Raw genomic sequence first — 57,280 nt, forward strand, 5'->3', positions numbered from 1 at the left:
CCCCTCCCCCCCTTTTTGTAATTCTTTGTTTTTTTTTTTGGGGGGGCCCCTCCCTCCCCGGGGGGGGCCCCCCCCCCCCCCGCGGGGCGCGGGGGGGGGGGGGCGGGCGGGCCCCCCCCCCCACCACGGTCCCGGCCTCGACGGCCGGGCGTCCGGAGGGAGGCCCCTCAGCCTCCGGGGAGCGCCCCCCGGGTTCGAGGGGAGACCCCTCAGACCGCCGGGAAGATCTCGGCGTCGGGCTTGAGCAGCTGGCCCGGCTGCGGCGCGGTGCCGTCCACCAGGTAGCGGGTGACCAGTGTGTTCAGCGCCTTGCTGCGACCGACGGCGCAGTGCTCGATCGAGTCGACGCTGACCAGCACCGCGTTGCCCAGCTCCTGCTGCATCCGCTGGGCGAACTTGTACTGGGTGGCCGGGTCGTAGAGGTTGCCGATGACCATCACGGTGTTGGAGGTCTTCTTGTTCCAGGGGCCGCTGAAGCGCTCGGCGTCCCGGGCCGGGGCCGGCCAGCTGGCGCACGCCGGGGCGTCGAAGGCCTGGTAGCGGCCGAAGGTCGGCGCCTCCTTCTCCCACGCCTTGGCGACGTTGGCGAAGACCCGGTCGTTCGACGGGTACGGCTTGTCCTGGCAGTTGACGCCCATGTAGGAGTCGTCGGCGGTGTACTCGGAGTCGACCGGGGCCTCACGCAGCGCCCGCGGGAGGTTCACCGTGAGCTGGTTGGCCTCGTCCTCCGGGACGGTGGCCGCCGGGGCCATCAGCGCGGCCGCGGCCGGCTTGTGCAGCACCTGGTAGGTGGCCTGCAGCGACTTCGCCAGCGGAGCCAGCTTGGCCTGCGAGTACAGGGCGCCGGCCACCTCGCTGGTGAAGCTGCTCAGCGTCACCTTGGAGCCGTTCGCCAGCGTGATCGGGCTGGTCCGCAGGTGGTCGCGGAGCTCGTCGAACTTGGCGCGGGTGTCGCCCTCGCCGAAGGCGCAGCGCGGGGCACCGGCGGTCTGGCAGCGCTTCAGGAACTCGTCCAGGGCCAGCTCGAAGCCGCCCGCCCGCTGGCGGTCGTACTCCAGGCCGTTGTGCAGGCGCAGGTTGGGGTCGACGTTGCCGTCGACGATGATCGCGCGCACCTTGTTCGGGTACATCGCGGCGTACGTCGAGCCGATCAGGGTGCCGTAGGAGAACCCGGCGAAGCTCAGCTGGGAGTCACCGACGGCGCGGCGCATCCGGTCCAGGTCCCGCACCACGTTGATGGTCGACATGTGCTCGATCAGCGGGCCGGCGTTCTTGCTGCAGGCGTCGGTGTAGTCCTGGTCGGCGTCCAGGGTCTCGTTGACCTCGGCCCTGGTGACGGGCACGCCCACCATGCGGTTGTTGACCGCGTCGGCCTCTTCCTGGGTCTTGAAGCACTTGAGCGGGTTGCTCCGGGCCACGCCCCGCGGGTCGAAGCCGACCAGGTCGAACTTGGACTGCACCTCGGCGCCGAAGCGGGTGGTGGTCGCCCACAGGTAGCCGCTGCCGCCGGGGCCGCCGGGGTTGAGGAACAGCGAACCGATCCGCTTCGACGGGTCGCTCGCCCGCCGCCGCATCATGGCGATGCCGACCTTCTCACCGGACGGGTTGTCGTAGTCCAGCGGAACGGGGTAGACGGCACAGTCGTAGCCACCGGGGTTCGGCTTGGTCGGGTCGGGGTTGCAGGGCTTCCAGTCGACGGGGTCGACCTTCGCCTCGGCGGCCGCCGCACCCGGGGCCTGGTCGAACGGCGCGGCCGACGCGGCCACAGCGGTTCCGGTGACAAGGGCGAGCGCGCAGGTGACCGCTCCGGCCAACGTGGATATGCGGGACAAGGAACCTCCTCCGTATTTGAAAGGGCGGCCCCAGCCTGTCAGCCGGAGATCTCCGTGTGAAGACCTTGTGGCGGCGTAAATTATTCGATCGTCATGTCGCGTATGGTCGAAACATTCTGTGAATGAACAGACTTGACGGTTGATTGACCTGATGCTGGTTCAACCACTTCGAACCGAGGCCGGAGACCGACGGCCGGCGACACCCGGCCGGGCCGTCGGCTTCCGGCGCCACCCACACCCCGGGGTCGACCGCTAATCGGCGGCCGACTGCGACAGGCCGTCCTCGGCCACGCCCGGCGGAGCACCTCGCCGAGCCGCAGCGCCATCAGGCCCACCCCTCGCGGCTGCGGACCGTCCCGGTTCCTGCCATGATGCGCGATGGCACCACAACGAATCTGGAAGCGGGGCAAGTTGACTGAGATTCAGATACGGCTCGCCGGTCGCGACGCGATCGGCGAGACCGCCGCCCTGTGGGAGTGGCTACGCGAGGAGGACGAGTTCCGGGGGCGGGTCAGGGCGGTGACTCGGCCACCCGGAGCGGGCGAACTCGGCGGCGCCGTGGAAGTCCTGCAAGTGGCGCTGGGGACGACCGGCGCCGCGGGGGTGCTGGCCCGGTCGCTCACGGTGTGGCTGAGGACCCGTCGCTCGGACGTGAAGATCACCGTGAGCCGATCACCCGGGGGCGACACGACCACGGTCGAAGTGACCCACCTCGACCCGGGGAAGGTGGAGGAGGTCCTCCGCGCGGCACTCGACGGGACACCCGACCACGGGACGGACCTGGACACGACCGAAGCAGCCGACGCCGACGCGGACGGAACCGACACAGGCCGAACCGACACAGGCCGAACCGACGCAGGCGGAACCGACGCGGCGGGCTCCGACGGGGACAGAAGCGACGACGATGCCTGACCTGCCAGGCCTACCAGCCGGTCTGACCTCCAGGGCCATCCTGATCGGCACCACCACCTACCGCGACCCCGAATTCACCGAGCTGCCCGCCGTGGCCAGGAGCCTCGACCGGATGAGGGCCATCCTCACCGACGAGAGGCTGTGCGGCTGGTCCGACGACGAAGTGACGGTGATCCAGGACCCGGAGAACATCCAGGAACTCGCCCCGCGCCTCCGCCGGCTGATCGAGAACACCGACGGCGCCCTGCTGCTGTACTACGCGGGACACGGTCTGGTCCGGCCGAACGCCCAGCTGTGCCTGACGCTCACCGACACCAACCCGGCCGAACCCGACGTCAGCAGCCTGACGTTCGAGAAGGTCCGTGACAACCTGCTCGGTTGCCCCGCCCGCGTCCGGATCCTCATCCTGGACTGCTGCCACGCCGGCCGCGCCACCCGTTCGCTCTCCGGTCCCGGCAGCGCGGGCATCGGCGCCCTCGGTGACACCCACCTCGACATCGAGGGCACCTACACCCTGGCCGCCGCCGAAGGCACGGCCGACGTCGTACCACTGCCCGAACAGAACACCACCCCGACCTCCTTCACCCGGCACCTCGCCGAACTCGTCGAGGAGGGCGTCCTCGGCGGCCCCGAACTGCTCAGTCTCGGCTTCCTGTTCCCCCACCTGAAGTCCCGGCTGGCCCGGCACAACCTGCCGCTGCCCACCCAGGGCAACACCAAGTCCTCCTACCTGCTCCCCTTCACCAGGAACGCCGCCTGGGAGGCCGCCGCCCGGGCCCTCGACGAGTACCGCTCGACCATGGCGGAGATCCTCGCCCGCAACGAACGCCGGCAACTCGACCTGGACCTGCTCGCCGACGCCCTCTCCCTCTCCTCCGACGCGGCCCACGCCTACCTCAGCGGCCACTGGGTCGCCTCGGAGGAGATCCTGCGGGACTACTTCGCCGTCCTCGACGCCCACGACTGCGCCCCGCACCAGCAGACCAAGGACCGACTCGCCGAACTCCGCGCCATCGCCGAGGACTCGACCGCGAACGACCCCCGCGAGGTGCCCGCGCTGCTGGAGCGCAACCGCGCCCAGGCCCGCGAGATCAGGCAACTGCGCGGTGCCCTGGCCCGTGAACGCTCCCACACCGCCGAAGTGGTGACCGCGCGAGAGGAGGCGGACCGGGCTCAGGAGGCCGCGGCCCTCGCCAGGGCCGCGGCCGACGAGGAGGCGGAACAGCGGTCGCGGCTCGCCGCCGAGGAACTGAAACGGCTGCGCAAAAAGGTCGACGCCCAGCGCCGACAGCTCGTCCACGCCTCCCGGTACACGCGGGACGCGGAAACCGAACTGACCGCGCTCCGGCGCGAAGCCGAGCGGGTCGAACGCGAACTCCGGGTGCTGCGCCGACAGGTGGCCGCGATGATGAACGATCCCGGGGTGCCGCCGCAGAGCGTCTCCGCGGATACCGCAGACACCACGGATTCCGCGACCACCGGGCGCGTACCGGCGCCCGTGCCGGAACCGGTGCCCGTCGGGGCCGGGGCGGCCACCGAGGAGGAGGCTGCCCCGGGGCCGACTCCACCGAGTCGGCCCCGGTCGGCCGGACCGCCTCCCCCGCACGCCACCACCACCGCGCGCCGGTCCTGGCGCCACCGCTTGGCGCGTTCCCGGTCCCGGCGGTCCCGCACGACGTGCGCCCCCGGCCGCCGGTCGGGCAGATCCTCGGAGTGGAGCAGACCCGCCCAGGTCGTGATCGTCCTCATCGGCCTGGTCGTCGTGGGGAGCGGGGTCTTCTGGGGCTACCTCCTGCGGGCCGAGGCCGTCGGCGACCTGAGCGCCAAACCGTGCGCCTCCGCAGCCACCGGCACCGGCACCGGCGACTGCATCGCGCCGGAGACCGGCCGGGTCACGCACAAGGAGCACACCACGTCCAACGACAGCGACACCTGGACGCTGACGGTCGCCCGCGAGACGGCGGGCAACGGCGACTACGACGTCGGCCACGCGCTCTACGACTCGGTCGAGACCGGCAGCACCGTGGACCTCAAGGTCTGGAAGGGGGAGGTGATCCGGGTCGAGCACGCCGGTCACTCCGACCGGGTCAGGGAAAGCATCAACTGGCGCCAGTTCCTGGCGTTCCTGCTGGTCGCGACGGGAATCGTGCTCACGGTCGCGGTCCTGAAGCGCGCAGAGTTCGGGGAAACGGCGTTCGTGGTCGTGTGGTTCTCGGTGTGGGAGGTCGGACCGGGCATGCTCTTCATGAACGGCACATCCTGGTGGACCCTCCTCGGGTTGCTGTGGGCCGCCTTCGGCATCGCCGGTCTGGTCATGATCGGCGAGTAGTGCCCGACAGCCCCGTCGCTACCGGGCGCCGGTCGCACCGCGCAGGGCTGCCGCCACCAGCCCCTGGAGCTCATCGGTCCCGGTCGCGCCCCCGCCCACCAGACGGTCGAAGACCAGTCCGTCGATGCAGGCCAGCAAGGTGGTGGTCCGCCCGTCCGGGTCGGCGACACCCCGATCGGCGAGGAAGGCCCGCACCACGGCGCGGGCCGCGTTCTCGCGCGGCACCAGGATCTCCCGCAGCTCGGGGTCACGCACGCTCTCCACCGCGCAGGCGTACCGCGCGAGCGAGCGCCGCCGCCCCTCACCGGTCAGCCGCTGCTCCATCAACTCCCTGATGCCCTCGACCAGTTCCTCCGCCGAACCGATCGCCACCCGCTCCCCCATGCCCTGCAGCTCGGCCTGGTCCAGCTCGACCAGGCGCCGCACCAGCGCGGTCAGCAGCGCCTGCCGGGTCCGCAGATAGGCCGAGGTGGTGCCGACGGACAGCCCGGCCGCCGCGTCCACCGCCCGGTGGGTCAGCCCTCGCACCCCCGCGTCCGCCAGCACGCCGATCGCCGCGTCCGCCAGCACGGTCCGCCGCTCCGACCTCCCCGCACCGCCCGTGCCACCCGTGCCGCTCTGCTCCTGATCTCGCCGCATCCCCCCTTTCTACCGGGCCACGGCCCCGCCCCGCGCACCCGACCACCCGAAGCCGCCCAGGGCCGCAGCGGGGCCACAACGGGGCCGAGCCCCCACCCCACCCCCTCCGGCGAGCCCGTAGTACATTCCTTCTACATCTGTAGAAAACAGCGCGGCAACACGGAAAGGACCGGGCATGGGCAGCAACAGCGCGGTGGTGGTCGGGGGCGGCATCGGCGGGTTGGCGACCGCGATCGGGCTCCGGCTGGCGGGGTGGGACGTGACCGTGATCGAGCGGGCGGCCGTCCTGGACGACGCCGGGGCCGGGATCTCGCTGCACGCCAACGGGATGCGCTCGCTCGGGATCCTGGGGGTGGGCGAGGCCGTCGAGGCGGCCTCCCGGCGGCAGTACACCGGCGGGACCTCCACCCCGGACGGCCGCCGGCTCGCCGTGATGGACGGCAGGGCGTTGGAGCGGGAGCTGGGCGCCCCGATCGTCGGCATCCCCCGGGCTGACCTGCACCGCATCCTGCGCGAGGCGCTGCCCGCCGAGTGCCTGGTGATCGGCGCCGAGGCGACCGGGGTCGACACCTCCGACCCGACCCGGGTCCGGGTGCGCCACGGCGACACCACCGTCGAGGCCGAGTTGCTGGTGGCGGCCGACGGCATCAACAGCCGGATCCGTCGCCAGCTCTTCCCCGCCCACCCCGGGCCGGTGTACAGCGGGTCGACGGTGCTGCGGGCGATCACCGAGCGCCCGGTCGACGGACTGGCCGCCGACTTCGAGCTGACCTGGGGCCACGGCGCCGAGTTCGGCCACATCGCCTTCCCGGACGGCCGGGCCGAGTGGCACGCCGTACTGAACGCCCCCGCCGGGGTGCGTTACCGGGACGCGTTGACCGAGGTCCGCCGCCGCTTCGCGCGCTGGCACGACCCGATCCCCGCGCTCCTGGCGGCGACCAGCCCGGAGGCGGTGCTGCACCACGACGTCAACGAGCTGGTCACCCCGCTGCCCTCGTACGTCTCGTGTCGGGTCGCCCTGCTCGGCGACGCGGCGCACGCCATGACGCCCCACCTCGGCCAGGGCGCCTGCCAGGCCCTGGAGGACGCGGTGACCCTGGCGGCGGCGGTCGCCGGCAGCGGGACGGTCGAGGGCGCGCTCGCCCGCTACGACGCGGCCCGCCGCCCGCGCAGCCAGACCGTGGCCCGCGACGCCCGCCGGGCCGGCCGGATGGGTCAGCAGCTCGCCAACCCGCTGGCGGTCGGTCTGCGCAACGCCGCGATCCGGCTCACCCCGCCGGGCGCGATGGTCCGGACCGTCCTGAAGCACGCCGACTGGACGCCACCCCGGATCGCCCCGCGCGCCGCCTAGGACCCCTGCCTCTCGCCCCCACCCCGCTCTCCTGCCCCTGCGGCACGTTCCTCCGCTTCGACTTGACGACCCATCTGATTAGGCGCCATATTACTTCCATGACGCAGCGCCCCGAGGTCGATCCGGCCGCCCCCACCCTCGATCAGGCCCGCCGCCAGATCGCCCGCTACGGCCTCACGGCCGATCCGCAGGCGATCCTGGTCGCGGCCCGACTGATGACGGCGGGCGCCCGACTCGGCCAGGCCGGGGAGGTGCACTTCGGCCGCTTCGGCCTCTCCACCGGCCGCTACCGCCTGCTGGCCGACCTGGAGGACCACGGCGGCGAGAAGTCGCCCTCCCAGCTCGCGGCCACCCTCGGGGTCTCCCGGGCGACGGTGACCGGCCTGGTGGACGGGCTGGAGCGGGAGGGCCTGGTGGCCCGGCGGCCGTCCACCGAGGACGGCCGGGGCAACGTGGTGGTCCTCACCGCACGCGGCGCCGACAGGTTGCGCGAGCTCGCCCCCGAGCACTTCGCCCGGATGCAGTCGCTGGTCGGCGGCCTCACCGTCGAGGAGCGCAGCACCTTCCTGGACCTGCTGGCCCGGGTCGTCGCGGGCATCGACGCCCTCACCGCAGACTGATCCCCACTCCGACGGCGGGCCGCCGAGCAGCGGCCCGCCCCCTTCACGGCCCAATAGTTAGCCACCTAAGCACAAATGCTTAGCCAGCTAAGCACACTCCATCGAGGAGCACCCATGAGCAAGAAGGCCCCCGGCGCACCCCCTCCCTTCGTCCTCTGGCGGGAGGTCCTGACCTCGTACGCGATGCCCGCCGTCAGCGCCGGCCTCGGCGGCGCGATCACCCGGCAGCCGCAGCTGGTCGCCGCCGCCTTCACCACCATCGGCGGCACCTCCGCCCTCGTGGCCGCCGCGCTCGGCGCCACGCTCCGCCGCCGGGCCGCCCGCGCCAGGTCACCCCGCAGGTCCCGCGAGCCCCGCACGCCCCGCACGCCGAAACCCCTCGCAGCCGCCGCCTGCGGCCTGCTCGCCGCGGCACTCGGCCTCGCCGTCGGCCTGGCCGCCGCGCGCTGGCTCCCGCACCTGCCGCCACTCGCCGACAGCCCCTGGCCGCACCGACTGCCGGTCGACCTGCCGGTCTCCTCGGCGATCGCCGCCACCATCACCACCTGGCGCTGGCGCTCCACCCGCCCCACCCGCTCCGCTCACACACCGCACCACCGACTCCCCGCCGCTCCCGCACCTCACCCCGCCACACCCCACCCCGAAAGCGTCCGCACACCCCACCCCAAAAGGCAGACCTCATGATCGTCATCATGGGCGCCGGTGGCGCCACCGGCGGCGCCACCCTGCGCAGCCTCGCCGCCCTCGGCGCGCCGACCCGCGCCCTCAGCCGCGACCCCGACCGGCTGGCCGCCGCGCTCGACGACCGCACCCGCGCCCGGACCACCACCGTCGCCGCCGACGCCGCCGACCCGGAGTCCCTGCACCGGGCCTTCCGGGGCGCCCACCAGCTGTTCCTCACCATGGCCAACGGCCCGCGCCAGGTGCAGCACGAGCTGAACGCGATCGAGGCGGCCGTCGCCTGCGGGGTGGAGCACATCGTCAAGGTGTCCGCGCCCGCCGCCGAGCCGGACTCCCCCGTCGCCGTCTCGCGCGGCCACCACCTGATCGAGGAGCGCCTGCGCTCGCTGCGGATCACCACCACGGTGCTGCGCCCGTACGCCTTCATGCAGAAGCTGCTGCTCCTGGCCCCCGGCATCGCCGCCGCCGGCGTGGTGCAGGGCGCGATGGGGCAGGCCCGGTGCAACTACGTGGACGTCCGGGACATCGGCGAGGCCGCGGCGGAGGTCCTCACCCGCCCGGAGCTGGCCGGCGGCGACCACCCACTGACCGGCGGGCGGGCGTACAGCTACTCCGAGCTCACCGCACTGCTGGGCGAGCTGCTCGGCCGGCCGGTCCGCTACCTCGACCTGACCCCGTCCGAGCTGCACTCCCACCTGGTCACCCGGGCCGGGATGCCGGACTGGCTGGCCACCCACGTGGTGGAGATCCAGCAGCTCGCGGTGGTCCGCAAGGAGGCGCCGGACGACTCCTTCGTTCGCCTGATCGGACGCTCCCCCCGTACGCTGGAAGACTTCCTCGGCGAACACCTGCACCACTTCCGCTGAGGACTCCGTCGGCGTGGCGGGCCGACGGATGGCCGAAACGCCGGGCCCGCCACCCGAAGGGAGCAGCATTCGCTGTGGCATGGATCACTATCGGAAAATCGACCTGACGATCCGTCAATTCGACTGACGATGCGTCACATCGAGGCCACAGTGCCTCAGTTATTGCCTGACACATCGTCAGATTCGGCCAGTTCCGGCCCAGTTGGGCCGAGTTCCGGCTCCTGCCGGACTCCGGCCCCGGGTCTACCATCGGTCGGGTTGTCCGCTCCGGCCCCGGAGTGGGGGCGCCCGGTCCGGCGGTGCCCCCACCGCCCCTGGGGGCCGGGCATCAGGAGGAACGGGGCGAGGACGAGGAGCGCACGGCCGTCATGACCACTGAACCGATCCACTCGGAGCAGGACACCGAGCCGCCCCACACCGCACCGCGCACGGAACCGCGCGCCCTGTTCCCGGGCCGCCCGGCCGCCGCCCCGCGCACCCTGGTCGACGTGCTGGACGCCACCGTGCGCACCCACCCCGACGAGCCGGCCCTGGACGACGGCACCACCGTGCTCAGCTACCGCGCCCTGGCCGCCGAGGTCGAGCAGCTGCGCCGCCGGCTGGCCGCCGCCGGGATCGGCCCGGGCGACCGGGTCGGCGTCCGGGTCCCCTCCGGCACCAACGACCTCTACGTCTCGATCCTGGCCGTGCTCGCCGCCGGCGCCGCCTACGTCCCGGTGGACGCCGAGGATCCGGACGAGCGCGCCCAGCTGGTCTTCAGCGAAGCCGCCGTGGCCGCCGTGCTCGGCGCCGAGCGCATCCTGAGCGCCACCCCCGAACGCACCGCCGAGCCCGCCCTGGGCGCCACCGCCCCGGAGCGCCGCCCCACCCCCGCCGACGACGCCTGGATCATCTTCACCTCCGGCTCGACCGGCAAGCCCAAGGGCGTCGCCGTCAGCCACCGCAACGCCGCCGCCTTCGTCGACGCCGAGGCCGCGCTCTTCCTCCAGGAGGAGCCGATCGGCCCCGGCGACCGGGTGATGGCCGGCCTGTCGGTCGCCTTCGACGCCTCCTGCGAGGAGATGTGGCTGGCCTGGCGGCACGGCGCCTGCCTGGTGCCGGTCCCCCGCTCCCAGGTGCGCAGCGGCGCCGACCTCGGCCCCTGGCTGGCCGAGCAGGAGATCACCGTGGTCTCCACCGTGCCGACCCTGGCCGCGCTGTGGCCGGCCGAGGCGCTCAACGAGGTCCGGCTGCTGATCTTCGGCGGCGAGGCCTGCCCGCCCGAGCTGGTGCAGCGCCTGGTCACCGAGGGCCGCGAGGTGTGGAACACCTACGGCCCGACCGAGGCCACCGTGGTCGCCTGCGCCGCGCTGCTCACCGGCGACGGCCCGGTCCGGATCGGCCTGCCGCTGGACGGCTGGGACCTCGTCGTGGTGGACGAGGCCGGGCAGCCGGTCGCCCCCGGCGGCACCGGCCAGCTGGTGATCGGCGGCGTCGGCCTGGCCCGCTACCTCGACCCGGAGAAGGACGCCGAGAAGTACGCCCCGCTGCCCTCGATGGGCTGGGAGCGCGCCTACCGCAGCGGCGACCTGGTCCAGGCCGACCCGGCCGGCCTGCTGTTCCTCGGCCGCACCGACGAGCAGATCAAGCTCGGCGGGCGCCGGATCGAGCTCGGCGAGGTGGACGCCGCCCTCCAGGCGCTGCCCGGCGTGGCGGGCGCGGCCGCGGCCGTCCGGACCGCGCGCGGCGGCAACCAGCTGCTGGTCGGCTACCTGGTGGTGCAGGACGGCTTCGACCGCGAGCAGGCCGTGGAACGGCTGCGGGCCGAGCTGCCCGCCGCCCTGGTGCCGCTGCTCGCCCCGGTCGACACCCTGCCCACCCGCACCTCGGGCAAGGTCGACCGCAACGCCCTGCCCTGGCCGCTGCCCGAGCTGGAGGCCGCCGGGCCGAGCGAGCAGCTGTACGGCACCGAGGCCTGGCTCGCCGAGCAGTGGGCCGAGATCCTCGGCGTGCAGGTGAGCGGCGCCCGCGACGACTTCTTCGCGATCGGCGGCGGCAGCCTGGCCGCCGCCCGGCTGACCACCCTGCTGCGCACCCGCTACCCGAGCGCCGCCGTGCTGGACATCTACCAGAACCCGACTCTGCGCAAGCTCGCCCGCCACCTGGAGCGCACCGCGGGCGAGGGCGGCGAGGCCCGCACGATCGCCCTGGTGCCGACCCGGGCCAAGCTGCTCCAGCTGCTGCTGCTGATCCCGCTGTTCACCGTGGTCGGCCTGCGCTGGACGGTCGCCCTGCTGGCGGCCGGGAACCTGCTCTCCCACCTCGGCGCCTACCCGTGGGCGCCCACCGCCTCCTGGTGGGCGGTCGGCGCGGGCGCGCTCGCGCTGTACACCCCCGCGGGGCGGCTGGCGATCGCGGCCGGCGGCGCCCGGCTGCTGCTGCGCGGGCTGCGCCCGGGCAGCTACCCGCGCGGCGGCTCCGTGCACCTGCGGCTGTGGACCGCCGAGCGGCTCGCCGAGCTGAGCGGGGCGACCTCGCTGTCCGGCTCCTGGCTGGTCCGCTACGCCCGGGCGCTGGGCGCCAAGGTGATGTCCGACGTCGACCTCCACTCGCTGCCGCCGGTCACCGGGATGCTCAAGCTGGGCCGGGGCTGCGCCGTCGAGGCCGAGGTCGACCTGTCCGGCTACTGGCTGGACGGCGACCGGCTGGAGGTCGGCCAGATCAAGGTCGGTTCCGACGCGGTGGTCGGCACCCGGTCGACGCTGCTGCCCGGTGCCCGGGTCGGCAAGCGTGCCCAGGTGCTGCCCGGCTCCGGCGTCACCGGCCAGGTGCCGACCGGCCAGCGCTGGGGCGGCGCGCCCGCCGTCAAGCTGGGCCGGGCCGAGCGGGCCTGGCCCAAGGAGCGCCCGGCGCGCCGGGCCCGCTGGGCCGCCCTGTACGGCGCCGGCGGCGGTGTGCTCAGCCTGCTCCCGGTGCTGCCCTCGGTGGCCGCGCTGGCCGTGCTCTCCCGCTGCGTCGACCAGGGCGCGGCCCTCGGCCCGGCGCTCGGCGGGGCGCTGCTCGGCCTGCTGCCCGCCACGCTGGCCTTCGGCGCGGTGTACGCGGCGCAGCTGGTGGTGCTGGTGCGGCTGCTGAGCCGCGGCCTGGAGCCCGGGGTGCACCCGCTGCACGGCCGGGTCGGCTGGCAGGCGTGGCTGGTCACCCAGCTGATGGACCGGGCCCGGGAGGTGCTGTTCCCGCTGTACGCCGGGCTGGTCACCCCGCTGTGGCTGCGGGCGCTGGGGATGCGGGTCGGCCGGCACGCCGAGGTGTCCACGGTGCTGGCGCTGCCCAGCCTGACCACGGTCGGGGACGGCGCGTTCCTGGCCGACGACACCCTGATGGCGCCGTACGAGCTGGGCGGCGGCTGGGTGCGGCTCGGCGAGGCGAAGGTCGGCGAGAAGGCCTTCCTGGGCAACTCCGGGATGACCGCGCCGGGCCGCTCGGTGCCCAAGCGGGGTCTGGTGGGCGTGCTGTCGGCGACGCCGGAGAAGGCGAAGAAGGGCAGTTCCTACCTGGGCATGCCGCCGGTGCGGCTGCCGCGCGCGGCGGACCGGGCGGACCAGAGCCTGACCTACGAGCCGCCGGTGCGGCTGCTGTGGGCGCGCGGGCTGGTCGAGGTGGCCCGGCTGGTGCCGGTGCTGGCCTCGGCGGCGCTGGGCCTGCTGACGGCGGCGGCGCTGAGCCTGCTGGCGGCCGACTCGGTGCTGCTGGCGGCGCTGCTCTCCGGCCTGGTGCTGCTGGCGGCGGGCGGGGTGGCCTGCCTGGTCGCGGTGGCCGCGAAGTGGCTGCTGGTCGGGCGGTTCCGGGCGGTGGAGCACCCGCTGTGGAGCGGTTTCGTGTGGCGCAACGAGCTCGCCGACACCTTCGTCGAGGTGCTGGCGGTGCCCTGGCTGGTCGGCTCGGTGCCGGGCACCCCGGTGCTCAACCTGTGGCTGCGGGCGCTCGGCGCCAAGGTCGGGCACGGCGTGTGGTGCGAGAGCTACTGGCTGCCGGAGGCCGACCTGGTCACCCTGGGTGACGGGGTCAGCGTGAACCGGGGCAGCGTGGTGCAGACCCACCTCTTCCACGACCGGATCATGCGGATGGATACTGTGGTCCTCCGCGAGGGCGCCACGCTGGGCCCGGGCGGGATCGTGCTGCCCGGCAGCACGGTGGGCGCGCGCAGCACGCTGGGCCCGGCCTCGCTGGTGATGCGCGCCGAGTCCGTCCCCGCCGACACGCGGTGGCTGGGCAACCCCATCGAGGCGTGGCAGACCACGTCGTGACCACCCCTCCCCCCGGTACGGCCCCCCGTCCGGTACGACCTCCCCGCCATCTGGCATGACCACCACCCGTCCCGGCCCGCAGGAAGCGTCCGCCCCCGTGAAGCCCAAGCACGCCCCGACCGCGGCCCCCGGCCCGGACCCGTACTTCCCGAACAGCGGCGACCACCGCTACCGGGTGCACCGCTACGAACTCGCGCTGGACTACCGGCCCGGGCCCAACCGGCTGGCCGCCTCGGCCCGGCTGAGCGCGGTCGCGGACGCGGCGCTGACCGAGTTCGCGCTCGACCTGGCCGAGTTCCGGATCGGGCGGGTGCTGGTCGACGGCAGGGCCGCCCGCTACACCCACCGCGGCGGCAAGCTGCGGATCCGTCCGGCGAAGGCGCTCGCCGCCGGTGCGGCCTTCACCGTCGAGGTGCACTACACCGGCAACCCCCGGCCGGTGCGCAGCCCGTGGGGCGGCCTGGGCTGGGAGGAGCTCACCGAGGGCGCGCTGGTGGCCAGCCAGCCGGTCGGCGCGCCGTCCTGGTTCCCGTGCAACGACCGGCCCGCGGACAAGGCGACGTACCAGGTGGCGGTCACCACGCCGTCCCCGTTCACGGTGCTGTCCGGCGGTCGGCTGCTCACCCGGACCACCCGGGCGTCCAGCACCACCTGGGTGTACGAGCAGAGCGCGCCGACCTCGCCGTACCTGGTGACGGTCTCGATCGGGCACTACCTGGCGGTGCCGCTGGCCGACCGCCCGTCGGTGCCGCAGACCGGGTACGTGCCGGAGCGGCTGACCGCGGAGTTCGCCCGGGACTTCGCCCGGCAGCCCGCGATGATGTCCTACTTCTCCGAGGTGTTCGGGCCGTACCCGTTCGGCGAGTACGCGGTGGTGGTCGCGGACGAGGAGCTGGACGTCCCGGTCGAGGCCCAGGGCGTGGCCACCTTCGGCACCAACCACCTCGGCGGCGGCTGGGAGCGCGAGCGGCTGATCGCGCACGAGCTGGCCCACCAGTGGTTCGGCAACAGCGTCTCGATCGCCGACTGGCGGCACATCTGGCTCAACGAGGGCTTCGCCAAGTACGCGGAGTGGCTCTGGTCCGAGCACACCGGCGGCCCGGCGGCGGCGGTGCACGCGGCCGCCGCGCACCGGCTGCTGGCCGGGCTGCCGCAGGACCTCCGGCTCGGCGATCCGGGGCGGCGGCTGATGTTCGACGACCGGCTGTACCAGCGCGGCGGCCTGGTGGTGCACGCGCTGCGCCGGGCGCTCGGCGAGGACGCCTTCTTCGCGATGCTGCGGGACTGGGCCGGCTCCAACCGGCACGGCGTGGTCGCCACCGGCGACCTGCTGGCGCACGCGTCCCGGTACACCACCGCCCCGCTCGGCCCGCTGTTCGAGGCCTGGCTGGAGCAGCCGGAACTGCCGCCGGCGGCGCACTGACCCGGGTTATTCCTGCTGGTCCCGCGCCCGGCTGGGCTACTGTCCGAGCATGTCGAAGAGCTCAGACGATCAGATGACCGACCAGTCCGACCAGTTGCTGCCGACCACCCGCCGCGCCCTGCTGCACCACATCGCCGTCGCCCAGTCCGAGGGCCGCACCCCCTCGTTGGTCGCCGGGGTGGTGCGGGACGGCCGGCCGGTGTGGAGCGGCGCCCGCAGCATGGTCGACGGGCACGCGCCGGACCTGAACGTCCAGTACCGGATCGGCTCGCTCACCAAGACCTTCGTCGCGGTGCTGGTGCTGCGGCTGCGCGACGAGGGGCTGCTCGACCTGGCCGACCCGCTCGGCCGCCACCTGCCCGGCACCCCCGCCGACGACGTCACCGTCGCCCAACTGCTCGCCCACTCCGGCGGGCTGGCCGCCGAGACGCCCGGTCCCTGGTGGGAGCGGACCGACGGCGCGCTGCGGCCCGACCTCGGCGACCTGCTGGACGCGGAGCACCCGCTCAAGCACCCGGCCGGGCGGCGCCACCACTACTCCAACCCCGGCTACGCACTGCTCGGCGCGCTGGTCGAGCAGCTGCGCGGCGAGCCCTGGGGCGAGGTGCTGCGCCGCGAGGTGCTGGCCCCGCTCGGCATGGACCGCACCACCCTGCTGCCCGAGCACCCGCACGCCGGGGGCTTCGCCGTGCACCCGTGGGCCGACGTCATGCTGCCCGAGCCCCTCACCGACACCGGCCGGATGGGCCCGGCCGGCCAACTCTGGTCCACCGGAGCCGACCTGGCCCGCTGGGCGGCCTTCCTCGCGGCCGGCGACGACCAGGTGCTCAGCGCCGGCACCATCGCCGAGATGTCCCGCCCGGCCGTCGGCCCGGACAACGACGACTGGACCTCCGGCTACGGCCTCGGCCTCCAACTGCGGCGCCACGAGGGCCGGTTGCTCTACGGCCACTCCGGATCGATGCCCGGCTTCACGGCCGGACTGTGGGTCAGCGCCGAGGACGGCCTGGCCGCGTTCGCCCTCTCCAACGCCACCAACGGCCCCAGCACCGCCACGCTGGCCGCCCAGTTGATCGGCATCACGGCCGCCCACGAGCCGCGGCTGCCCGCCCCCTGGCGCCCGCTGGCCGCGGTCGACCAGGAGCTGCTGGCGCTCACCGGCCCCTGGTACTGGGGCGCCGCGCCCAACGTCCTGCGGCTGCGCGCCGACGGCGTCCTGGAGTTGGCCCCGCAGGCCGGCGGCCACCGGGGCTCCCGCTTCCGTCCCGAGCCGGACGGCACCTGGCTCGGCCTGGACAACTACCACGCGGGCGAGACCCTGCGGGTGGTCCGGCACCCCGACGGCGCCGTCAGCCACCTGGACGTCGGCTCCTTCGTCTACACCCGCGAGCCGTACGGGTCGGCCGGCACCGTCCCCGGCGCGGTCCCCGGGGGCGTCGACCCGGAGGGGTGGCGGGCGTACTGAGCCGCCGACGGTCCGGCTCGGCGGGGTAGCAGCCCGACGGGCTGAGCGAACGGGATAGAGCGGACGGGTAGGAGCGGGGGCGTGCACGATGCAGGTGCGCGCCCCCATTGTCCACCCCGCTCGAACGACTGCCCGGTGCCGGGGAGATGACCGGCTGGCCACGGGCCGTCACGGGTGGTCCCATTCAACAGGTGCACATCTGCGATCCGCCGGGCCGCAACGTGAATTCCAACCGACTTGGAGAGACATACGGGGACCGGTTCGCGCCCGATGTCCAAAGCCAGCGGGCCGGGACGGTGCCCTGGTGACCCACGGCACCGCCGATCGTGCTGCCCTGGAGGGTCCGCCATGACCACCGTCCCCACGTACGCTCCGTCCGCAGTCGCCCCCACCCACGACACCCCGGCGGTCCCCGCGCCCCGCACCCGGCCCGCACCCGCACCCGCACCCGTCGGCTACACCGTCTCCCTCGCCCGCGACGAGGACGACGTGCGCGCCGCCCAGCGGCTGCGCCACCAGGTCTTCGGCGCCGAACTCGGCGCCGTCCTGCACAGCCCGGTCGCCGGGCTCGACGTCGACCCCTTCGACGAGTTCTGCGACCACCTGCTGGTCCGCGAGGGCCAGGACGGCGCCGTCGTCGGCACCTACCGGCTGCTCCGCCCCGAGGCCGCCCGCCGGGCCGGACGGCTCTACTCCGACGGCGAGTTCGACCTCTCCGCGCTCGCGCCGGTCCGCCCCGGGCTGGTGGAGCTCGGCCGCTCCTGCATCGACCCCGACCACCGGGGCAACGGCGCGGTCATCAACCTGATGTGGGGCGGCATCGCCCGCTACCTCGCCGACACCGGCAACACCTGGGTCGGCGGCTGCTGCTCGATCGACCTGGAGGACGGCGGCGCCACCGCGGCCCGGGTCTGGGACACCGTCAGCGCCAAGTACCTGGCCCCCGCGGAGTACCGGGTCACCCCGCACCGCCGCTGGGACTCCACCGGCGTGCCCCGGGCCGACCGCGGCGCCCTGCCCGCCCTGCTCCGCGGCTACCTGCGGCTCGGCGCCTGGGTCTGCGGCGAGCCCGCCTACGACCCCGACTTCAACTGCGCCGACCTGTACGTCCTGCTGTCGCTGGAGCGCACCGACCCGCGCTACCTGCGGCACTTCCTGTCCGGAGCGGCCACCCCGGGCGCCTCGTCATGAGCGTCTGGCTGCCGACCGCACCCTGCCGGCCGGAGACCTGCCTGGGCGAGCGCGCACCGGAGGTCTCGCACCCCCGGCGCGCACTGCGGCTGATCGCCTGCCTGGTGGCGGTGCTCACCGGGGTGCTGCTCATCCTGCCGGTGCGGCTGCTGCCGTACGGCGCCCGGGACCGGCTGATCCGGCTCTGGGCGCGGGTCCTGCTGCGCACCCTGGGGGTGACCGTCCACCTCGGCACGCCGGGAGTCCCCTGGCGGCCCGGGGCGGCCGGTTCGGCCGGGCCTGCCGGCGTACGCGGCAGCCACGCGGTCGGCGCCGACGGGGCCCTGGTGGTGGCCAACCACGTGTCCTGGCTGGACATCCCGCTGCTGGCGGCCGGCCGGCCGGGCCGGTCGCTGGCCAAGACCGAGGTCCGGAAGTGGCCGGTGCTCGGGCACCTGGTCGCCTGGGGCGGCACGGTGTTCCTGGACCGCGACCGGCTGCGCACCCTCCCGGACACCGTGGCGGCGGTGGCCGAGATGCTGCGGTCCGGGTACCCGGTGATCGTCTTCCCGGAGGGGTCGACCTGGTGCGGACGGGAGAGCGGACGGTTCCGGCCCGCGCTGTTCCAGGCCGCGGTCGAGGCGGGCGCCTTCGTCCAGCCGGTGACCATCCGCTACCGGCTGGCGGACGGACGGCCGACCAGCGCCCCGGCCTTCATCGGCGACGAGGGCCTGCTCACCTCGCTCGCCCGGGTGGTCGCGGTGCGCGGGCTGGTCGCCGACGTCACCTTCCTGCCGCCGATCCCGCCGCCCGGACCGCAGCCCACCCGGGCGGGGGCCCGGCGGGAGCTGGCCCGGGCGGCGCAGACGGCGGTGGAGGGGATCCGCTGAGCCGGGCGGGACCCGCTGGGGCGCGGGTCCACCGGGCGCCGCCCGTCCTCGTCCAGCCGTCCTCGTCCAGCCGTTCTCGTCCACTCGTCCTCGTGCGCCCGGCCCGGCGCCGGCCCGACGTGCCTCAGGCGGAACGGGCCTCGGCCAGGTCCGCCGGCCGCGGTTCGCCCGGGGCGGCCGGGGTGAGCGGGCGGGCTCGGCCGAGCAGCACGGCGACCAGGACGGCGGTCACGGCGAGCACGGCCGAGCCGCAGCGCAGCGCGAGGTGGATGCCGTCGACGAAGGCGCCGTCCACCGCGTGCTGGACCGGTGCGGGCAGCGTTCCGGTCGCACCGCCGCCGCCGTGCGCCGCACCGGTGGGCGCGCCCCCGATCGAGCCGACCGCCTCCGCCGGGACGCCGAGCCCGTGCAGGGCGGCGGTCAGCCGGTCCGTCATCCGGTTGGTCAGGAGGGCGCCGAGCACGGCGATCCCGAGCACCCCGCCGAGTTCGCGCAGGGTGTTGATGGTCGCCGAGGCCATCCCGGTCTGTGCCGGGGCGACCCGCTGCAGCACCGCGATCGAGACCGGGGTGAAGGTCAGCCCCATTCCGAATCCCAGCGTGAACAGCGTCCAGAGGTACTCGGGGTAGTGGGCGTGGTCGCCGTACAGCGACAGCCCGCCGAGACCGACCGCGCAGAGCACGAGTCCGGTCACCATCGGCAGCCGGGGGCCGTACCGGGCGGCGAGGCGGCCGGACAGAGGCCCCGCGACCACCAGCATCGCGGTCATCGGCAGCCCGGCGTAGGCCGCACCGGACGGGGACCAGCCGAGCACGCCCTGCATCAGCAGGGGCAGGAAGAACATCGCCCCGAACATCCCGAAGCTGACCATGAACCCGCTCAGCAGCCCGGCGCTCAGCGCGCCGTCCCGGAACAGCCGCAGCTCCAGCATCGGCTCGGCCAGCCGCAGTTCGAGCACCAGGAAGACGACCAGCAGGACCAGGGCCGCGGCGCCGCAGCCGACCACCACGGGGTCGCTCCAACCGCGCGTCGGGCCCTCGATCAGGGCGTAGACCAGCAGACCGAGGCCGGCCGCGGAAAGGACGAATCCCCCGACGTCGATCCGTCGGGCGCGCGGCGGGATCCCGGGGAGGACCTTGGCCGCGAGCACCACTCCGGCCACACCGATCGGCACATTGATCCAGAACACGCTGGACCAACCGAGGTGTTCGACCATCGGACCGCCGATCACCGGGCCGATCGACAGGCCGAGCGCGGACACCCCGGACCACAGGCCGATGGCCCTGGCGCGCTCGCGCTCCTCGGTGAAGACGTGGCTCAGCAGGGTCAGGCTGCCCGGGGTGAGCAGCGCGGCCCCCACCCCCTGCACCGTCCGGCCGCCGACCAGCACCTCGATCGTCCCGGCGAGCGCGGCGACCGCGGAGCCGACCGTGAACAGGCCCAGACCCAGGACGAACATCCGGGTGCGGCCGTGGCGGTCGCCGAGGGCGCCGCCGGTGAGCACGAGTGCGGCGTACACCAGGCTGTAGCCCTCGGCCACCCACTGGAGGCCGCTGACCCCGGCGTCCAGGTCCTGCCCGATCCGGGGCAGGGCGACGTTGACGACGACGTTGTCCAGCATGGCCATGAACATCGCCACGCAGAGCGTCAGCAGCGCCAGTTGCTTTCTGCGGCGCGTGCCCGGCTCCCCCATGAGACCCCTCCCGATCCTCTCCCTAACAGCGTTAGGGCTCGATGTGACACGCACAGACTGCCCCTAACACCGTTAGAGCGCAACTCGTTATCCCCGACCTGCGGGACCACCGGCCGGGCGGTCGTGGCACTGTTGACCCGCCGTACCCTTGACCGCCACACCGTTGACCGCCGCACCGTTGCCCACCACCCGATCCACCGCCCACACCCGGTCCACCACCCGCCCGACCACTGGAGGCGTCCGCACAGCCATGCCGGAGAACGACGACGCGACCCCCGCACTCACCCGCGAAGCCCTCACCCGGGCCGCGCTGCGGGTGCTGGAGCGGGAGGGCCTGGACGGACTGTCGATGCGCAAGGTCGCCGCCGAGGTCGGCGTCAAGGCCGCCTCGCTGTACTGGCACGTCCGCAACAAGCAGGAACTGCTCGATCTGCTCAGCGACGCGATCCTCGGCACGGTCGAACCCCCGCCGCGCCAGGAGGACTGGCGGGCCGAGCTGTACGAGTACTGCGCCCGCTACCGCCGACTGCTGCTCGACAACCGCGACGCCGCCAAGGTCGTGGCCGGCCGGCTCGCACCCGGCCCCTGCCTGCTCAACCTGATGGAGACCCAGCTCGACCGGCTCCGCTCGGCCGGGTTCTCGGACGCCGACACGGCGATGGCCAGCTACCTGCTGGGCGCCTTCGTCCAGGGCTTCGTACTCCAGGAGCAGTCCCCGATCTCGGCCGCCGAGGTGCTCGGCACCAGCCGCCGGGACATCGCCGACGCCGCCGGTGACCTCTTCCGCAACCTGCCCACGGCGCAGTACCCCAACCTCGCGGACCTGGCCGACCACCTCACCGGGCCGGACATGGACGCCCGCTTCGAGTTCTGCGTCCAACGCGTCCTCGACGGACTCGCCACCCTGCTGTCGCCGGACCGGCGCTGACCTGCGGAAGCCCCGCGGCGGTCGGCTACGATACCCACCGGCAAGGCAAAGAGCAGGCAAAGGGGTGGTGGGGCATGGCCGAGGACCGGACGGGGCCGGAGACGGTGCGGGAAACCGCACCGGGCCCGGAACAGGAGCCGGTCGGACACCAGCCCGGGGACCCGACACCCGTGCCCGGCGGTCAGACCGGACTGCTGGTCGGCCTCACCCGACGAACGCTGGGCTGTGTCGGCGAGCTGCTCCTCGAACTCGTCGGCGGTGCCGTCCTCGTGGTCCTCACCACCGGGTCGCTGGTGGTGAGCTTCGTCCTCGCCCAGGCGCTGTACGCGGCCAGTCCGGCGGCCGCCTACGCGCTGGCCGCGGTGGGCCTGCTCGGACTCCTCCACGGCATCCGCCACCGGCGTCGGCCGAAGGAGGAGCGCAGCCGCTTCGGGCGGATCACGGCCGGCATCACGGGCCTGCTCGGCTTCTGGCTGATCCTCTGCGTCGGATACGCCTCCATCGACGTCGCCCTCGGCTGAGCACCGGCCGATCACTGACGTCCCGTGGCACCGGAGGCCGCCCGCAATCGGGCGGCCGACGGGCTCCGCGACCGGTAGGCTCGCCCGGCGCCCCGGCCGCACGCCCACGGAGGAGTTCACCATGCCCGAGCCGTACCGCCACGACGAGCCCTACGCGCAGGGCCTGTTGGACGTCGGCGACGGACAGCGGATGTACTGGAACTGCTCCGGCAGTCCGACGGGCAAGCCCACCGTGACGGTGCACGGCGGGCCCGGTTCGGGCCACGGCCCGGGCAGCCGACAGCACTTCGACCCGCAGCGGTTCCGCGTCGTCCAGTACGACCAGCGCGGCTGCGGGCGCAGCCTGCCGCACGCCGCCGACCCGGCGACCAGGCTGGAGCACAACACCACCGCGCACCTGGTCGCCGACCTGGAGCGGCTGCGCGAGCACCTGGGCATCGACAAGTGGCTCATGTACGGCGGCTCCTGGGGATCCACGCTGATCCTGGCCTACGCCCAGGCCCACCCGGAGCGGGTCTCCGGGATCGTGATCTGCGGGGTGACGATGACCCGCCCGGAGGAGACCGAGTGGCTCTACCAGGGCGTCGGACGCTTCCTTCCCGGCCCCTGGGAGGAGTTCCGCGACTTCCTGCCCGTCGCCGACCGGGACGGTGACGTCTCCGCGCTGCTCGCCGCCTACAGCCGACAGCTCAACAGCCCCGAGGAGGACGTCCGTCGGGCCGCCGCCCAGGCCTGGTCCGCGTGGGAGGACGCGGTCATCTCGCACGAGGTGCTCGGCAAGCCGAACGCCTACTCCGACCGCCCCTCCGAAGCCCTGATGGCCTTCACCCGGATCACCGCGCACTACTTCTCGCACCGGGCGTTCCTGGCGGACGACCAACTGCTGCGCGACGCCGGACGACTGGCCGGGATCCCGGGTGAGCTGATCCACGGACGACTCGACCTCGGCAGCCCGCTGGACACCGCCTGGCAGCTGGCCAAGGCCTGGCCGGACGCACGGCTGACGGTCATCGACGAGGCCGGCCACACCGGCAGCCCGAAGATGGCCGAGGCCGTGCGCGCCGCCGTCGAACGCTTCGCCTGAGGAACCGTACGCGACCGTACGGCCCCGGGGCGCCGCGACCGTTCGCACGGATGATCCACCCATCTGCTCCCCCTACGATACGAACCATGCTCGCCTATGCCCCAGCAGCCCTGTTCTTCCTCCTGTTCGGAATCGGGGTACTACGCGACCGCCGCCAGTTCAGCAATGCCGTCCTGCTCGGCATCGCCGTCTCCCTCCTCTCACTCGCCCTGCTCGCCGAACTCCGCAAGGCGCCCACCCTGGTGGTGGAACTCGCGGCGGCGGCGATCATCCTGCTGCCGACCGTCGGCACGGTGGCCCTGGTCTGGTTCCTGCTCTCCAACGGCGTGACCATGATCCGCAAGGAGGGCCGGCGACCGGCCAACCTGCTGTCCCTGCTCGCCGGACTGGGCATCATCGCCGTCATCGCGCTGCTCTTCGCCGCCATCGTCACCCGCTCACCGAAGCTCGGCATCCTCGCGGGCACCGCCGTCCTGGTGGTCGGCTACATCTCCTTCCTGTTCGTCTGCTTCGTCGGCTACGCCTTCCTGTACGGCCGCCACCGGCCGCGCCGGGACGTGGACTTCGTGGTCGTCCTCGGATCCGGGCTGATCGACGGCGAGCGCGTCCCGCCCCTGCTGGCCAGCCGACTCAACCGGGGCCGCGAGGTGTACGAGGCGCAGGCCGCGCGCGGCAACCCGCCGGTACTGATCACCTCGGGCGGCCAGGGGCCGGACGAGAAGCTGCCGGAGTCCCACGCCATGGCCGACTACCTGGTCGAACGCGGCTTCCCGGACGAGCACCTCGTACGCGAGGACCGCTCGCGCACCACCGAGGAGAACCTTCTGTTCAGCCGGGCCATCATGGAGCAGGCCAAGCCGGACTACCGCTGCGTCGTGGTGACCAACAACTTCCACGCCTTCCGGGCGGCACTGACCGCCCGCAAGACCGGCGTCAACGGGCACGTCTTCGGCTCGCCCACCGCCCGCTACTACTGGCCGAGCGCGACCATCCGCGAGTTCGCGGCGGTCTTCCTCTCGCACAAGCTGATCAACTTCGGGATCTGCGGCCTTCTTGCGCTCTGCGGGGTGCTCGCAGCGCTCTGAGAGCACCCCCGAACACCGCTCGCCGTAGCAGCGGTGGGGCGGCCCCTCGGGCAACCGGGCGGCCGGAGCGAGCCGATGATTCGTCATGAGATCAACCTGCCCTGATCGAACGACGACTGGCTCAGGCCGCCACCGGTCCGCAGCCCTGCGAACAGGTCGGTCTCGACCGCACCCGCGCCACCGGCTGCATCGATTCCGGCCGCGTCGACCCCGGCCGCACCGCCCGGGCTCGGCACGAAGGTGCGCGCCAAGTGGTACTCCTCCGTCGGCCAGACCTCCCGCTCGACGGACCGCGGGTGGGCCATGAACGCGACGCCGGGCTGGACCTGGGTGGCGTGTGCCAGCATCGCGGCGTCCCGTACGGCGAACTGCTCGGCGCACTCGATCCGGGTGGTGGTCGCGAGGGCCGGCGGGGTGTCGGGCCACTCGGCGAGCAGTCCGCCCATCTCCGAGGGGATCCCTCGTTCCGTCATAGCGTCGTGCAGCGTCTGGAACCAGGCGCGGGAGAGCGCCAGGTGGTAGTAGAGCTTCGCCGCCTGCCAGGGCTCGCCGCTCTCCGGGTGGCGCCCGGGGTCGGCCGCGGCCTCGAAGGCCTCGACGGTGACTCTGTGGGTCATCACGTGGTCCGGGTGCGGGTACCCGCCGGTCTCGTCGTAGGTGATCACGACGTGTGGGCGGAACTCCCGGATCAGCGCGACCAGCGGCGCCGCCGCGACCTCCACCGGCTGGACGGCGAAGCAGCCCTCCGGCAGCGGTTCGTCCGGGCCCGGCATCCCGGAGTCGACGAAGCCGAGGAACTCCTGCCGTACGCCGAGGATCTCCCGCGCGGCCGCCATCTCCGCGCTCCGGACCCGGGCGAGGTCCGCGCGGATCTCGGGCCGGTCCAGCTCCGGGTTGAGCACCGACCCGCGCTCGCCGCCGGTACAGGTCACGACCAGGACGTCCACGCCCTCCGCCGCGTACCGGGCGAGGGTGGCCGCCCCCTTGCTGGATTCGTCGTCGGGGTGGGCGTGCACGGTCAGCAGACGCAGGCCGCCGGGGTGCTTGGTGAACATGAGGACCTCCAAGGTCTGGATTGTGGAAAGGGAACTGATGGGCGGCCGGGCGCCGGTCAGCGGGCCCTGCCGGCCTTGCCCGGGTAGAGCAGGGCCGGTGCGATCGAGAGTGCCGACAGGGCCAGCACCCACCAGAAGGTGGTGGCGAAGGCCGCGGCGGGACGGCCCGGGTGCCCCGCCTGCGCCTGTTGGAGCACCAGGGTCAGTACCGCCGTACCGAGCGCCCCGCCGAGCCGGTTGAGCACGTTGACCGCACTCGCGGCCGCCGGCACCTGAGCCTTCTCGACACTCCCGTACACCGCCGCCATGCCGGGGATCACGATGATCCCCATGCCCACCCCGCGCAGCGCCAGCGAGCCGACGACCAGCCAGTCCGCCGGACCTGAGCCGTGGCCCAGCCGGGTGAAGGCGAGGGTGCCGAGCAGCGAGCACCCGATGCCGAGCAGGATCAGCGGTCGCGGCGCGAAGCGGTCGGCTATTCGGCCGGACAGCAACGAGGTGACCGCCGTACCGAGCGCCTGGGGCGCCAGCAGCAGCCCGGCCGCCACCGCTCCGGTGTGCTCCACCTGCTGGTAGTAGAGCGGCACCAGGAACATCGAGCTGTACAGCACGGCCCCCTGGAGGAAGCTGTTCGCCGTCGCCACCGCGAAGCCCCGCCGGGCGAACAGCCGCAGGTCGATCAGCGGCGCCCGGACCCCGCCGCGCCCCACCCGGAGTGCGTGCCATCCGTAGGCCGCCAGCAGCACCGCCCCCGCCGTGGCGGCCGGCGGGCCCGCCGGACCGCCCTCGCCGATCACGGACAACCCGTAGACCAGCGCGGTCAATCCGGGTGACAGCAGTGCCAGGCCCGTCACGTCCAGTCCGGGCCGCGGGAGTTCGGAACGGCCCTCGGCGGGGAGCCACCGGGCCGCCAGCAGGAGCGTCAGCAGCCCGACCGGCACGTTCAGCAGGAACATCCAGCGCCAGTCCAGCTGCTCCAGCACCAGTCCGCCGAGGATCGGACCCAGCACCGGGGCCAGGCTGATCGGGAGCAGCAGGGCTCCCATCACCCGGCCGACCCGGGACGGCCCGGCCGCCCGCACCATGATCGTCTGCCCGAGCGGCTGGATCATGCCGCCGCCGAGGCCCTGCAGCACCCGGAAGACGATCAGGCTGCCCGTCGACCAGGCCAGCCCGCACAGCGCGGATCCGAGCACGAACAGGACCACGGACGCGAGCCAGGCCCGCCGGGCCCCGAACCGGCCGGCGGCCCAGCCCGAGAGCGGCATGGTCAGCGATATCGCCAGCAGGTACCCCGTGGCAACCCACTGCACCGCCGCCATCGAGCTGTGCAGATCGCGGGCGACGGAGTCGATGCCGACGTTGACGATCGTGGTGTCCAGCAGGGCCAGGATCGGGCCCAGCGCGAGCACCGCGCCCATCTTCAACAGGCCCGGCGGCAACGGCTCCGGCCCCGCGGGCCGGACCCTCCCCGGACCGCTCCCCGCCCTGCCCTTCGTGGTGACCGACATGGTCATGTGCCCTCCCCGGCTCGGTCCTCCGACGGCCGCTCCGACCGCTCGGCAGGAACTTATGACGGACCCACTGATTTGGTCAAGCATAATTTCTGTACCCGACCCAGCGAACTGCGCTAGGCTCGCCCCATGACCGACACCGGGGCCACTCCGAACCTCCGCGAGCTCAACAAGCGCCGCACCCGCGAGGCGATCTCGCACGCCGCGACCAGGCTCTTCATCGAGCGCGGCTTCGACCGCACGACCATCGCCGAGGTCGCGGCCGCCGCCGGGGTCTCCAAGATGACCGTCACCAACCACTTCCCGCGCAAGGAGGACCTCTTCTTCGACCTGCACGAGGAACTCGTCGTCCGGCTCGCCCGCACCGTCGCCGAGCGCACCCCCGGCGAGTCCGCCCTCGCCGCCCTGCGCCGCGACTGCCTGGCCGGGCTGGACCGCCACGATCCCCGACTGGGCTTCTCCGGCCCGGACTTCGCCGGCACCATCGCCGAGAGCCCCGCCCTCGGCGCCCGGTTCCGCGAACTGCACGAGCAGAGCGAGGCCGCACTGGCCGAGGCCCTGGCCGAGTCCGTGCACACGCCGCCCGCCGATGCCGGCGAGGGCGTCGACTTCGAGAGCAGGGTCGCCGCCGCCCTGCTCGCCGCCGTCGACCGGGCCGTGGCCGCCGAGGTCTTCCGCCGCGTCCTGGCCGGGGAGGAGCACGGCGCCATCGCCGCCGCGGTGCGCCCCTCCGCCCTCCGGGCCTTCGACCGATTGGAGGGTGCCCTGGGCTCCTACGCCGTCCGCGAGGAATAGGCCCCTCCCGGACCCACCCAGGCATCGACCGCGACGCCGCCGAACCACGAGAAGGGAGAGGACCAACCAGACCCGTGGATCCACGCCCCGCCGGACGACGTACGACGCACCTACGGACGACGACGGCCCGCCACGCGCAACTTCCTTGCGCACGACGGGCCATCGGACGCCCTCACCCCGGACAACCTCGCCACGGGCAGCGAAGCCGCCCACGGCGAGGGCCGGGCGCGGGTCAGCGCACGGTCACGGTGAACACCGGGGAGGCGGTGGCACCACTGACGATGCGGAGTTCGTTCACACCCTTGATGCCGAGCTTCACGCCCAGCGAGTAGGAGCCGTTGCGGGTCGTCTGCGTGGCGGCCGGCAGGGCGACCCACGAGCCGTGCTGCTTCTGCTCCAAGGTCACGGTGCTCCCGGCCTTGAGGCCGGTGGTGGCACCGGTGACGCGGAACAACTGCCAGGCCTGGACGGAGCCGACCGACGGCCGGGCGGTGATCGAGGCGGCGACGGAGGCGGACGCGGTGACGGCGACCGGGGCCGCCGGGGTGGCGGTGTCGGCGGCCGCCAGGGCGGGGCCGGCCGCTCCGAGGAGCAGCGCACCGAGGGTGGCGACGGCGGCCAGGCGCAGGCAGTTCCGCTTGGAGACGATCACGGGTGCACCCCTTTCAGGGGAGGCGGTCGTTCGGCCCGAGGACACGGTCGGTGCCGGACGGGCACTGTCACCTATCGGGATGCCCCACTCCGCGCCATTGATTGTGCACAGAACGTCACCATCAGGTAACAGTCCTCCACCTCAAGGGATTTGGTCCGGTCCCGCCCCGGCCTACGCCGCCCCGGCCGGATGCCCGGGTTCGAGGACGAAGACGGGGATCACCCGGTGGGCCTTCTCCTGGTACTCGGCGTACGGCGGGTACGCGGCGACCGCGCGCTGCCACCACAGGGCCCGCTCGTCCCCGGCGAGTTCACGGGCGATCATGCCGCGGCGCTCGGGGCCGTCCTGGAGTTCCACCCGCGGATCGGCCTTGAGGTTGAAGTACCAGTCCGGGTGGCGCGGGAAGCCACCCTTCGATGCCACAGCCGCGTACCGCCCCTCGTGCTCCACACGCATCAGCGGAGTCTTGCGAACCCCACCGCTCTTGGCACCACGCATCGTGACGATGACGACCGGCAGCCCCGTGTCCCAGAGCGTTGTGCCCTGCGTGCCACCAGAACTCTCGTACAGCTCGACCTGTTCGCGCACCCACTGTGCCGGGCTCGGCTCGTACTCACCCTCAAGCGGCATCGCGATCACCCCATCGTCGTGCACGGACCGGGTCGGGACGGTCCAGCACGAAGCGTCACACAACGGGGACGGCGTCGTTCCCGCTCCGCCGACGACCTCACGTGGACGACTCCGAGTGGACGTTCTCCAGTGTGACGGCAAGGCCCCGGCAGCGCAGCGTCTTTGCGTCTCCGCAGGTCAGGCCTCGGTGCGCCCTCCCGTCCGGAGGGAGCGCTCACGTCGGCGGGCGGCGGCCCTGGCGAGGTAGTCGTGGTGCTCCTGGGCGTGGTCCGGCGGCAGGTGAGGCGCGTCGGGGGACGTGGTGGCGAAGAAGCGCACGAGCGCCTCGTTCGAACTCACCGCCAGTCCCGCGGAGCGGGCGAACATCTCCGACTCGTAGCGCGCGACCGCCTCGTCGAGCGTGGAGCCGTGGCCGGAGCCGAAGCCGTGGCCGTGGCCGTGGCCGGGAGAGGAATCGGAACTCGGAGAAGAGCCGCAACCGGACGTGGCCGGCGTTCCGCCCCCGGCCACCGACTCGGCCACGGCCAGGGCGAGTTCCGCCCCGTCGAGCATCGCGAGGTTGGTACCGTGCCCGCCGAAGGGCGCCATCAAGTGAGCCGCATCGCCGATCAACGTGATGCCGGGAACGTGCGCCCAGTCGAGCGGGGCGGGCAGGGCCCAGAAGGAGCGCGGCACGTAGTCGCCGTCGTTGCGGGTGATCAGCCCACGCAGCGGCGGGGACCAGTGGGCGAACTCCTCGACCAGGTGGGAGCGGACGCCCTCCCGGTCGGTGAGGTCGACGCCCGCTTCAAGGTGCCAGTTCCGCGGGGCGCGGAAGGAGAGGTAGCCGCGGATCACACCACCGGCGTTGCGCTGGAGGATCACCGCGCGGCCGTCGTTGTCGTTGGCGAACAGGTGGCCGTCGCCGACGATCCGGGCCAGCTCGGGGTGGCGGGTGTCGACCTCGTCGAACCGGGCGTCCAGGTAGCTGACCCCGAGGTACCGCGGGGCCGCGTCGGTGATCAGGGGGCGGACCTTCGACCACGCCCCGTCGGCGCCGATGACCAGGTCCGCCTCCACACTGCTGCCGTGCTGCACGTCGCTGCCGCACTCCGCGCCACTGCCGCGCTCCGCACGGCTGCCGTCCGCGAACTCCAGCCGGTGGGCGCCGCCGCCGAGCGGGGTCGCCCGGACGAGTTCGTGACCCCAACGGACCGTGCCGGGACGCAGGCTGTCGTAGAGCATGCGGCGCAGCCGACCGCGGTCGATCTCGGGCGCGGCGGTGTCACCGGGGGCCGGGACGAACCGGGCGAGGACCGTGCCCTGGTGGTCGCAGCGCGTCTTGGCCTGCCCCTCCGGCCGGGCCTCCGCCAGGAAGGCGTCCGTCAACTCGGCGTCGGCCAGGGCGATCTGGCCCGAGTCGGCGTGCAGGTCGAGCGTCCCGCCGGGATCGCGGGAGTCCACGGCGGCGTCGGCGTCGTACACGGCGACCTCGATGCCTTGGAGTTGCAGGACGCGGGCGCAGGTCAGGCCGGCCGGACCGGCGCCGACTATGCAGATCCGGGGCGTGCTGGTGGTCATGGGGACCGTCTCCTCCGGTGCTCGGACGACGGGTGCGGCAACTCGCACCCGTAGTGATTGCGGACAGGGCGTGACAGCGCAAGCTCAAGCGCAGGGCAGGGCAGAGCTAGGCACGCCCACCAAAGTGCAATCGCTAAAAAAGCGTAACAGCTCAACTTTCTAATCCGCTCCATGAAAGCGGGTAGAGTGACCGGGTGACCGAAACCGGGCGCCGCGAGCGCAAGAAGGCAGCCACCCGCCAGTCCCTGGCGGACGCGGCACTGCGCCTGTTCCTGGAACGCGGCTACGACGACGTCGGCGTGCGCGAGATCGCCGACGCGGCCGACGTCTCCGTGACGACGCTGTTCAAGCACTTCCCCGACGGCAAGGAGGCACTGGTCTTCGACCAGGACCTCGACCGCGAAGCGGCCCTGGTCGCGGCGGTCCGCGAGCGCCCGACCGACCTGTCGGTCCCACAGGCCCTGCACCGGCTGCTGCTGGACGACCGCTCCCGCCGGGTCCGCACGGACCCCCGGTTCCCCGACTTCCTCCGCCTGGTCGACACCACCCCGGCACTGCGCGAATACGCCCGCCGCATGTGGCTGCGCCACGAGAACGCCCTGGCCACGACGATCGCGGAGGACGCCGGGCTGCCGTCCGACGACCCCGGCTGCCGGGCGCTGGCCCACTTCGCCCTCGAAGCCACCACCCTCGTCCGCGCGGACCGGGACCCCGAGGCCGCCCTCGCCCGGATCTTCGACCTGCTCGACAGCGGCTGGTCGCGCAGCACTCCTACGGACTGACCCGACCGCGCGCGGCCACCCACACGGCCACCCACCCGACAACCCACTCGGCCCGCGCCGAGAAGCCACCCGTCACCCGGCGCCGACCCCCGCACCGCCCGCGCCCGCACCACCCGTGCCCGCACCGCCCGCACCACCGGCACCGCCCGCGCCCATCCCCAGTCGGCCGGCCAGCGCCTCCTCCCCCACCGGCGTCAGCCGCAGCGCGCGGCTGCGCGGCGCCCGGGCGATCCATCCGGCCGTGGTGAAGGCGTCGAGCAACTCCGCGCCGAGTCGCCCGGCCAGGTGGTGCCGCTGCTCGGTCCAGTCCAGGCAGAAACGCAGCAGCGGGCGCCGCTGGTCGTCCACGAGGCGGCTCTCCGGCACACCCAGGCCGGTCAGCACCGGTATCGCCGCCGGCCCGAGCCGATACGGGTGCTCGGCGTCAGCAGCACCACCGGCAGCAGGATCGGCGCCGACCACCGGCCGGACCCCGGCCCCGAGCCCCACCCCATCCGCCGGAACCAGCGCCCCCCTGCTCAACAGGCCCTCCGTGAGCGCCACCCCGAGCCGCCCCGCGGTGTGGTCGAAACAGACCCGCCCCCGGCGCAGCGCCTCGTTGCGGTTGCCGGCACGCAGCGTCCGCGGCGCCGCCTGGGGCGGGGCGAGTGCGGCCAGACCCTCCATCAGCTCGGCGATCCGGCGGTCGGTGAGCTCGTAGTACCGGTTGCGCCCCGACGGCCGGACGGTGATCAGCCCGGCCCGGACGAGCCGGTTCAACTGGGCGCTGGCGGCCTGGGGCGTGACGCCCGCGTGCTCGGCCAGCTCACCCGCGGGCAGGCTGCGGCCGCCGGCGAGCGCCATCAGTATGCGGGCTCGGGTGCCGTTGGCGAACAGGCCCGCCACACGGGCGATGTCCGGTTCGCCGGTGCGCTCGGGTGGGGTCATCCGGCCATTGTGGACCGGGAACGCTTCCACCGGCGTGGAAGCGGATCGCCACCATCCTCGGGGCATGAAGGAGAAGGCCCTCGCCGTACCGCAACCTCCGTTCCCCGGCCCGACAACCGTCCCTACACCCGACCCAACAACCGTCCCGACACCCGGCCCAACACCTGACCCGACGCCCCGTCCGACCCCCCGCCCCCGGCTGCACCGACGGGTGCTGGCGGCGACCGGGGTCAGTTACGTCATCGTCCTGCTGGACGCCTCGATCGTGAACGTCGCCCTGCGCGGCATCTCCGGCAGCCTCGGCATCGGTGTCGACGGGCTGCAGTGGGTGGTGAACGCCTACACGCTCGCGTTCGCCGCGCTGCTGCTGACCGGCGGCACCCTCGCGGACCGCTGGGGCGCCCGCCGGGCCTACCTGGCGGGACTGTCGCTGTTCACCGCGGCCTCCGCCGGCTGCGGGCTGGCGACCGGCCTCCCGCTGCTGACCACCGGGCGTGCCGTGCAGGGCCTCGGTGCGGCCCTCCTTGTCCCGGCCGCCCTCACCCTGATCGACCAGGCGCACCCGGAGCCGGAGTCGCGGGCCCGGGCGATCGGGATCTGGATGTCGCTGGGCGGCGTCGCGATGGCCGCGGGGCCGGTGATCGGCGGCGGCCTGATCTCCTGGCTCGGCTGGCGCGCCGCCTTCTTCGTCAACCTGCCGGTCGGACTCGCCGGGGTGTGGCTGGCGCGGCGGGTCACCGAGCAGCGGGCCACAGGAAAGCCGACCACAGGGAAGCCGATCGCAGGGAGACGGGCCACGGGAAAACGGGCCACAGGAGAACGGGCCACCCACCCTCCCACCCTCCCGGCACCGCAACGCCTCGACCTGACCGGCCAGTTGACCGCGATCCTCGCACTCGGCCTACCGATCACGGTGCTCATCCAGGGCCGCGGCTGGAACGCACCGCTGGTGTGGGCGGCCCTCGCGCTGTCCGGCGTGGCCGCGACGGCCTTCCTCCTCGCCGAACGGCGCAGTCCGCACCCGATGCTCCCACTGTCGCTGTTCCGCGACCGGGTCTTCGCGGCCTCCACCGTGGTCTCCGCGACCTCGGCGCTGGTCTTCTACGGCCTGCTGTTCGTCTGCGGCCTCTACTTCCAGCAGGTGCGCGGCTATCCGCCGGTCCGGGCCGGACTGGCCCTGCTGCCGCTGACCGCGAGCGTCGCCGTCGGCGGTTTCGGCTCCGCCCGGACGGCACGGCTGCTCGGTCCGCGCCGGTCGATGTGCGTGGCCTTCGGTGCTTACGCGGTAGGGGCGTTGGGGCTGCTGGGCGCCTCCGGATCCTCCCCGTACTGGACGGTGCTCGCACCCATGGTGGTGATCGGACTGGCGGGCGGATTCATCTCCCCGGCGGCGACCGCACCGGCTCTAGGCACCGTCGCCAGAGCCCGCGCGGGCATCGCCGCGGCCGCGCTCAACACCGCCCGGCAGTCCGGATCGGCGGTCGGCGTCGCCGCCTTCGGCACGCTGGTCACCGCCGTCCAGCCCTTCTCCCGGGGGCTGCACGCCGTGCTGTGGCTGATCGCCGTCGCCTCCGCCGCCGCGGCAGCCCTGTGGGCGTACACCTTCCGGCCGACCGCACCGGCCGCACCGGCTGACGGCCGACCCGCCTGACGAACCGGACCCACCCCGCCCCCGCCCCCGCCCACACGGTCAGCGCCCATCCGACCTCCCCGAGCCCGCCGACTCCCCTCCACAGCACCCGAAAACGAGCACGTCAAAGGCCCGGACGGCGCCGCCGGACCGGGCTTGACGCTCCCTCGCGCTTCCACCACCCTTCCACTATTCGAATAGTGAAAGGGTACTTTGCCCATGCCAGCGCCCCTCACCCCCATCCCTCCGCTCACCCCGGCCCACCCCCTCCCGGAACCGACCCCCCGCCTACTGCAACCGGCCCGTTTCCCCCGCGCCGTCCGCTTCCCCCGCACCACCCGCCTCCTGCACGCCCTCCGCCACCCCCGCACCGTCCCGCTCCCCCGGCACCCCGCCGTCCTGGCCTGGGGCCTCGCGGCCGGCTTCGCCGCGCTCTACACCTGTGTCGCCGTCAACCGGCACCGACGCGGCCTCACCAAGGCCTACGACCTGGGCATCTTCGAGCAGGCAATCCGGGCGTACGCCCACGGCCGGGCGCCGATCGTGCCGCTCAAGGGCCCCGGCTACAACCTGCTCGGCGACCACTTCCACCCGCTGATCGCCACCCTCGCCCCCGTCTACCGGGCCTTCCCCAGCCCGCTGACCCTGATCGTGGCGCAGGCCCTGCTGATGGCACTGGCCGTCGTCCCGCTCACCCGCTGGGCCCACGAGGTCGCCGGACCGCGAGTGGCGCTGCTCGTCGGCTGCGCCACCGGGGCATCCTGGGGAATCGTCCGGGCCGCGGCCGACGACTTCCACGAGATCGCGTTCGCCGTCCCGCTGCTCGCCTTCACCGCCACCGCGCTCGGTCGGCGCCGACCGCTGACCGCCGCCCTCTGGTCGCTGCCACTGCTGCTGGTCAAGGAGGACCTGGGGTTGACGGTGGCCGCCGTCGGCCTGCTGATCGCCTGGCAAGCCCGCGAGGACCGGCGCACCCCGCTGCCCGGACTCGCCCTCGCGGCCCTCGGCCTCGCCGCGACCGCGCTCACCGTGCTCGTCGCGCTGCCGGCCTTCAACCCGCACGGCGGCTTCGACTACTGGCAGCAGCTGGACGGCGGCGGCCACGCCACGTCCTGGAGCACGCTCCGGACCGCGCCCCTGCGGCTCGGATGGCCGCCGATCAAGTGGCTGCTGCTGTTCCTGCTCGCCGCCACCACCGGCTTCCTCGGCCTGCGCTCACCGCTCGTCCTGCTCTGCGCGCCCACCCTGGCCTGGCGGTTGATCTCGGCCAATCCGCACTACTGGGGCGTCAGTTACCACTACAGCGCGGTCCTGATGCCGATCGTGTTCGCCGCCCTGATCGACGCCGTCCGCCGCGTCCAGCGCACGACCGCACACCACGTCCAACTCCCGACGACCGCTCACGACGCCGCCGACACCTCGCACCTCCCCACCACCCGCCCGGTCCGGCGCGCACTCGCCGTGACCGCCCTGGTGACGGTCGTGACGTTGCCGCTCTATCCGCTGCACGAGGTGGTGATGCCCGAGGCCTGGAGCACCTCGCCCCGGCTCACCGAGACCCGGGCGATGCTCCGCCTGATACCGGACGACGCGACCGTGGCGGCCTCCAACCACCTGGCCGCCCAGCTCACCGGTCGGGCGGAGGTCACCCTGGTGTGCCAGGACCCGGTCGGCCCCGGACCGGAGTGGGTGGCCGTCGACCTGCGCGATCCGAGCGTGCAGTCCCCGTGCGCCACCGCCGCCACCACCCGCATGGTGACGGCCTACCGCAGCCACGGCTACCGCCTGCTGGTCGACCGGGACGACCTGCTCCTGCTCAAACGGCCCTGACCGAACGCGACCGCCCCCACCCCCGGGTCCCGCTTGACCAACGCGTCGCAGTGGGACACCATTCCACTATTGAACTAGTGAAAGGCCGCAACGGGTGTGATCGAGTACCGCATCGATCGGCGCAGCGGCGTCTCCACGTACCAGCAGATCGTGCAGCAGACCAAACAGGCGCTGCGGCTCGGCATGCTGCAGCCGGGGGACAAGCTGCCGACCGCCCGCGAGGTGGTCGAACTGACCGCGATCAACCCCAACACCGTGCTGAAGGCCTACCGCGAACTCGAACGCGAGGGACTGGTCGAGCCCCGCCCGGGGCTCGGCACCTTCGTCCGGCGCTCGCTCGCCCGACCGGAGGCGGCCGCCGACGGGCCCCTACGGGCGGACCTGGTCGGCTGGGTGGACCGGGCCCGGGAAGCCGGGTTGGAGCGCGAGGACATCGCCGCGCTGATGACCTCCGTGCTGGAGCAGCGCTTCGACAGCGGGGTTTCCCCGGCCACGCCGAACTGAGCGGTGCCGGGGCCACCTCGGCACGGCACCGCAGGTCCAACCGGGCCACGCACCACCGCCGAGGAGCACCTCGGCACGGCACCGCACATCCAACCGAACCACGCACCACCGCCGGGGGCCACCTCGGCAGCACCGAACCGAGAACAGTGGGGGGACCGGGTGAACGACCCGACAACCGTGGCTCCGGCGCTGGAGGCCGTCGGACTCGGCAGGCAGTACCGGGGCGGCTGGGCCCTGCGGGACTGCGACTTCACCGTGCCGGCCGGGCGGATCTGCGGCGTGGTGGGCCCCAACGGGGCCGGCAAGAGCACCCTGCTCTCCCTCGCCACCCGCCAACTCGAAGCCTCCGAGGGCGAGTTGCGGGTTTTCGGCGAACCGGCCGGCACCCCGGACCAGCGCGCCCGGGTCGCCCACGTGGCCCAGGACAAGCCGCTCTACCCGGGCCTCACCGTCGCCGAGACCCTGCGGCTGGGCCGCGAGCTCAATCCGGTCTGGGACCAGGAGGCGGCCCAGCAGGTCGTCGACCAGGGCGAGTTGCGGCCCCGGGCACGGATCGGCTCGCTCTCCGGGGGCCAGCGGACCCGGGTGTCGCTGGCGCTGGCCGTCGGCAAGCTCCCCGAACTGCTACTGCTCGACGAGCCGATGGCCGACCTCGACCCGCTCGCCCGGCACCAGCTGATGGGCACCCTGATGTCGACCGTCGCCGAACGCGGCACGACCATCGTGGTGTCCTCGCACATCCTCCCCGAGCTGGACGGCGTCATCGACCACCTGCTACTCGTCCAGGGCGGACGGATCCGGCTGTCCGGCGACCTGGACGAGATCCTGGACGGACACCAGCTGCTCTCCGGGCCCGCCGGGAGTGCCGAGCTCCCGCCCGAGGTGGTGATCGAGCAGCGGATCGGCGGGCGCCGGGCGAGCGCCCTGGTGCGCACCGCGGAGCCGCTGGACGGGCCCTGGGAGAGCGAACGGCCCAGCCTGGACGAGCTGTTGCTCGGCTACCTCCGCTCACCGGCCGCCTCCCCCGCGGTCGCCTCCCACGGGACCGGCCCTCACCCGACCGCCTCCCGCGGAACCGACTCCCGCCCGGAAGCCGGCACCCCGGCGAACGACGAGAAGGCAGCATGAGCACCGACGCCCTGACCGACCCCGCGAGGCAGGCTCCCGCCACCGCCGCCCCGGCCGCCCCGGCCGCCCGGGAGCGCTCCGCGACCCCCCGGCTCCGCGGCCTGCTCTGGCTGTCGCTCCGTCAGAATTGCCTGCTGCTCTGGCTGTTGGTGGCTCTTACGGTCCTGACCGCGGCCAATCTCCTCTGGATCCACGTCGCCAGCCAGCACATCGTGGGCGTGCTGCGGCGAACGGGCTGCTACACCTCGAACAGCGACGCGTGCTGGACGGTCCTCGCGCCGATCAACGAACCGTACTTCTGGTTCGGCTCGGTGCTCCAACCCGCCGTCACCGCCGTCCCGTTGCTCATCGGCGTGTTCATCGGCGCGCCACTGCTGGCCCAGGAGCACGAGCGCGGCACGATCCGACTGATCCGCGCCCAGTCCGTCAGCCCCGTGCGCTGGCTGGCCGCCCGCCTCGCGGTGCCGGGTCTCGCCGTACTGGCCCTGACCGGGGTGCTCGCCTCGCTGATGACCTGGGTGTGGTGGAACGACCTCATCAAGGGCCCGGCCTCGTTCGACCCGCCGTTCCAGTTCTTCACCTACCCGGCGCTCGGACTGGCCCCGATCGTCTGGTCCCTGTTCGCCCTGGCCCTGGGCGTCCTGGTCGGCCAGGTGGTGCGCCGCACCCTGCCCGCGATGTTCCTCACCGCCGCACTGGTCGCGATCACCCACGGCCTGATGCGCTGGGCCCGTCCGTCCTTCCACTCCACCGTCGACGCGGTGGTTCCACTGGGGGCCCTGCAGCCCAACAACGCGTGGCTGGTCGACGTCAAGACGGTGTTCCCCGACGGCAGGCGCATCAGCACCGAGTCGTGCTTCGACCCGCACTCCTGCGACGGGGCCGTCAACACCTGGCTGAGCTACCACCCCGCCGGCCATCTCGTCCCGATCCAACTCGTCGAGTCCGGGATCCTGTTGGCGCTCACCGCCGCCGCCCTCCTCGCGGTCTTCCGCCTCATCCGCCGCTGAACCCCCGCCCCGCCGGCAGCGAGATCGGCCGTCGCCAGGGCGGGGCGACGGCCGGGCGAGGGCAGGGCGACGGACCTCCCTCGGCCGCGCGGCACTTGGCGAAAGGTTGACCTGTTCACGGCAGATAGTTGACTCCCGGCACACCTATGGTCGGCCCATGCCCTCACAGCCCATCAGGCCCACCGCACTGCCGGTCCTGCCCTACCGCAAGCCCACCCGCGGCCGGGACTACTGGGTCCTGGACAACGTCCTACCCGACCCGGACGCCGTCCGCGAACGCGTCCTGACCCGCGGCGACTGGACCGAGGGCTACCCGCACCGACCCGAGACCTGGCCCGGCCTTCGGACCATGCCGGGCCTGGAACCGGACGAGCTGGCGCGGGTCGAGGCCCAGGTCCGCAAGGCCACCGGCGCCTCCCGGCTCTGGGTGCAGAGCACCCCGGGCGGAGGCACGCTCAACCACAACTGCGTCCAGGTCGTCGGCGCCGGGGAGTCGGAGTCCCGTCCGCACACCGACTCCCGCGCGCTCTGCCGCTACGCCGCCGTGCTCTACCTCAGCCCGGGCGCCCCCAAGGACGCCGGCACCAGCTTCTACCGCCAGCAGTTCCCCGGCGGGCGGCTCGGCGGCAACCTGGTCAACGCCCCGCACAACAACCTGGTCGAGGCACTCGGCACCCGCCACGTCCCCGCCGACCACTTCACCGAGGACGTCCGCGTCCCCAACCGCTACAACCAACTGCTCCTCTACCACGCCAACCTCATCCACAGCGCGACCGACTACTACGGCGCCGAACTGGCGGACCGCCGGATGACGGCCGTGTTCTTCTGGATGGCCTGACGAACGGGACGGCCCGACCAGCTGAACACCCGGACGCCCGGACGGCACGACCGGGGGGGTTCGAACCGCCCCCGCCCGGGGACGCTCGCCGCATGACCTCCGACCCAGCCCCCGGCCCGACCCCCGACGCCGTACCCCCCACCGAGACGGTCCGCCCCGACTGGGCCGGGATCGACCGGCTGCCCACCCTCGACCTGCTCCGCCTGATGAACGCCGAGGACCGCACCGTCCCCGCCGCCGTCGCCGGGGAGTTGCCGCGGATCGCCGCCGTGGTCGACGCCGTGGCCGCCCGGATGGCCCGCGGCGGTCGGCTGGTCTACGCCGGGGCGGGCACCGCCGGACGGCTCGGGGTGCTGGACGCCGCCGAGTGCCCGCCGACCTTCGGCACCGATCCGGCGCTGGTCGTGGGCCTGATCGCGGGCGGCCGGACGGCCGTGACGGCGGCCGTCGAGGGCGCTGAGGACCGCACCGACCTGGCCGAGTCCGATGTCGCGGCGCTCGGGCTGACCCCGGCCGACACCCTGGTGGGCGTGTCCGCGTCCGGCCGCACCCCGTATCCGCTGGCCGCGATCCGCGCCGCCCGGACGGCCGGGGCACTGACCGTCGGACTGGCGTGCAACCGGGGCTCGGCGCTGGTCGCGGCAGCGGAGCTGGGCATCGAGGTGGAGGTCGGCCCGGAGGTGTTGGCCGGGTCCACCCGGCTCAAGGCGGGCACCGCGCAGAAGCTGGTGCTCAACCTGCTGTCCACGGCCGTGATGGTCCGCCTCGGACGGACGTACGGAAACCTGATGGTCGATCTGCGGGCCACCAACACCAAGCTCCGCGAGCGTGCCCGCCGGATCGTCGCCGAGGCCACCGGCGCCGACCGGGACGCCGTCGGCCGCGCCCTCGGCGCCACCGACGGCCGCACCAAGGACGCGATCCTGCTGCTGCTCGCCGACGTGGACGCACCCACCGCCGCCCACCTCCTCCAGGCTTCGCACGGACGCCTGCGCGACGCCCTGGACCGCACCCGCCACCAGGGCCCGCCGCCCGCCTAGCCCCGCGACCGCCCGCGCGCCACCAGCGGTTACCCGAGCTGCAGGTCCGCCGCCGTCACGACCTCGCCCAGCCGCGGGAAGTTCAGTTCCACCGAGGCCCGGTGCTCCGCCTCCGTCAGCCCGGTCATCGCGTCCTCGACGAACACCAGTCGGTAGCCGTGGTCGGCGGCCGCGCGGGCGCTGGACTCGACGCCGAGGTTGGTGGCGATCCCGGTGAACACCAGCGTGCGCACGCCCCGGGCCTGGAGCAGTTCGTGCAGTCCGGTGCCCTGGAAGGCGCCGATGGTGCGCTTCACCACGACCTCGTCGGCCACCGCCTCGACCTCGGCCGACAGTTCGCTGCCGGGCGGCTGTTCGGCGACGCCCGGCCGCTCGACCCGCACCGCCACCACGGGGGCGCCGGCCGCGCGGAACTCCTCGGCCAGGCGCAGCGAGGCCGCGACCACCTCCGGGCCGGTGTGCGGCGCGAGCTGGTTGGCGACGATCCGGTCCATCAGGTCGATCAGGACCAGCGCGGTACTGCCGGGTTCAAGGGTGGTCATGGCGCTCACGCTAGCCCATCCCCCGTCACACCCGAACCCTGAGCACCGTCTGCACCGTCAGCACTGCCGGCCCCGTCCGCCGCCTCCCGCGCGATCTCCACCCGGAACCCCTCGATCAGCACCCGCAGCCCGTACTCGAAGTCGGCGTCGTGGTCGGTCATCCGCAGCACGTCGACCGCCTCGCTCAGCAGCGGCAGCCCGCGCAGCGCCTCGTCCGGGAAGGGTGGCCGGGCCCGTTCCGCGGCGTCCTGCTGCCAGGCCTGCTCCTCGGTGACCCAGCCCATGATGTACCGGTCGACGGTCAGCAGCAGCCGCAGCGCGGTGCGCGGGCTCAGCCCGGACCGGCACAGTGCGCTCAACTGCGCTTCGACGGCCGGGAGTTCGTCCTCGGTGGGCAGGGTTCCGGCGTGCACCCGGGCGCCGTCGCGGTAGGCGAGCAGGGCGCTCCGCTTGGCCCGGGCGTCGGCGGCGATCCAGTCCGGCCAGTGCTCCGGGTCCGGTTCGCGGTCGGGCGGGAGGGCTTCGGCGAGCATCGCCTCGGCCATCAGGTCGAGCAGTTCGCGCTTGTTCTTGAAGTGCCAGTAGAGCGCCGGCGACTGCACGCCGAGCTCGCGGGCGAGCCGCCGGGTGCTGAGCCCGTCGATGCCCTCCTCGTTGAGCACGCGCAGCGCGGTGCGCACCACCTCGTCACGTTGCAACGCCATCGGATCGGCCTCCCGGTAATCCACTTGCGGACCCACCTTATCGCCGATAAGTTCCGATCCCGTCCTTATCACCGATAAGGACTCCGTGGCCGTGGCCCGCACCCCAAGAGCGGCCGAGGACCCCGAGAACACCGAGAACACCGAGGACCCCGCATTGACCCCAGATCCAGCCGGACCCGGGCCCCACGGCCCACAGTCCGGGCCCCGCAACCCACTCCCCCGGCCCCGCAACCCCCTGCCCAAGCTCCGCCGTCTGCTGCCCGACACCACGCCCTGGCGCTCCTCACGCGACTTCCGGCTCACCTGGACCTCCGGCACGATCACCCTGCTCGGCTCGGTCTTCACCATGACGGCGGTCCCGCTGCAGATCGCCCATCTCACCGGCTCGCCGCTCGCCGTCGGAGCCGTCGGCGCGGTCGAGCTGGTGCCCACCGTCCTGTTCGGCCTGTACGGCGGAGTCCTCGCCGACCGCGCCGACCGCCGCACCGTCGCCCTGGCCACCGAGGTCGCGCTCGCCCTGCTCAGCGCCCTGCTGCTGGCCAACGCCCTGCTCGGCACACCGGCCCTCTGGCCGCTCTACCTCGCCGCCGGCCTGGCGGCGGCGATCCAGGGCCTCCAGCAGCCCTCGGTGGAGGCGATGATCCCTCGGCTGGTGCCGCCGGAGCAGTTGGTGGCGGCCGGAGCGCTGCTCTCGCTGCGCTGGAGCATCGGCGGCGTGGTCGGCCCGGCCGCCGCCGGGCTGCTGATCGCCACGGCCGGTGTCCCGGCGGCGTACCTGGTGGACCTCGCCACCTTCCTGCTGTCGATCGCCCTGCTCGCCCGGGTACGGCCGGTCCCCTCGTCCCGGGACGCCGAGGCGCCGGCGTGGCACGAGTTCACCGAGGGCGTCCGCTACGCGGCGCGGCGGCCCGACCTGCTGGGCACCTACCTGGCCGACCTCGGCGCCACCGTCTTCGCCCTGCCCACCGCGCTGTTCCCCTTCCTGGCCCAGGAGTTGGACGCGGAGTGGGCCCTCGGCCTGCTCTACTCGGCGTCCGCCGCGGGCAGCCTGGCCGCGGCCGCCACCGGCGGCTGGACCGGACGGGTGCACCGGCACGGGCGGCTGGTGCTGCTCTCCGCCGCCCTGGTCGGCGCGGCCACCGCCGCGGCCGCGGTCGCCCCCGGGCTGTGGACGGTGCTGCTCTGCCTGGCCGTCGCGGGCGGCGGCCACTGGATCGGCGACACCTTCCGCAGCGCCATCTGGAACCGGTCCGTTCCGGACGAACTCCGTGGCCGCACCGCCGGACTGGAGCTGATGATCGGCTCCGCCGGACCGGCCCTCGGCGACCTGCGGGCCGGCGGACTCGCCGCCGGCCGGGGCATCCGGGCCGCACTGGGCACCGGCGGCCTGCTCTGCCTGGGCGGCAGCGCCGTCCTGACCGCCGCCCTCCCCGCGCTCTGGCGCTACGACCAGCGCGCCCTCGAACCGCAGGGCGCCCCGCACCCGCACCCCACCCCGAACCGGACCTGAGCACCGACCCCCTCCTGACGTGAATCCGTCGCTCCGCAACCACCGCCATTGACCATCCACCCCGCCCGACGATTGGCTCACCCGGAGCCGGCCGCCGGGGATTCCGACACCACAGCAGCACCGGACGCCACCGTCGACGCGGCCCGGCCGTTCCCAGGGGAGGGACCAGATGACCAGCCCGCACACCACCACGCGCCTGCTGCGCGCCGCCTGCGCCGTCGGCGCGGCCGCCGCCCTGGCGCTCACCACCACCCAGGCGGCCCACGCCGACGACACCCACCACAAGCCGGGCACCGAACGCGTCTCCGTCGGGCTCGGTGGCGCCCAGCCCGACGGCGCCTCGCAGGCCGGAGGCGTGAGTGCCGACGGCCGCTACGCCGTGTTCACCTCGCAGGCCACCAACCTGGTGCCCGGCGACACCAACGGCAAGAGCGACGTCTTCGTCCGCGACCTGCGCACCGGCGGCATCGAACGGGTCGACACCGGCCCGGACGGCGCGCAGGCCGACGGCGACGCCCTCAGCGCCGCCATCAGCGGCAACGGCCGCTACGTCACCTTCAGCTCCTACGCCACCAACCTCGTACCGGGCGCCGCCCTGGGCTTCGAGGACGTCTACGTGCACGACCGCTGGACCGGCGAGACCACCCTGGTCTCCGTCGGCGAGGAGCCGGGGCAGTCCCAGCAGGGCAAGTTCTCCGACCACCCGACGATCAGCCGGGACGGCCGCTACATCGCCTTCCAGTCCAACCGCTCCGACCTCGCCCCCGGCACGGTCACCTGGCAGGGCGCCAACATCTACGTCCACGACCTGCGGACCGGCGAGAACCGCCTGGTCAGCATCGGCGCGGACGGCAAGGAGGCGAACGGCTCCTCCGCCTCCCCGGTGATCAGCGCCGACGGCGGCTCGGTCGCCTTCGTCTCCAAGGCGAGCAACATCATCGGCGCCGACCGGCCGGGCGCGCTCGCCCCCGAGGCGGCCCGGCGGCTGACCGCCGAATCCGGCCAGGACTCCGACGAGCGGTTCGGCCTCGGCACCCCCGCCGGGTCCCCGGCCGGCGCCGACCACCCCCAGTTGCTCAAGCCGCACCTCTACCCGATCTACGTACGCGACCTGCGCTCCGAGGAAACCGTCCTGGGCACCCCGGACGGCCAGGGCGGCTGGCGCGGCGGGGACTCCCCCTCGCTCAGCCCGGACGGCCGCTACCTGGTCTTCTCCACCTGGGTGCAGCACGGCGACGGCTGGGCGGACCGGCACTTCGAGGTCTACGCCCGGGACCTGGAGGCGGGCACCGAGACCCTGGTCAGTGTCGGCCTGCCGGGCACCAAGACCACCCGTGACTCCTTCAACGGCCGGATGACCGCCGACGACCGCTGGGTCTACTTCGAATCCTCGGCCGGCAACCTGGTGCCCGGTGACACCAAGACCGTCTCCGACGTCTTCCGGCGCGACCTGTGGACCGGCCGCACCGAGCGGATCAGCCTGGCACCGGACGGCTCGGAGTCCGCCGGCGCCGCCTACGACCCGTACGTGGACGCCCGAGGCACCACGGTGGTGTTCACCTCGGAGGACGGCACCCTCGTCCCGGGCGACACCAACAAGGTCTCGGACGTGTTCCTCCGCCGCCTGCCGAAGCAATGACAGCGAAGCACTGACCCCGACGCACCGACCCCGACGCGCAGCCCCGCCCGCCGAAGCCGGACCGGCTACCCGTGGGCGGGCAGCGCGTACCCCAACTGGGAGATCACCGACCACAGTTGATCGGCCAGCTTGGCCGTGGCCGCGACCGCCCCGACGAACACCTCGGGCGCGGCCGCGGCTGCGGCCAACCCGCCCTTGGCCACCGCCCCCAGCCCCGCCACCACCCCGGCGCCGACCGCCGCCCACACCCCCAGGGCCAGCAGCCCGACCGCGCCCAGCCCGACCAGGAACAGTTCGCCCTCGGGGGTGAACAGCCGCCGGTCGCGCTCGACGGCCACCGCCAACTCGGGTACCAGCGTGGGCCCGAGCGGCCCCGGTCGCTGCCGGGCCCGGATCAGGTTGAGCATCGCCTCCCGGATCTTGTCGGGCAGCTGCACGGCCCGCAGCGGGACCCGGTGGATGTGGTACAGCACCAACCCGTCGTAGCCCGGCCGCCCCTGGTCCGGCCTCGGGTAGTCGCGGAAGTCGGCCCGGTCGGTGGGCCAGTAGCAGATCCAGTCGACGTACGTCTCCCCGTTCTGCTCGGTGACGTTGACCGGCATCGGCAGGATCTTCAGCCCGGCCCCGAGCCGCCAGTCGGTACCGGCCGCCACCACCGTGTACGGCAGTTGCTTGACAGCGGTGCGCTGCAGGGCGATCAACCGGTTCTCGATCACCCGGGCACACGGGTCCCGCAACACCGCGATCTTGCCCTGGAGTTCGCGGTAGGTGTCCAGGGCGCCGTCCTCGGTGCCGACCTCCAACGCCTCCATCCGCAGCTCGGGGACGTGGTTCTGGAGGCCGAGCAGATCGGGCTTGAGGGCACCGCCCGGGGTGAGCTCGCGGATCGCCTTGACCAGCTTCACCGCCGGGGTGCTCTTGTCCTTCAACATCCGCTTGATCGCGTCGACCTTGGCCGTCGGGTAGATGTTGTGCAGGTCCTCGGACAGCACCTGGAGCACCATCCGCAGCACCGGGTCCTGCGGTTGGGCGGTGAGCCGCCCGTACGGCAGTGCCTCCTCCGGGCCGAGCCGGTCCCGGCGCGGGGTGCCCCACCACTCGGAGATCCGGTCGAGCTGGAAGGTCACCCAGGTCGCGCCGGGCCGGGCGTCGAAGTCCACCCCGAAGTGGTGGCGCACCCACAGCTCGGCCGCCAGGTACTCGAAGACCGTCGGCGGCTCCGCACGCGCCTTGCCCAGCAGCAGGCAGGTGTCGGAATCCCTGAGAAAACTCACGAGATGTCCTTCAACGGGCTGCTCACCGCGATGTCCGTCCCCGAGGTGGGCGTGTACTCGTTCCACTCCGCGATCAGCGTGCCCCGGTGGCCGGGGCGGCGGACCGGGAACGGCGTCAGGGTGCCGTCGTGCCGGTGGGTCAGCCCGCTCAGCAGCAGATGACCGTCGTCCGGCACCCGGACCACCCGGGCGGTCTCCTGGATCCGCCGGTCGTCGTACTCGTCCACCACGACCGCGGTGTCCGGGTCGAAGCCCGCGCTGGAGGCGACCGGCACCAGCACCGGCGCTCCCCCGGCGGCCGGCGCGACCACAGCCGCGCAGGTGGTCACCACCTCGTCCTCCAGCAGCAGCGAACTGCTGCCCGGGTTGGCCGGCGGGATGCCCGGATAGTTGCGGTCGTCGTAGGCGGCAATCTCCCGGGCGATGCTCAGGTACGGGTGGTCGGGCGGCAGTTGGGCGCCGTGGTAGCCACCCTCGGCGAACCGCACCCAGGCCTCCTCCCAGCCCTTGCGCACGGTGAGCACCACCCGGGCGCTGCCCGCCCGCAGGAAGGCCTGCCGGTTGGCGTCCGGGTGCTGGATCCGGCTGACGAAGGGCCAGGCGGCGGGCGCGTCCCAGAAGTAGGAGTAGAGGAAGGTGACCACGTTCTCCCACTCGATGGCCTGGTTGACGAAGGCCACCTCCGCCTCGTGGCCGAGCACCGCCGACCAGGCCGCGGCGCTCACCCCGAGCGCGCCGGTGGCGTCGCCGGGGAAGCCCGCGCCGTGGCGCAGCAGGTCGAGGTCGCCGCCGACCGAGGCCGTCACGGCGTCCACCACCTCCGCCGGCATCAGGTGGTAGTCCACCCCGAGCAGGAAGCGCAGCACGCCCTTCATGATCTCGTCGCTCTCCTCGCGCCGCAGCGTGAGGGTGTCCACGCCGTTGAGGCGGTCGCGCAGCGCGGCGGCGCGGGCGGCGAGGTCCTGCTGTTCGGCGTAGTACTTGGTCTGGGCGGCGTTGAACAGGGCGGCCCAGACGTCGTTCTGCCACTGCCGGCGCGCCTCGTCGGTGGGTTCGACGACGGCGGTCAGGCTCAGCCAGGTCTGCCGGTTGTTGACCAGGTGGAAGCTGACCACGCACGGCCCGCTCGCGTGCGCCAGCAGGCCGCCGTTGGCCGGGTCGGCGAGGTCGACCGGGCCGTGGGTGCCGAACGGCTCGTTCCACTCGGGGATGCTGCTGCCGAGCACCTTCAGGTTGTAGTTGTACTCGCCGGTGCGGCTCTCCGAGGTGAACTGGAACATCAACTTCTTGATCCAGTACCGGTCCGGGACGTTGAGCGGCGGCGCGTCGAAGATGCCGGCGCCGTCGTTGTTCGGCGCGGTGACGTTGACGTGGATGTCCGGGTGCGTGCCGGGGGCGAGCGGCACCGCGGCGCCGTACTTCTCGGCGAGCACCAGGTAGTGCGCCTGGGTCTCCCCGGCGCGGATCTCCTCGGTGATGTCGGAGTGCGGCACGTCGAACTGGAACGGGCCCAACTTCGATTCCAGTGCCGCGAGTTCGGCGTACGACTGGCGCAGGGCGCCGGCCGGCTCGGGGATCGCCAGGTCGTAGGTCAGCCGCAGCCCGGAGCGGTAGAGCCGCACCCGCCACTTGCGCATCATGCTGAAGTAGTCGATCCGGACCGGGTCGGTGGGACTGGCGTTCTTCAGGGTGCGGGTGGTGGTCTCCGAGGATCCGGTCACCGTGGTGGTGGTGATGGTGGTCTTGTGCTCCTGCTTGGTCCGCGCGGAGGCTTTCTGGGTGATCGTGGTGGCGTGCTTGCGGCTGTCGGTGGCGGACTGCGAGTCGGCGCTCTGGCTGGTCATCCCGGAGGTGGCGGAGCCGGAGATCAGCGGGATCCCGCCGGAGACGGTGCCGGTGACGTTGAACTGGTTGCTGTGCTGGAGCTGGCTGGTGGTGGACTGGGCGAGTTCGGTGTTGTCGGTGACGCCGGTCTCGCTGACGTTCTCCAGCGAGTCGGTGACGATCGAGCTGAACTCCTTGGAGGTGACGGACCACTCCTTCTGGGTGACGGCCGTCTCCTCCAGCGGCGCGAGCGGTACGGTCGCGACGAGTTCACCCCGCTCGATCCCGGCCGGGGCCATCTCCAGCCGTTCCAGGTTCATCAGGCCGATCGGGTCGACGGCCGCGTTGTGGTCGTAGGCGGCGTTCGCGGCGGCGGCCCGACCGGCCCGGGCCCGGCCCTCGGCGCTGGCGTCCGCCCGGCGCAACCGCTCCAGTTCGCCGCCGAGTTCGCGCAGCGCGGGCCCGTCCAGGGCGGCCAGCACGACGGCCCGCGCCCGCCGGTCGCCGGGGTCGGCCGCCGAGGCGGCGAGCAGCTCCCAGGGCAGCTCGGCCGTCAACCGCCCGCGCAGCGCGGTCACTTCGTCCGGCCGGGGGTCGAGCCGGCGCAGGTAGGCGTGCTCGACCAGGCCCGGACCGTGCGGCGGCGCGTCCACCTTCAGCGGGACGAGGGTGGCCTTGTCGATGCTGCGGGCCGCGTGGGCGAGCACGGGCGGCGACGGTGTGCCGCCGGGCCAGGGCGATCCGGCCGGCTTGGCGCCTCCGGGCCACGACGGTTCAACCGGCTGGGCACCACCCGGCCAGGGCGATGCGGTCGGCTGCCCGGGCGCCCCCGGGATGCGGTCGGTCATGACGAGCCCCCTTGATCGATCTGCTGCCCGCGACCTACCCGGCGGCGCACCCCTGACGCGCCGCGCACGAACGGCGCGCGCCGCACCCCGCGTTGCGCGGAGGTGCACACCGGCGCGCAGCCACACCACACGCCCTCCGAGCAGCCCGCACGCCCCACCCGACCGGTCCACGTCAAGCGAACTCTTGCCCCGACCAAGACAACTGACGCTTCGTCAACTATTAACCACCTCCCGTCTACTCGCATAGATCCGCCGATGGTGGCATGGACACACACCGCCCGGCATCCCGTACCGGGCCCGTGACAGGGAGCTTCCCCCATGCTTCGCACCCACCGCATCGCCCCCGTCGTCGCCACCACCGTGCTCGCCGCGGCCGCCCTCGCGACCGCCGGCACCGCGCACGCGGCCACCGCCCACACCCCGGCCGCGCACACCCGCACCGCCCTCGACCTCAGCTGCTCGCAGTCCTACCTGCCGCTGCCCGACCCGGCCTGCACCCCCGGCGCCACCAACCCGGACGTCACCCAGGACACCATCGACGACACCATCTGCGTGCCGGGCTACAGCACCTCGATCCGCCCCTCCACCTCGTACACCAACCGCCTGAAGGTGCAGCAGATCGCCCAGTACGGCTACGCCGACACCGACACCGCCGACTACGAGGAGGACCACTTCATCCCGCTCTCGCTCGGCGGCCACCCGACCGACCCGCACAACCTCTGGCCCGAGCCGCGCTACGCGGCCGACCCGAGCGGCCTGACCTCCACCGACAAGGACACCGTGGAGTACAAGCTCTACCGCGCCGTCTGCAACCGCCAGGTGAACCTGGTCCCCGCCCAGCAGGCCATCGCCACCAACTGGACCACCGCGCTCTCGGTCCTCGGCCTCAGCTGACCGACGCCCGACGGCACGGCCCCGCACCGCTCGACCCGGGCCCCCAGCCACGAGGCGCGGGCCTGCCACCCCTCGGCGCGGGACTCCCACCCCTCGGCGCGGGCCCCCTCACAGCACCAGGGCCCGCGCCGACGCGCGTACCGGCGCCGGGAGTTCGGTCCGCCCGCGCAGATGGCGGTCCACCGCCGCCGCCACCGCCCGGCCCTCGGCGATCGCCCAGACGATCAGCGACTGGCCCCGCCCGGCGTCCCCGGCGACGAACACCCCGTCCACGGCGGTGCCGAACGCGTCGTCCCGCTCCAGGGTGCCCTCCGGCCCGATGCCCAGCCCGAGTTGGGCGAACAGCGGCTGGTCCGGCTCCGGCCCGGTGAAGCCCAGCGCGAACAGCGCCAGCTCCGCCGGGAGCACCCGCTCGGTGCCCGCCCGGGGCCCGCGCCCGACCGGCTCGGCGGCGGCGACCCGGACGGCCGCCAGCCGCCCGTCCGGCCCCGGCTCGAACCCGACCGTGACCGCCTCGAACGCCCGCCCGCAACCGTCCGGACCCTCGGCCCGGTCCGCCGCCACCCCGTCCGCCGCCTCCCCTTCCAGCACCGCCCCTTCCAGCACCGCCCCCGACTCCTCGTGCGAGGTCGTCTCCCGGTACACCTTGGGATGGACCGGCCACGGCTGCCCCGCCCCCCGGCGCTCCGGCGGACACGGGTTGATGTCCAGCTGGGTGACCGAGGCCGCGCCCTGCCGGAGCGCCGTCCCCAGGCAGTCGGCCGCGGTGTCCCCGCCGCCGATGATCACCACCCGCCGCCCCTCGGCGGACAGCGGTGAGCACGCCCGGTCCCCCTCGTCCACCCGGTTCGCCCAGGTCAGGTACTCCATCGCCGGGTGCACCCCGGCCAGCCCGCACCCGGGCACCCCCGGTTCCCGGTGGGCGCCCGCGCCCACCGCGACCACCACCGCGTCGTACCCGGAGCGCAGCTGCTCCGCCGTGACGTCCCGCCCGACCCACACCCCGGTACGGAACTCGGTGCCCTCGGCCCGCAGCTGGTCCAGCCGCCGTTCCAACCGGTGCTTCTCCAGCCGGAACGGCGGGATCCCGTAGCGCAGCAGCCCGCCCGGGCGGTCGGCCCGTTCGAAGACCGTGGTCGCGTGCCCGGCCCGGGTCAGCTGCTGGGCGGCGGCCAGCCCGGCCGGGCCGGAGCCGATCACCGCCACCCGCCCGCCCGGCTCCGGCCGCTCGGGCCGCTGCGGCCGGTCCCAGCCCTCCGCCCAGGCCCGGTCGGCGATCGCCAGCTCGACGTTCTTGATCGCCACCGCGGCGCCGTCGATCGCCAGCACGCAGGCGCTCTCGCACGGCGCCGGGCAGAGCCGCCCGGTGAACTCGGGGAAGTTGTTGGTGGCCAGCAGCCGGGCGGCCGCGGCCCGCCAGTCCCCGTCGGCCGTCAGCCGGTTCCACTCCGGGACGAGGTTGCCCAGCGGACACGCCGCGTGGCAGAACGGCAGCCCGCAGTCCATGCAGCGTGCCGCCTGCCCGCTCACCAGCGGCAGCGGCGTCCCCGGCCGGTACACCTCCCGCCAGTCCCCGAGCCGCTCGCGCGCGTCCCGCCTCGCCCGCTCCGCGCGCGGGGTGGTGAGGAAGGCCATCCGCCCTGCCATCGCGTCTGCCATCACGGCCTCCGGCGGTGCTCGCCGACTCGGTCCGGCGGCCCGCCGTACAGGCCCCGTCCCACCAGCCCCGCCCGACCGGGCCCGCCCACCGGCACTCCACCGTGTGGCCACCGTACGCCCACGAAGCAGCGGGCGACACCCGCGGCGGCCGAGAACCCCGCGCCCCGCCCTCCCCTGCCGTGAGCACGCCAGGGAGAATCTCCCGCATGACCCACACCGTGCTGATCGCCGAGGACGACCGCGCCATCCGCGATTCGCTCACCCGCGCCCTGACGCTGGAGGGCTACCGGGTACGGATCGCCGCCGACGGCACCCAGACCCTCGCCGTCCTCGCCGAACAGCGACCGGACGTCCTGGTGCTCGACGTGATGATGCCCTCGCCGGACGGCCTGGAGGTCTGCCGCCGACTGCGCGCCACCGGCGACCGCACCCCGGTGCTGATGCTCACCGCCCGGGTCGAGGTCCCGGACCGGATCGCCGGCCTGGACGCCGGGGCGGACGACTACCTGGTCAAGCCCTTCGACGTGGACGAGCTGTTCGCCCGCCTGCGCGCCCTGCTGCGCCGCAACCCGCCGTCGGAGACCGCCGAGGACGTGCTCACCGTCGCCGACCTCCGGGTCGAGCCGCCGGCTCGCCGGGCCTGGCGCGGCGGCCGCGAACTCGAACTCTCCCGCACCGAGTTCGACCTGCTGGAGCTGCTCGCCCGCAACTCCGGCGCCGTGCTCGACCAGACCACCCTGTACGAGCGGATCTGGGGCTACGACTTCGGCCCCGGCTCGAAGAACCTCGCGGTGTTCATCGGCTACCTGCGCCGCAAACTCGACCGCCCCGGCCTCACCCCGCTGATCCACACCGTCCGCGGCGTCGGCTACACGCTGCGCGAGCCGTGATCGGCCCGGCGCGCCGCCACCTGCCGCGCCCGGGCCTGCGCACCACCCTCTCGCTCGCCTTCGCCGCGATGGCCGCCCTGGTCGCGGTGGTGATCGGCTTGCTCGGCTACCACGCCGCCGCCCGGCTGATCCGGGACGACGAGACGGACGACTTCACCTCGGCCGTCAGCGCGGTCAGCGGCCAGGTCCAGCGCGAGAAGCTGTTCCCGGGGGACTTCAACAGCCCGAGCGGACTCGGCGAGCAGCTGCTGCACCCGATCCGGGTCACCGCCCAGGCCCTCGACTCCACCGGCGCCGTCCTCCCGGGCACTGCCCACCTCGACCTCCCGACCACCCCGGACGACCGAGAACTCGCCCGCGCCGAGCTGCCCGCCCGGACGGTGGTCGATGTGCGCCGGATCGGCCGCAGCAGCTGCCGGGTCGGCGTGGTCTCGCTCGGCGGCGGCCGCGGCGCGGTCCAGGTGGTGCTCCAACTCGACGACATCGAGGAGCTGTTGGAGCGGCTGCGGCAGCAGATGGCGGCCGTGGTGGCCGGCGTCGTGCTGATCGCCGGCGGGGCCGGGTGGCTGGTCGCCGGGCGGATCACCGGCCGACTGGTCCGGCTCACCGACGCCGCCGAACTGGTCGCCTCCAGCGGCCGCCTGGACGTCCCGGTGCCCGCCTCAGGGCGGGACGAGGTGGGCCGGCTCGGCCGCGCCTTCGACCGGATGCTGGTCCGCCTGGCCACCGCCAAGGAGAACCAGCGCCGGCTCGTCCAGGACGCCGGGCACGAGCTGCGCACCCCGCTGACCAGCCTGCGCACCAACCTCGCGGTGCTGCCCAACCTCGACCGGCTGCCGCCCACCGAGCGGGTCGCGCTGCTCGCCGACCTGTCCGAGGAGGCCCGGGGGCTGAGCCGGCTGGTGGAGGAGCTGGTGGCGCTCGCGGCGGACCGCAAGGCGGACGAGGACCCGGTCGAGGTGGTGCTGGCGGAGGTGGTCCACGAGGCCGCCGCCAAGGCCCGTCGCCGCAGCAACCGCGAGGTCGTCGTGGACGCGGACGACACCGTCGTGGTCGCCCGCCCCGACGCGCTGGCCCGCGCGGTGGCCAACCTGCTGGACAACGCGGCCAAGTTCGACCCGGCCGGGACGTCCCCGATCGAGGTGGTGGCCCGCGGCGGGCGGGTCGAGGTCCGCGACCGCGGCCCGGGCATCGACGACGCCGACCTGCACCGGGTCTTCGACCGCTTCTACCGGGCCACCGCCGCCCGCAGTCTGCCCGGTTCGGGCCTGGGCCTGGCCATCGTCGCCGAGGTGGCCCGCTCGCACGGCGGCACCGCCTTCGCTGCCAACCGGGAGGGCGGCGGCGCGGTGATCGGCTTCACCCTCGCCGGCTGAGCCGGCCCGACAAGCCTGTCAGGCCCGACCAGCCCGACCGACCGAACGCACCGGAGACGACGAACGGGCCCCGGCACCGTGCCGGGGCCCGTTCCGGAGCCGGGATCAGACGGCGGCGAGCAGCCCCCGCCCGAACCAGTCGGCGTCGTCCTTCACGCCCGGCAGGACGAAGAAGTACCCGCCACCGGTCGGCGAGATGTAGTCCACCAGCGGCTCGTCGATCAGTCGGGTCTGGGTGGCCTCGAACTGCCGCGTCACGTCCTGCTGGTAGCAGCAGAACACCAGGCCCATGTCCAGGTTGCCCGCCTTGTCGATGCCCCGGTCGTAGTTGTAACCGCGGCGCAGGATACGGGAGTTGTCGGTGTCGGCGGTACGCGGGTTGGCCAGCCGGATGTGGGCGTTGAGCGGGATCGCCTCGCCCTTCGGGTCCTTGCCGTAGTCCGGGGCGTCGTTCTCCTGCCGACCGTCCAGCGGCGCACCGGTGTCACGGCGGCGGCCGAACATCTTCTCCTGCTCGGCCAGCGAGACGCGGTCCCAGAACTCGATCAGCATCCGGATGATCCGGATCACCTGGTAGCTGCCGCCGGTGGCCCAGGCGGGCTCGCCCATCCCGTCGGTGACCCAGATCAGCCGGTCCATCTCCCGGGAGGAGGTGGTGTCCGGGTTGACGATGCCGTCCTTGAAGCCCAGCAGGTTGCGCTGGGCGCCGTCCGGGCGGGACGGGTTCTGGAAGCCGTCGATCCGCCAGAGGATCTGCATCCCGCCGCGGGTGTGCCGGGTGATGTCGCGCAGCGCGTGCAGCACGGTGTCCTGCTGCTCGGCGCAGATCTGCAGCGAGAGGTCGCCGTGCAGCTCGCCGGGCTGCAGGTTGTCGTTGGGGAAGGTCTTCATCGGCGTCAGCTTGACCGGCTTGGCCTTCGCGAGGCCGTAGCGGTCGTCGAACAGCGAGGCGCCGACCCCGACCGTGACGGTCAGGTTGTCGGTGGCCACCGTCGGGCCGAGCATGCCGCTGTCCGAGGGCGGCGCGCCGACGCCGAGGTCGGCCGGGGCGCCGCCGGCGGTGAGGAAGCGGACCCGCTCGGTCAGGGTCTTGAACAGGTCCTCCAGGCCCTTGCGGTCCTGGGCGATCACCTGGCAGGAGACGAAGGCCGCGTAGCCCTGCTGGGGGGTGCCGACGCCGGACTGGTGGGTGCCGTGGAACGGGACGGCACCGGTCTTGGACTGGTGGCTGTCCCCGGCGACGGCCTGACCAGCCCCCAGGGTGAAGCCCCCGCCGGCCAGCACGGCGGCGCCGGCACCCGCGCCGAGCGCGGCCCGCACGAAGCTGCGCCGGGCCGGTCCGGCCGGGCAGCCGCCCTCCGCCGGGGCCGGAACGGCCGCCGCGGCGTGCGGGAACGGGCAGGTGCCTCCGGTGGCTGCGGTGTGGTCGGTCATCAGGCGGCCTTCCGGATCTCAAGCAGGGTGGGGATGAGCGAGAGGTTTTCGAGCAGCTGGCCGGTGGCGCCGTTCAGCTGACGGCGGGAGTCGGCGGTGAGCTTGTCCACCGGGGTCCAGCCCGCGGGCTGGTGGGCGGCGGCGACCAGGTCGCCGACCTGCTTCATGCCGGCGTTCACCCGGACCAGCACCTGCGGGTCGCGGTCGTCGAGCAGCGGCTGCAGGACGGTCAGCAGCTCCTGGGTGCCCGCCAGGTTGGCCTGGGCGGTGGCCAGGTTGGTGCCGCTGCCCATGTCGGTGTCGCCGGTCAGCTCGAACTGGAGGGTGTTCTCCAGGATCTCGTGGGCGCGCAGCGGGAGGTCGCCCGGGTCGAAGTCCTGGGTGGGGAAGTCGTGCGCCAGCTTGGCCGCGTTCTGGGCGAGCTCGTCGGCGACCGGCGTCAGCTCGTCCACGGACTGGCCGTGCCAGAGGCCGTACTCCAGGCGCAGGAAGCCGGTGAAGCCCTGGTCCGCGGTCCCGTCCGGAAGGCCGTCGGCGCGTCCGTCGATCTTCTTGTCGAGGTCGGCGAAGGTGCCGTAGGCGGCGCCGAGCGAGGCGTACTGCAGGTGCGCGGTGAGCCAGTCGGCCTTGGCGGTCGCGAGGTCGCCGGAGTGGACGTCGGTCTGCAGCTTCTGGGTCTGGGTCATCAGGGTCGCCAGGCCCTTGTTGACGTAGTCCTTGTAGCTGTCCAGCGGGGCCTTGAGGTCGTCCTCGTTGACCGGCTTGACGGCCTTGACCTCGGCGCCGCCGGTGACGTGCACGGAGGCGGAGGTGACGGACTTCCCGCCGGTGGGCACGCAGCGCCAGGCGTAGTCGCCGGAGCCGATGGTGGCGGTCAGCGCGCGGGTGGTGCCGGGGGCCAGGCCCTCGATCTCGCCGTAGACCGAGCCGGTGCCCGGGTTGACCAGGTAGACCTCGGAGGTCTTGTCGCCGGTGTTGTGCATCTGGAACACCTGCTGGCCCGGCTGCGGGCTGCCGAAGCCCTTGCCGCACTCCTGCTCGGAGACCGCGACGGTGGCGGAGCTGTCCTTCTTGCCGTCGCTGACCGCGATCACGGCGCCGGCCACCACGACCGGGACGGCGATCGCCGCGACCGGCAGCACCCAACGCGGACGGCCCGAACGCACCGGCTCGGCCTGCCCCTCGGAGACCTGCCCCTCGGAGTCCTTCTCGCCGGCCTGCCCTGCGGCGGCCTTCTCCCCCGCCGCCGGCTTGGCGGCGGCCGGAGCGGTCTTGCCGCCGCGCACGCCCTCGATGAAGAGGGTCATCACGATGCTCAGGTAGGCGATGTAGCCGACGACCTGGAGGACCGTCATGGTGACGGTCAGGTTGAGGGTGCCCTGGAGCAGCGTCGCGTACCAGGAGGAGGCGTCCAGGTGCCCGCTCAGGTCGAAGGCGTAGCTGCTGCCGCCGCCGACCAGCCCGGACTCCTGGAGGTCGCGCAGCCCGTAGCCGAGCACGCCCGCGGCGACCACGATCAGCCCGGCGCCGGTGATGGTGAAGAACTTGGTGAGGTTCATCTTCAGGGCCCGGCGGTACAGGCCCCAGCACAGCGCGACGGAGAGCAGCAGGCCGACGGCCGCGCCGATGATCGGCCCGGTGGACTCACCGGCGGTGCGGGCGTTGGTCCACAGGAAGAGCGAGGTCTCCAGGCCCTCCCGGCCGACGGCGAGGAAGCTGGTGAGCACCAGCGCACCCGCGCCCATCGCCAGCGAGGCCTGGACCTTCTCCCTGATGTCAGCGGAGAGGGTGCGCGCGGAGCGGCGCATCCAGAACACCATCACGGTGACGAAGCCGACCGCGATCAGGCTCAGCACCCCGCCGAACGCCTCCTGGGCGTGGCCGGAGAGGTTGGCGGCGGTGAAGGTGAGCACCGCGCCGAAGCTGAGGCTGAGCGCGACGGCCGCCGCGACGCCGGTCCAGACCTGGGGCAGTCGGCCCTTCTGGTCCGCCCGGACCAGGGTGGCGACCAGGATCGACACGATCAGGCCGGCTTCCAACCCTTCGCGCAGCCCGATCAGAAAGCTGGGAAACGCCTCATCCCACATACAGCGGGCTCCTCCCCCGGGCCGCCCCGGGTTGTACCTGTCCTCGACGTTCCGCCGACGGTGGCGGCGGAACGGCACGGCGAACGCCCCGGACCCGAGGGTCCAGGGCGCTCCGCTTAGCTTAGGCAAACCTTAGAGCCGCGCAGGTCAACCGCACCCCCGCTTCAGGTAAGGGTTCGGTATGGGAACACCCATGCGATAACCAACTCCGCGCACGCCACCCCCGGAAGGAGACCTGCGTCACCCCCACCACTGCTCGGGCGCCGCCCCGGGATCCGGCTCCGGAGGGACCGTCACCGGTTCGGCGCAGCGCACCAGCAGTTCCCCCTCCTCCGTCTCGGTGACCAGGAGGCCCCGCTCCCGCAGGACCAGCGCGGCCGCCCCGCTCACCGCCGCCCGGGCCGGACCGGACGGCGGCCCGGCCGCCTCCGCTCCCGGGCTCCAACCGACCACCACGCCCTCGGGGTGACGGTCGATCGACAGCGGCGAGGCGCCCGGCGCGGTGCGGAACCCGGCGTGGGCCAGGGCCTCGGTGACGTCCTCGAAGAGTTCACGGTGATCCACCATTGGCGCAGCGTAGGCCCGGGCCCGTACGGCTCCCGGACGCGGCGCGCGCCGAAACGCTTCAGCTGCACCCGAGCGCAGCATCACCCCCGCCCCACCCCGACCGGCGGCCAGCCGATCGGGCGTCAGTGACCCCCGTCCGGCCCGACACGCACGGCCGGACGGCCCGATGGACGTGCACAGTCGGCCCCCTGCCGACAGCATGACAGAGTAAGCGCTCCATCACCCTGAGCAACGGGCCCAGTGAACCGCCCAGGTCCGCGCGCCGGTCCGCCCGGCGGGCCCGTATCGAGAGGTCCCATGATCACAACACTTCGCCGGCCGGCGTTCCCGCCGGCGGGCCTCCGCCCCGGCACGCCTGGAAA

46 protein-coding genes are annotated in these 57,280 nt (G+C 73.6%); 29 read left to right on the forward strand and 17 right to left on the reverse strand.

What is annotated here, in order from left to right; genetic code table 11:
• Window positions 1-209 precede the first annotated feature (209 nt).
• Complete coding sequence (locus tag ACIP4P_RS14490) at window positions 210-1,832, reverse strand: alpha/beta hydrolase (protein ID WP_400917822.1); 1,623 nt, start codon at window positions 1,830-1,832, stop codon at window positions 210-212.
• Window positions 1,833-2,243: 411 nt separating this feature from the next.
• On the opposite strand from ACIP4P_RS14490, the gene ACIP4P_RS14495 reads away from it, so the two are divergent.
• Together ACIP4P_RS14495 and ACIP4P_RS14500 are read left to right on the forward strand one after the other, a co-directional pair.
• On the forward strand, window positions 2,244-2,744 hold the full coding sequence (locus ACIP4P_RS14495; RefSeq protein WP_400917824.1) for a hypothetical protein: 501 nt from the start codon (window positions 2,244-2,246) through the stop codon (window positions 2,742-2,744).
• A complete protein-coding gene (locus ACIP4P_RS14500; RefSeq protein WP_400917826.1) occupies window positions 2,737-5,073 on the forward strand; it encodes a caspase domain-containing protein in 2,337 nt (778 codons plus the stop codon). The genes ACIP4P_RS14495 and ACIP4P_RS14500 overlap by 8 nt, the downstream gene beginning before the upstream one ends.
• An 18-nt stretch (window positions 5,074-5,091) precedes the next feature.
• Here ACIP4P_RS14500 and ACIP4P_RS14505 read toward each other — a convergent pair whose 3' ends face one another.
• A complete protein-coding gene (locus tag ACIP4P_RS14505; protein ID WP_400917828.1) occupies window positions 5,092-5,712 on the reverse strand; it encodes a TetR/AcrR family transcriptional regulator in 621 nt (206 codons plus the stop codon).
• Between the two features lie 175 nt (window positions 5,713-5,887).
• On the opposite strand from ACIP4P_RS14505, the gene ACIP4P_RS14510 reads away from it, so the two are divergent.
• The 9 genes from ACIP4P_RS14510 (at window position 5,888) to ACIP4P_RS14550 (ending at window position 18,464) form a co-directional block, all read left to right on the forward strand.
• Window positions 5,888-7,063: an FAD-dependent monooxygenase gene (locus ACIP4P_RS14510; RefSeq protein ID WP_400917830.1), complete on the forward strand. Its 1,176-nt coding sequence runs from the start codon at window positions 5,888-5,890 to the stop codon at window positions 7,061-7,063.
• A 98-nt stretch (window positions 7,064-7,161) separates the two neighbouring features.
• Complete coding sequence (locus tag ACIP4P_RS14515; RefSeq protein ID WP_400917832.1) at window positions 7,162-7,683, forward strand: MarR family winged helix-turn-helix transcriptional regulator; 522 nt, start codon at window positions 7,162-7,164, stop codon at window positions 7,681-7,683.
• A 114-nt stretch (window positions 7,684-7,797) separates the two neighbouring features.
• Entirely contained in the window at window positions 7,798-8,367 is a 570-nt protein-coding gene (locus ACIP4P_RS14520; protein WP_400917834.1) for a hypothetical protein, read from the forward strand.
• Window positions 8,364-9,230 carry an NmrA family NAD(P)-binding protein gene (locus ACIP4P_RS14525; RefSeq protein ID WP_400917835.1) on the forward strand — a complete coding sequence of 289 codons (867 nt, stop codon included), beginning with the start codon at window positions 8,364-8,366 and terminating at the stop codon, window positions 9,228-9,230. Before ACIP4P_RS14520 ends, ACIP4P_RS14525 begins: the two co-directional genes overlap by 4 nt.
• 368 nt (window positions 9,231-9,598) lie before the next feature.
• Window positions 9,599-13,516 (forward strand): Pls/PosA family non-ribosomal peptide synthetase, encoded by a 3,918-nt coding sequence (locus ACIP4P_RS14530; RefSeq protein ID WP_400917837.1) that lies wholly within the window; start codon window positions 9,599-9,601, stop codon window positions 13,514-13,516.
• 55 nt (window positions 13,517-13,571) lie between these two features.
• Window positions 13,572-14,939 (forward strand): M1 family metallopeptidase, encoded by a 1,368-nt coding sequence (locus ACIP4P_RS14535; protein WP_400917839.1) that lies wholly within the window; start codon window positions 13,572-13,574, stop codon window positions 14,937-14,939.
• A 73-nt stretch (window positions 14,940-15,012) separates the two neighbouring features.
• Window positions 15,013-16,404: a serine hydrolase domain-containing protein gene (locus tag ACIP4P_RS14540; RefSeq protein WP_400918850.1), complete on the forward strand. Its 1,392-nt coding sequence runs from the start codon at window positions 15,013-15,015 to the stop codon at window positions 16,402-16,404.
• A gap of 348 nt (window positions 16,405-16,752) precedes the next feature.
• Window positions 16,753-17,595, forward strand: a complete 843-nt coding sequence (locus tag ACIP4P_RS14545; protein WP_400917841.1) for a GNAT family N-acetyltransferase — start codon at window positions 16,753-16,755, stop codon at window positions 17,593-17,595.
• Window positions 17,592-18,464, forward strand: coding sequence for a lysophospholipid acyltransferase family protein (locus ACIP4P_RS14550; protein ID WP_400917843.1), 873 nt, complete (start codon window positions 17,592-17,594; stop codon window positions 18,462-18,464). The genes ACIP4P_RS14545 and ACIP4P_RS14550 overlap by 4 nt, the downstream gene beginning before the upstream one ends.
• A 124-nt stretch (window positions 18,465-18,588) precedes the next feature.
• Here ACIP4P_RS14550 and ACIP4P_RS14555 read toward each other — a convergent pair whose 3' ends face one another.
• Window positions 18,589-20,157 (reverse strand): MFS transporter, encoded by a 1,569-nt coding sequence (locus ACIP4P_RS14555; RefSeq protein ID WP_400917845.1) that lies wholly within the window; start codon window positions 20,155-20,157, stop codon window positions 18,589-18,591.
• 250 nt (window positions 20,158-20,407) lie between these two features.
• On the opposite strand from ACIP4P_RS14555, the gene ACIP4P_RS14560 reads away from it, so the two are divergent.
• The 4 genes from ACIP4P_RS14560 to ACIP4P_RS14575 all read left to right on the forward strand — a co-directional run bounded on the left by ACIP4P_RS14560 (window position 20,408) and on the right by ACIP4P_RS14575 (window position 23,775).
• Window positions 20,408-21,085, forward strand: coding sequence for a TetR/AcrR family transcriptional regulator C-terminal domain-containing protein (locus ACIP4P_RS14560; protein ID WP_400917847.1), 678 nt, complete (start codon window positions 20,408-20,410; stop codon window positions 21,083-21,085).
• A gap of 170 nt (window positions 21,086-21,255) precedes the next feature.
• Window positions 21,256-21,606 (forward strand): hypothetical protein, encoded by a 351-nt coding sequence (locus ACIP4P_RS14565; RefSeq protein WP_400917848.1) that lies wholly within the window; start codon window positions 21,256-21,258, stop codon window positions 21,604-21,606.
• Between the two features lie 121 nt (window positions 21,607-21,727).
• Window positions 21,728-22,690, forward strand: coding sequence for a prolyl aminopeptidase (gene pip, locus ACIP4P_RS14570; protein ID WP_400917850.1), 963 nt, complete (start codon window positions 21,728-21,730; stop codon window positions 22,688-22,690).
• A gap of 86 nt (window positions 22,691-22,776) precedes the next feature.
• Window positions 22,777-23,775 (forward strand): YdcF family protein, encoded by a 999-nt coding sequence (locus tag ACIP4P_RS14575; RefSeq protein WP_400917852.1) that lies wholly within the window; start codon window positions 22,777-22,779, stop codon window positions 23,773-23,775.
• Window positions 23,776-23,858: 83 nt separating this feature from the next.
• On the opposite strand, the gene mca is transcribed toward ACIP4P_RS14575, so the two are convergent.
• Window positions 23,859-24,830 (reverse strand): mycothiol conjugate amidase Mca, encoded by a 972-nt coding sequence (mca, locus tag ACIP4P_RS14580; protein ID WP_400918853.1) that lies wholly within the window; start codon window positions 24,828-24,830, stop codon window positions 23,859-23,861.
• A 56-nt stretch (window positions 24,831-24,886) separates the two neighbouring features.
• Complete coding sequence (locus ACIP4P_RS14585; protein WP_400917854.1) at window positions 24,887-26,347, reverse strand: MDR family MFS transporter; 1,461 nt, start codon at window positions 26,345-26,347, stop codon at window positions 24,887-24,889.
• Window positions 26,348-26,473: 126 nt separating this feature from the next.
• Between ACIP4P_RS14585 and ACIP4P_RS14590 the strand changes: the two genes are divergently transcribed.
• A complete protein-coding gene (locus tag ACIP4P_RS14590) occupies window positions 26,474-27,139 on the forward strand; it encodes a TetR/AcrR family transcriptional regulator (protein WP_400917856.1) in 666 nt (221 codons plus the stop codon).
• A 232-nt stretch (window positions 27,140-27,371) separates the two neighbouring features.
• Here ACIP4P_RS14590 and ACIP4P_RS14595 read toward each other — a convergent pair whose 3' ends face one another.
• From ACIP4P_RS14595 to ACIP4P_RS14605, 3 genes are all read right to left on the reverse strand, one after another.
• Window positions 27,372-27,788 (reverse strand): hypothetical protein, encoded by a 417-nt coding sequence (locus ACIP4P_RS14595; protein ID WP_400918860.1) that lies wholly within the window; start codon window positions 27,786-27,788, stop codon window positions 27,372-27,374.
• A gap of 174 nt (window positions 27,789-27,962) precedes the next feature.
• Complete coding sequence (locus ACIP4P_RS14600; RefSeq protein ID WP_400917858.1) at window positions 27,963-28,421, reverse strand: nitroreductase family deazaflavin-dependent oxidoreductase; 459 nt, start codon at window positions 28,419-28,421, stop codon at window positions 27,963-27,965.
• Between the two features lie 177 nt (window positions 28,422-28,598).
• Window positions 28,599-29,981 carry an FAD-dependent oxidoreductase gene (locus ACIP4P_RS14605; RefSeq protein ID WP_400917860.1) on the reverse strand — a complete coding sequence of 461 codons (1,383 nt, stop codon included), beginning with the start codon at window positions 29,979-29,981 and terminating at the stop codon, window positions 28,599-28,601.
• 194 nt (window positions 29,982-30,175) lie between these two features.
• On the opposite strand from ACIP4P_RS14605, the gene ACIP4P_RS14610 reads away from it, so the two are divergent.
• Window positions 30,176-30,763 (forward strand): TetR/AcrR family transcriptional regulator, encoded by a 588-nt coding sequence (locus ACIP4P_RS14610; RefSeq protein ID WP_400917861.1) that lies wholly within the window; start codon window positions 30,176-30,178, stop codon window positions 30,761-30,763.
• A 72-nt stretch (window positions 30,764-30,835) separates the two neighbouring features.
• On the opposite strand, the gene ACIP4P_RS14615 is transcribed toward ACIP4P_RS14610, so the two are convergent.
• Window positions 30,836-31,690, reverse strand: a complete 855-nt coding sequence (locus ACIP4P_RS14615) for an ArsR/SmtB family transcription factor (protein WP_400917863.1) — start codon at window positions 31,688-31,690, stop codon at window positions 30,836-30,838.
• 211 nt (window positions 31,691-31,901) lie between these two features.
• Between ACIP4P_RS14615 and ACIP4P_RS14620 the strand changes: the two genes are divergently transcribed.
• The 7 genes from ACIP4P_RS14620 (at window position 31,902) to murQ (ending at window position 39,670) form a co-directional block, all read left to right on the forward strand.
• Complete coding sequence (locus ACIP4P_RS14620; RefSeq protein ID WP_400917865.1) at window positions 31,902-33,341, forward strand: MFS transporter; 1,440 nt, start codon at window positions 31,902-31,904, stop codon at window positions 33,339-33,341.
• Between the two features lie 198 nt (window positions 33,342-33,539).
• On the forward strand, window positions 33,540-35,150 hold the full coding sequence (locus ACIP4P_RS14625) for a DUF2079 domain-containing protein (protein WP_400917867.1): 1,611 nt from the start codon (window positions 33,540-33,542) through the stop codon (window positions 35,148-35,150).
• Between the two features lie 96 nt (window positions 35,151-35,246).
• Window positions 35,247-35,654 carry a GntR family transcriptional regulator gene (locus ACIP4P_RS14630; protein ID WP_350512169.1) on the forward strand — a complete coding sequence of 136 codons (408 nt, stop codon included), beginning with the start codon at window positions 35,247-35,249 and terminating at the stop codon, window positions 35,652-35,654.
• A 159-nt stretch (window positions 35,655-35,813) separates the two neighbouring features.
• Entirely contained in the window at window positions 35,814-36,782 is a 969-nt protein-coding gene (locus ACIP4P_RS14635; RefSeq protein ID WP_400917870.1) for an ATP-binding cassette domain-containing protein, read from the forward strand.
• On the forward strand, window positions 36,779-37,792 hold the full coding sequence (locus tag ACIP4P_RS14640; RefSeq protein ID WP_400917872.1) for an ABC transporter permease: 1,014 nt from the start codon (window positions 36,779-36,781) through the stop codon (window positions 37,790-37,792). Before ACIP4P_RS14635 ends, ACIP4P_RS14640 begins: the two co-directional genes overlap by 4 nt.
• Window positions 37,793-37,949: 157 nt before the next feature.
• The gene (locus tag ACIP4P_RS14645; RefSeq protein ID WP_350512172.1) at window positions 37,950-38,630 is read left to right on the forward strand and encodes a DUF6445 family protein; all 681 of its coding nucleotides are present in this window, start codon (window positions 37,950-37,952) and stop codon (window positions 38,628-38,630) included.
• A gap of 92 nt (window positions 38,631-38,722) precedes the next feature.
• Complete coding sequence (gene murQ / locus ACIP4P_RS14650) at window positions 38,723-39,670, forward strand: N-acetylmuramic acid 6-phosphate etherase (RefSeq protein WP_400917874.1); 948 nt, start codon at window positions 38,723-38,725, stop codon at window positions 39,668-39,670.
• Between the two features lie 29 nt (window positions 39,671-39,699).
• Here the strand turns inward: murQ and ACIP4P_RS14655 are convergent, their stop codons facing one another.
• Both ACIP4P_RS14655 and ACIP4P_RS14660 read right to left on the reverse strand, forming a co-directional pair.
• Window positions 39,700-40,212 (reverse strand): isochorismatase family protein, encoded by a 513-nt coding sequence (locus tag ACIP4P_RS14655; RefSeq protein ID WP_350512174.1) that lies wholly within the window; start codon window positions 40,210-40,212, stop codon window positions 39,700-39,702.
• Window positions 40,213-40,217: 5 nt separating this feature from the next.
• Window positions 40,218-40,916 (reverse strand): TetR/AcrR family transcriptional regulator C-terminal domain-containing protein, encoded by a 699-nt coding sequence (locus ACIP4P_RS14660; protein ID WP_400917876.1) that lies wholly within the window; start codon window positions 40,914-40,916, stop codon window positions 40,218-40,220.
• A gap of 91 nt (window positions 40,917-41,007) precedes the next feature.
• Between ACIP4P_RS14660 and ACIP4P_RS14665 the strand changes: the two genes are divergently transcribed.
• Both ACIP4P_RS14665 and ACIP4P_RS14670 read left to right on the forward strand, forming a co-directional pair.
• Entirely contained in the window at window positions 41,008-42,426 is a 1,419-nt protein-coding gene (locus tag ACIP4P_RS14665) for an MFS transporter (RefSeq protein WP_400917877.1), read from the forward strand.
• A gap of 169 nt (window positions 42,427-42,595) precedes the next feature.
• Entirely contained in the window at window positions 42,596-44,065 is a 1,470-nt protein-coding gene (locus tag ACIP4P_RS14670) for a TolB family protein (RefSeq protein WP_400917879.1), read from the forward strand.
• A gap of 65 nt (window positions 44,066-44,130) precedes the next feature.
• Here ACIP4P_RS14670 and ACIP4P_RS14675 read toward each other — a convergent pair whose 3' ends face one another.
• The gene (locus tag ACIP4P_RS14675; protein WP_400917881.1) at window positions 44,131-45,339 is read right to left on the reverse strand and encodes a hypothetical protein; all 1,209 of its coding nucleotides are present in this window, start codon (window positions 45,337-45,339) and stop codon (window positions 44,131-44,133) included.
• Window positions 45,336-47,870, reverse strand: a complete 2,535-nt coding sequence (locus tag ACIP4P_RS14680) for a hypothetical protein (protein ID WP_400917883.1) — start codon at window positions 47,868-47,870, stop codon at window positions 45,336-45,338. The genes ACIP4P_RS14675 and ACIP4P_RS14680 overlap by 4 nt, the downstream gene beginning before the upstream one ends.
• Before the next feature lie 459 nt (window positions 47,871-48,329).
• Between ACIP4P_RS14680 and ACIP4P_RS14685 the strand changes: the two genes are divergently transcribed.
• Window positions 48,330-48,905, forward strand: coding sequence for a hypothetical protein (locus ACIP4P_RS14685; protein ID WP_400917885.1), 576 nt, complete (start codon window positions 48,330-48,332; stop codon window positions 48,903-48,905).
• Between the two features lie 108 nt (window positions 48,906-49,013).
• On the opposite strand, the gene ACIP4P_RS14690 is transcribed toward ACIP4P_RS14685, so the two are convergent.
• The gene (locus ACIP4P_RS14690; protein ID WP_400918863.1) at window positions 49,014-50,552 is read right to left on the reverse strand and encodes a glutamate synthase subunit beta; all 1,539 of its coding nucleotides are present in this window, start codon (window positions 50,550-50,552) and stop codon (window positions 49,014-49,016) included.
• A 218-nt stretch (window positions 50,553-50,770) separates the two neighbouring features.
• Between ACIP4P_RS14690 and ACIP4P_RS14695 the strand changes: the two genes are divergently transcribed.
• Window positions 50,771-51,454: a response regulator transcription factor gene (locus tag ACIP4P_RS14695; RefSeq protein WP_400917887.1), complete on the forward strand. Its 684-nt coding sequence runs from the start codon at window positions 50,771-50,773 to the stop codon at window positions 51,452-51,454.
• Window positions 51,451-52,830: an ATP-binding protein gene (locus ACIP4P_RS14700; RefSeq protein ID WP_400917889.1), complete on the forward strand. Its 1,380-nt coding sequence runs from the start codon at window positions 51,451-51,453 to the stop codon at window positions 52,828-52,830. Before ACIP4P_RS14695 ends, ACIP4P_RS14700 begins: the two co-directional genes overlap by 4 nt.
• Before the next feature lie 105 nt (window positions 52,831-52,935).
• Here ACIP4P_RS14700 and efeB read toward each other — a convergent pair whose 3' ends face one another.
• From efeB to ACIP4P_RS14715, 3 genes are all read right to left on the reverse strand, one after another.
• Window positions 52,936-54,264 (reverse strand): iron uptake transporter deferrochelatase/peroxidase subunit, encoded by a 1,329-nt coding sequence (gene efeB / locus ACIP4P_RS14705; protein ID WP_400917891.1) that lies wholly within the window; start codon window positions 54,262-54,264, stop codon window positions 52,936-52,938.
• Complete coding sequence (efeU, locus tag ACIP4P_RS14710; protein ID WP_400917893.1) at window positions 54,264-56,351, reverse strand: iron uptake transporter permease EfeU; 2,088 nt, start codon at window positions 56,349-56,351, stop codon at window positions 54,264-54,266. The genes efeB and efeU overlap by 1 nt, the downstream gene beginning before the upstream one ends.
• A gap of 240 nt (window positions 56,352-56,591) precedes the next feature.
• Window positions 56,592-56,918: a hypothetical protein gene (locus ACIP4P_RS14715; RefSeq protein ID WP_350512185.1), complete on the reverse strand. Its 327-nt coding sequence runs from the start codon at window positions 56,916-56,918 to the stop codon at window positions 56,592-56,594.
• Window positions 56,919-57,280 lie beyond the last annotated feature (362 nt).

This window comes from Kitasatospora sp. NPDC089509 (assembly GCF_044749365.1).
Taxonomy (GTDB): domain Bacteria; phylum Actinomycetota; class Actinomycetes; order Streptomycetales; family Streptomycetaceae; genus Kitasatospora.

What these genes read in the sequence shown, in the direction of transcription:
- ACIP4P_RS14500 (WP_400917826.1), top strand. Translation starts at nt 2,737, where the DNA reads ATGCCTGACCTGCCAGGCCTACCAGCCGGTCTGACCTCCAGGGCCATC.
- ACIP4P_RS14505 (WP_400917828.1), bottom strand. Translation starts at nt 5,712, where the DNA reads ATGCGGCGAGATCAGGAGCAGAGCGGCACGGGTGGCACGGGCGGTGCG.
- ACIP4P_RS14510 (WP_400917830.1), top strand. Translation starts at nt 5,888, where the DNA reads ATGGGCAGCAACAGCGCGGTGGTGGTCGGGGGCGGCATCGGCGGGTTG.
- ACIP4P_RS14515 (WP_400917832.1), top strand. Translation starts at nt 7,162, where the DNA reads ATGACGCAGCGCCCCGAGGTCGATCCGGCCGCCCCCACCCTCGATCAG.
- ACIP4P_RS14520 (WP_400917834.1), top strand. Translation starts at nt 7,798, where the DNA reads ATGAGCAAGAAGGCCCCCGGCGCACCCCCTCCCTTCGTCCTCTGGCGG.
- ACIP4P_RS14525 (WP_400917835.1), top strand. Translation starts at nt 8,364, where the DNA reads ATGATCGTCATCATGGGCGCCGGTGGCGCCACCGGCGGCGCCACCCTG.
- ACIP4P_RS14530 (WP_400917837.1), top strand. Translation starts at nt 9,599, where the DNA reads ATGACCACTGAACCGATCCACTCGGAGCAGGACACCGAGCCGCCCCAC.
- ACIP4P_RS14535 (WP_400917839.1), top strand. Translation starts at nt 13,572, where the DNA reads ATGACCACCACCCGTCCCGGCCCGCAGGAAGCGTCCGCCCCCGTGAAG.
- ACIP4P_RS14540 (WP_400918850.1), top strand. Translation starts at nt 15,013, where the DNA reads ATGACCGACCAGTCCGACCAGTTGCTGCCGACCACCCGCCGCGCCCTG.
- ACIP4P_RS14545 (WP_400917841.1), top strand. Translation starts at nt 16,753, where the DNA reads ATGACCACCGTCCCCACGTACGCTCCGTCCGCAGTCGCCCCCACCCAC.
- ACIP4P_RS14550 (WP_400917843.1), top strand. Translation starts at nt 17,592, where the DNA reads ATGAGCGTCTGGCTGCCGACCGCACCCTGCCGGCCGGAGACCTGCCTG.
- ACIP4P_RS14555 (WP_400917845.1), bottom strand. Translation starts at nt 20,157, where the DNA reads ATGGGGGAGCCGGGCACGCGCCGCAGAAAGCAACTGGCGCTGCTGACG.
- ACIP4P_RS14560 (WP_400917847.1), top strand. Translation starts at nt 20,408, where the DNA reads ATGCCGGAGAACGACGACGCGACCCCCGCACTCACCCGCGAAGCCCTC.
- pip (WP_400917850.1), top strand. Translation starts at nt 21,728, where the DNA reads ATGCCCGAGCCGTACCGCCACGACGAGCCCTACGCGCAGGGCCTGTTG.
- ACIP4P_RS14575 (WP_400917852.1), top strand. Translation starts at nt 22,777, where the DNA reads ATGCTCGCCTATGCCCCAGCAGCCCTGTTCTTCCTCCTGTTCGGAATC.
- mca (WP_400918853.1), bottom strand. Translation starts at nt 24,830, where the DNA reads ATGTTCACCAAGCACCCCGGCGGCCTGCGTCTGCTGACCGTGCACGCC.
- ACIP4P_RS14585 (WP_400917854.1), bottom strand. Translation starts at nt 26,347, where the DNA reads ATGACCATGTCGGTCACCACGAAGGGCAGGGCGGGGAGCGGTCCGGGG.
- ACIP4P_RS14590 (WP_400917856.1), top strand. Translation starts at nt 26,474, where the DNA reads ATGACCGACACCGGGGCCACTCCGAACCTCCGCGAGCTCAACAAGCGC.
- ACIP4P_RS14600 (WP_400917858.1), bottom strand. Translation starts at nt 28,421, where the DNA reads ATGCCGCTTGAGGGTGAGTACGAGCCGAGCCCGGCACAGTGGGTGCGC.
- ACIP4P_RS14605 (WP_400917860.1), bottom strand. Translation starts at nt 29,981, where the DNA reads ATGACCACCAGCACGCCCCGGATCTGCATAGTCGGCGCCGGTCCGGCC.
- ACIP4P_RS14615 (WP_400917863.1), bottom strand. Translation starts at nt 31,690, where the DNA reads ATGACCCCACCCGAGCGCACCGGCGAACCGGACATCGCCCGTGTGGCG.
- ACIP4P_RS14625 (WP_400917867.1), top strand. Translation starts at nt 33,540, where the DNA reads ATGCCAGCGCCCCTCACCCCCATCCCTCCGCTCACCCCGGCCCACCCC.
- ACIP4P_RS14640 (WP_400917872.1), top strand. Translation starts at nt 36,779, where the DNA reads ATGAGCACCGACGCCCTGACCGACCCCGCGAGGCAGGCTCCCGCCACC.
- ACIP4P_RS14645 (WP_350512172.1), top strand. Translation starts at nt 37,950, where the DNA reads ATGCCCTCACAGCCCATCAGGCCCACCGCACTGCCGGTCCTGCCCTAC.
- murQ (WP_400917874.1), top strand. Translation starts at nt 38,723, where the DNA reads ATGACCTCCGACCCAGCCCCCGGCCCGACCCCCGACGCCGTACCCCCC.
- ACIP4P_RS14655 (WP_350512174.1), bottom strand. Translation starts at nt 40,212, where the DNA reads ATGACCACCCTTGAACCCGGCAGTACCGCGCTGGTCCTGATCGACCTG.
- ACIP4P_RS14660 (WP_400917876.1), bottom strand. Translation starts at nt 40,916, where the DNA reads ATGGCGTTGCAACGTGACGAGGTGGTGCGCACCGCGCTGCGCGTGCTC.
- ACIP4P_RS14670 (WP_400917879.1), top strand. Translation starts at nt 42,596, where the DNA reads ATGACCAGCCCGCACACCACCACGCGCCTGCTGCGCGCCGCCTGCGCC.
- ACIP4P_RS14685 (WP_400917885.1), top strand. Translation starts at nt 48,330, where the DNA reads ATGCTTCGCACCCACCGCATCGCCCCCGTCGTCGCCACCACCGTGCTC.
- ACIP4P_RS14690 (WP_400918863.1), bottom strand. Translation starts at nt 50,552, where the DNA reads ATGGCAGGGCGGATGGCCTTCCTCACCACCCCGCGCGCGGAGCGGGCG.
- ACIP4P_RS14695 (WP_400917887.1), top strand. Translation starts at nt 50,771, where the DNA reads ATGACCCACACCGTGCTGATCGCCGAGGACGACCGCGCCATCCGCGAT.
- efeB (WP_400917891.1), bottom strand. Translation starts at nt 54,264, where the DNA reads ATGACCGACCACACCGCAGCCACCGGAGGCACCTGCCCGTTCCCGCAC.
- efeU (WP_400917893.1), bottom strand. Translation starts at nt 56,351, where the DNA reads ATGTGGGATGAGGCGTTTCCCAGCTTTCTGATCGGGCTGCGCGAAGGG.
- ACIP4P_RS14715 (WP_350512185.1), bottom strand. Translation starts at nt 56,918, where the DNA reads ATGGTGGATCACCGTGAACTCTTCGAGGACGTCACCGAGGCCCTGGCC.